This window comes from Sulfuricurvum sp. MLSB (genome assembly GCF_000747095.1).
In the GTDB taxonomy this organism is placed as follows: Bacteria; Campylobacterota; Campylobacteria; order Campylobacterales; family Sulfurimonadaceae; genus Sulfuricurvum.
In genome coordinates, this window is the sequence record NZ_JQGL01000013.1 from 1 (window position 1) to 42,101 (window position 42,101).

Below are 42,101 nucleotides of genomic sequence, written 5' to 3' on the forward strand. Positions count from 1 at the left end.
CCCTGTATCAGATTATCGGGCAACATCGGAGGATGAAGTTTTACATAGATTAACAATGCGGCGGCAATGAATAAAAATGCGATGAGCGCGCCGAGCCAGTATTTTTTGAGGATCGGAATCATAGGGTTTCCATTGTCTCTTGATTTGGATCATCTTATAGCGTTCTTCCTTAATTCAGTATCAATTAATCGGAGCGTGATTATATTGTGGCATGGAAAAGGAGATTGCATGAAGCGGCTGCTTCCTTTCATTCTACCAACTGTTATCTGGGCGCAAAGCTATCCGGAAGTGATCGCGCGCATCGACAAATCGCTTGCCGTCCAAAGTGCCGAACAACTGGAGAAGGCGGCTTTGGAAAGTTACCGTGCCGCCGAAGGAAAACATTTGCCGTCCGTGGATGCGCAACTGAGCGCCGTGAAGCTCAACCGGACGCCTACCGTCATGTTCGCATCATCGCCGATGCAGACCGGAAGCAGAAACAAAGTGTCGGGAGAATTGTCGCTGACCTATCCTTTTTTTAGCGGCTTTGCTATTACCGCTTCGGCCGAAAAGGCTAAACTCAATCACGAAAAAGCGGCGCTTCATGTGGCTGATCTGAAACGCAACCTGTATTTGAATGCGACCGTTCTTTATGCCGGTGCCGCCGCTTTCGACAGTGTGATCGCGGCTCAGGAGGAAGCGAAAAAAGCCATCGAAGAGTCGTACAAAAAAGCCCAAGGGCTTCATCGAAACGGCATGCTTGCCCCTTCAGCCTTGTACGCGATCGAAGCCAAAGGCTATGAGATCGATGCGCAGCTTACCGAAAGCCGCAATGCACAACGACGGCTGCTGAATCGCCTCTCTTATTTGGCGGATATGCCAGTGGACGAAGTCGCCCTCCCCTCAAAGGACCTTTTTATCCCGGTGCAAGGGCAGATCGAACAGACGGCACTTACGGAACGCGAAGATCTGCTGAGTCTGGAAAAAATGGTAGGGATAGCACGCAGCGACAGTACGCTTGCACAAAGCCGTTGGTATCCGAACATCGCATTTGTGGCTTCCCTAAAGCGGCAGGGAGATACCTTCGAACTCAACGGAGACGGATACGCCAATGCGGATCAAAGTTATGCCGGAGCGATCGCCTCGTGGAATATTTTTAGCGGCATGAGCGACCGGCACACTCTGGAATCGTCCAAAGCGGCCGAAATGGCCGCTGTCGCCGCAGTAGAAGATTATAAACGTCAAATCGCGCTTGAAATACGTAACACGCAGTTACAAATCGAGGGCACCCGCAGCAAACTCTTGAGCGCGCAGATGCAAATTAAAGCTGCCGAGGAATATGCGAATCTGACACGCGGACGTTTTGACAATCAGCTTGCCAGTGCTGACGAACTGAGCCGGTCGATTGCCGATCTGGCCGGCGCAAAATCGAATGCGGCCGCGCTGGAAAGCGAATTGTTTAATCTGACGATCTCTCTGTGGCTTCAAGGGGGGCTTGAGGTTTACCGGAAAAAAGCCTTGTCCGAGACGCCCTGATCGCTCAACGATCCGCCCGGCTAAGACAGCTTTTTTTGACCATTTTATTCCATTCCGATCAGGGCGCGCCCTTTTTTGTTGAGATAAAAAGTCTCGTAACCGTCATCACCGATGCTCATGCACTCTCCCAAATACCCTTCGTCGTAAAGCTCGGATACGATCGTGCGTACCTGATCCGCATCCATGCGGGCGTATTCGGCAATGTCATCGGCTTCATAGATATTGTATTCGGTCTCGTCGCTAAGTGAAAAAATCGCTTGCATGACCCGCAGCTTGGTTGCGTTCATCATGCGCTTGCCTCCGAAATAAGGCAGGAAAAGCAGTGTTCATGGTCGTTGCACGACGCGCACGCCGGAGCCACTTTTCCGATTGCATCGTAAAGAAACTTTTTCCAGAGCTTATCTTTGGGTTTAAGCTCGGCAAGCGGAGGAAAATGTTTGGCCATATACGCACCCATTTGAATACGGTTTTTAAAGCCCAAATCCTGATAAAGATGGTTCATTTCCAGGGATTTACGGGCGATCAGCGGGGCAACGACATACCTTGCTTCATCGTCGACGGCGTATTTTTTCAGATAGGTTTCGATTTCGTGACGCATTGCATCGTGTTCGCTCATGGCATCCCTCCCAAAAGGTTTGCCGATAGAATGCAATTTCTGTACGCGGGTTAATTGACCCGCAGACGCGTCCGTCTGACGAAGAGGCGAAGAAAACTAAGGATCGAGTCGGCTTGGTCGATTTCGTTCAGAGCAGTGCTTTGCATTCCATTCCGTGAGCTTCCGCGACGGCTCGGTTCATAATATAACCGCCGAATACGTTCAGAGCTGTTCCGAGGGTTTCGTCTCTGAGCAAGCGGTTTAGCGGCGTGTGCGCGATACGCAGAAGATAGGGCAACGTCGCGTTGGTAAGGGCGATTGTCGATGTGCGCGGATACATACCCGGCATGTTGGCAACGCAGTAATGGACGATACCATCTACGTCAAACGTGGGATTTGAATGGGTTGTGGGACGGGATGTTTCGAAGCATCCTCCCTGATCGATCGAAACATCGACCAGGACAGAACCTTTTTTAAGGAGAGAGAGCATTTCGCGGGTGATGAGTTTCGGGGCCTTGGCTCCGGGGATTAAAACGGTTCCGATAATGAGATCAGCACTCTTGATACTATTTAATATTGACTCATGCGACGAGTAATGAAAAGTTACCCGCGGGTTCATGACGTCGCGCAGATACCCGAGTCGTTCGGTATTGATATCAAACAGCGATACTTCGGCTCCAAGCCCTGCTGCGGCATCGGCAGCTGCTTTGCCGGCAACCCCCGCACCCAAAACGACAACGTGCCCCGGTTCCGTACCGACAGCGCCGCCCATAAGCCGTCCGCTTCCGCCGTAATAGCGCCCGAGATGGACAGACCCGAACAGAGTCGCCATCCGTCCGGCAATTTCGCTCATCGGTTCGAGCAACGGCAAACGCCGGCCGACCCGCAATGTCTCGTACGCGAATGCGCTCACGTTTCGATCACGGAGTATCTCGGTGAGGCATTTATCTGCGGCAAGATGCAGATAGGTAAAAAGAATATGTCCCTCACGCAGGCGTGGGTATTCGGGTTCGATGGGTTCTTTCACCTTGACGATCATTTCCGCTTTTTCCCATAGATAATTCACGTCGTCTATGATCTCCGCTCCGGCCATTCCGTAGGCTTCGTCTTCAAATCCGCTGCCGATACCCGCACTTTTTTCGATGAGTACGGTATGGCCGGAGTGCACTGCCTCACGTACACCCGCAGGGGTCATACCTACGCGAAACTCGTCGGCTTTAATCTCTTTTGGAACTCCGATTATCATATTTTCCCCCTATCGCCACCGCATACAGCAACGGCATGTTGGACCAGCGTAACGCTTCCTCATCGTAAAATGCACCGATGCCGCTGCACCCTATGCCGTTGTGTTCGGCTAAGAGGTACAGTCCGTGAGCATATATACCCGCTTCAATGTGAGAGTGTGAATCGAAACGAACAGAAAAAATCAATGATACCACACTCGCGTTTGAAATAAAACGCTGTTCCAAAAGAAGATGAACGGCATCAGCCGAGAAATTGCCGTTTTGAATCTTCATCCCGTTCCGATAAATGCCTGTATGCATGGGATGTACGACGATATGAAGGACGTCAAGCGACTCACTGTACGACAGTTGTAATATTTCCCTGATTGCTTCAGCTTTCATTGTCTGAGGGGAAAAATCACGTGCACTCCGCCGCGTTAGATTTACATTTTCATCCCAGATCGGCCGAATGACAAGCGGATAATCGGTATAGGCGCCTTCGTGCGCAACCGCTTCTGTCAGCTTTGAATCACGGTACAGATAGTCGCACGGCGCGACCGTCATCAATGCTGATTCCAAAGCGACGGCAGGTCTGGATGACGGCACTCCGACAGCAAAGACGGATGCAATGAATTCACCCTCGCCCATCCCCATAATTCGGTTAAGACCCAAAATGTCCATATCGGACAATTTTGTCGTCGGCAATCCGAAATAGTTCACGACGTACTGCAAAGCCGCAATTTGATGCCCAAGGTCCAGATAGACATAGCGCCATGCTCTTAGAGCGTATTTCCATGCCGAACGAAACGGGACCACGGAAAACATAACGACGCATCCGTTAAAGCGGCGGTCGATGCCGATATACGGCTCGATTCCATCACGTTCTATCTCGCGGATGAGAACGATGGAAGCGGACGCTGCATCCCAATGGTAAATACCGTCGAGAAACCCTGATACGTTACGAATCTGCAGATACATTTCCAAGGGATGAAGATTTCCGGCCGAGGGGACGTTAAGACGATAATACGGCTTGCCAGACACCGTATGCCGGTCGGTAATACACCGTACCCGTCCAAGCCAAAAAAGCGGTAAATTGCCCTCGATCGCAATACGGTAGCAAAAATCGGGATAACGTTTGAAGAGTGAGGGCTGAGTCCTCCATTCCAAAAAAGTCGTTTTTCGGGCGACTGATTGCGGCGTGAGGAGCGTTGCGTGACGCATGCGAACGTCAGACGCCCATCCAGTTTTCGTGCTCATGCCCTTTTTTCTTGAAATTTGCGGCTTTATCGACCGCTTCGATGCATTTATCGTAATCCACTTCATCGGTGATTTCGGCAACGACCTCTTTGTAGCTGATGAGTCCCTCCTGATCGATGACGAATACCGCTCGTGCCAGACGGTCTTTGAGTTTTCCGTCGCTGATAAGCAGACCGTATTTTTTGGCGAAATCCCGGTTCGTATCGATGACAACATCGGCGCCGTCGATCCCCTCGCGCGTTACGAAATCCCGGACAAATTCCACATCATCCGTAGTGATCATGACCGTTTTGAGCTTTTTGAACTGCTTGATGAGATCATTGAATTTTTTGGCTCCGAGTGAGCATACTTCGGTTTTGAGCGAAGGGATGGCGATAAGAAGCTGCGCGGTCGGGGCAATCATTCCAATGACATTCTGGTTTCCGTCGATTTGCGTTACGCGTGCCGCCGGCGCTTCTCGCCAGATGCCCATCTCTTTTCCCTCTAGCGGGGTCGGTGTTCCGTGTACGGTGATCTGCATTGTTACTCCTTGTAGGGCTTTGTCACGATAGTGCAAAATAAGTTCTAAAAACTGCCTATTTTTTATCCACATGAATCCCGGTTCATTGCACTGTTTTGTACTACAATTAGTCCATAACTTAGACAAAAGACTGCAAAATGATGACCTTTGAAGCCAACATTCCAAGCCGTGAAGAGTGCCAGACCTGCTCGCTCACCTTTGCGTATAAAGAAATCAATCTGTTATATGAAGTGGCCGTGATGCTGACCAGCACAACCGATATCCATGAGAGCGTAGAGAAGGCGATGCGTCGCCTGAAGCAGCATGGATATCTGGAGAGATGTGCCCTTTTCCGCAAAAAAGAAGATGCGGATGAACTGGAGCTGTTGATATCGATCGATCTGGAGCCGTATCAGAAAAAGATGGCAATCTACCGCTTTGGCGAAGGCGCTACGGGTCTGGCAGCCAAAAGCCGCGAGCCGATCGTCATCGAGAATATCCACAACAACATCAATTATCTAAACAAGATGGGGAATATTTCGACGCAGATGGTCTCATATGTTGCCGTACCGCTGCTTCAGGATGAAGAGGTAATCGGTGTCATCTCAGCCAATATCGGTAAAAGCAGTCCGTTGAATTTTGATGAAATCGTCCGTATGCTCACCATTGTCGGCTCGTTGTTTGTGGGTGCACTCAAAGTTCAGCAGACGATTACACAGGAAAAAGAGTCCTTGAGCGAACTCAAGACGTATTACAAAGAAGAGATGCAAAAAGACTACAAATTTGAAAACATTGTCGGACGTTCCACGCGGATGCAACAGGTGTTTTCGATGATTAATACCGTCGCGCCAACCGATGCGACGATACTGATCCGCGGGGAAACGGGAACCGGGAAAGAACTTATCGCCACCGCCATCCACAATCTGAGCCGCCGCCAAAACGGCCCGTTCATCAAACTCAACTGTGCGGCTATCAGTGAGACGCTTCTGGAAAGCGAACTTTTCGGTCACGAAAAAGGGGCGTTTACCGATGCGCGGGAGATGCGCAAGGGACGCTTTGAACTAGCCGATGGAGGGACGCTGTTTCTGGATGAAATCGGCGATATCACACCCTCGTTGCAGGTCAAACTTCTGCGCATTTTACAGGAGCAGGAATTTGAGCGGGTCGGCGGTACCAAAACGATCAAAACCAATGTCCGGCTCGTTGCCGCAACGAACCGAAATCTTGAAGAGATGGTACGCAAGGGAGAGTTTCGCGAAGACCTGTTTTACCGCCTGAACGTTATTCCGATTAACCTGCCGCCGTTGCGGGAGCGGTATGAAGACGTGAAACTCTTAATCGAGCATTATCTTCACCGATTTATGAAAGAACACCGCAAAATGATGCATTTTACGAAAGCGGCAATGGAACTGCTGCTTGATTACCCATGGCCTGGCAATATTCGGGAACTGCAAAACACAATGGAGCGGATCGTCCTGATCTGTCCTGACGGCGAAATTCAGCCGGAGATGCTCAGTCACGTTCTGCCGTTTAACTATCAAAAACTGTACATGCAAAGCGATGATCATGCTATGCCCATGGCGCCCTCATCGACTCAGCCAGCTCCGAAAGAACTGGCAAACGGCCCGATAACCAAAAAGACTCTTCAGGAACTTGAACGCGAATCAATCATTCAAGCGCTTATGGATTCGCACGGGATTCAGACAAAAGCGGCACGTTCTCTGGGAATGACGGCACGCCAGATCGGCTACAAGATCAAACAATACGGCATCGAGATCTGATTTCGGGATTTATTCCATTTGAATTCGAATGCAGTTCTTACCGTCCGATTTTGCACGGTACAGCGCTTTGTCGGCTCTTTCGAAGACACTTTCCAGTGCTTCTGCGGGTTGTACCGAAGTCAATCCGAAACTGCAGGTAACATGAACGATTGTTTCGAAACTGCATTCGTCAATTTTTTTACGGATCTGATCGGCGACTTTCATGACGGCCATCGGATCGGAATAGCGCTGCAAAATAGCAAACTCTTCTCCTCCCCATCGGACAAAAGTGTCTGTTTTACGGATAGAGGAAGCAACCAGATCGGTCAATTGCTTCAGAACTGAATCGCCGACATTGTGGCCGAACGTGTCATTGATGCTTTTGAAATTGTCAACATCAAACAAAAGAAGATAGAGCGAATAATCGCGGTTATCGGCGTTTTTCTGATAGGATTGAAATATCTCTTCAAATAGACGACGGTTTCCAATTCCGGTCAGGGTATCGGTGGTCGCTAATTTCAAAAGCCCTTTTTCACCTTCTCCGACCAGCCCCATAAGAGAATGGATCATGCCGTAGTCTTGCTTGACGATAGGGGTGATTTGTCTGTAACACAAAGCCATAAGATGGCGTTTGTCGATAATGCCGACGACATTCTTTCCGTCCGCCGCTACGATTTTGTCGAACGGAATGTCATCCATAGCCTCAATTACGTCCGAAACAGCCGTCTCTGATTCAAATGTTTCGAGGGGCGAACTCATGAATTCGCGGATTGGAAGGCCGAGATTGTCGCAATTGTGTACGATACGCACCAAATCTTTGACGGTCAAAATACCGACATTCGAAGATTGTTGCGTAATAATGACGGCATCGGCATTATTGAATGAAAAGAATTCCAATACATGCTGGACAATGGTATCGCCTTCAAAGGTTTTGCATCTGTGTGCGGCATCAAAAAGATCACCGAGATGTGTTGAAGGGGTAATGACCGACATTTCTGGATTCATGCAATCTCTTTCAACGGTTAAAATACCATAACACCCAGAGTAATATTTTAGGTTATTATTGGTTAATTGTTGTCATTATAGCAGAGATTCATAAATCAAGCGTGCTTATTTGTCAATCTGTCAAAAATCCAAGAGAAAAAGATACGGATGTTCCCTATTCGCTGATGCGTTTGGCAACCACTTCTGCCGGAAATTTTTTAACACACGGATCGATATACCATACTTCTCCGTTGCTCAGTTCAACTTCTCCACCCCATCGTTCATCACTGTCGAACTCTGATTTGAGTATCGTCTCTTCCATGTCTTTCTTGGCTACATAAAACGAAATTGCTCCTTTAGAGTCATAGCGTAACATCACTTTTGCCACATCGTATCCTTATATTCTATAATATTAGACGTCTTATGGAAGACGCACATTCTTTTTCAATGCATTTATTGTGCATGGAAAAAACGCCGTATACGGTGCCACCAGTCCGAAGATAGATTCCCTTCGAACGTGATGCGTAAAAAAGTCCCAGCCAGCCGCTTGACGATCGTATTGGCTTGATAGTCTTTGTTATCGCTGTGCGGGAAATCCTCACGGTAATGACTCCCCCTGCTTTCCTCTCTCGCCAGGGCACACATGAGCATTGCTTCGGCAACGGTCAGGGAATTTCGAAATTCGATAATAGAGAGAAGCTCGACATTATCGCTGCGTTCTTTGTTGATACAACACAGTCCCGAGGACATCGTCATCAGATAGTGGACGTATTCAAGCGCATCGGCCAGCGAATCATGCGTGCGATATATCCCCGCATTGTTGTAGAGGTTATTTCCAAGATTGCGCCGCATCGTGTTGATGTTGAAGCGATTTTCCCCCTCAAGTATCATCTCGATGTAACGTGCCTCTTTGTCGACAAGCGCGTAATCAATCGGGTGAAATTCACTTTTCTTGGCGGCACGTGAGGCTTCGATTCCTGCGACCCGCCCGAAATAGGCTGCTTCCAGGAGGCTGTTTCCCCCCAGCCGATTGGCACCGTGTACTCCGCTGTAGGCACATTCTCCGCATACGAAGAGGTTCGGGATGTCGGTAGACGTATCGCTACGGCTCCAAATGCCCCCCATCGTGTAGTGAGCGGCCGGCGTGATCGGGAGCAATTCGCTGAGTATATCTACACCCGCTCCGTTGAGGGCATGTTTCCGGGCGGACGGAAGTTTTTTCTCGATAAGTTCTTCGCCAAGATGGCGGAAATCAAGATAAACACTGTGCCCTTCTGCCTGATGGCGCATGATGGCACGAGCGAGCTTGTCCCGAGTAGCCAGTTCATCGGTAAATCTCGTCCCCGTTTCATCGACGATGTAAGCTCCTTCGCCGCGAGAAGCTTCGCTGATCAATGTGCCGCTGCCTGCTAGTGTCGTCGGATGAAACTGGACAAACTCCATATTCACCAGCCTCATTTTGCTGCGCAAGGCGATGGCCAGCATATCTCCGCTTGATTCTTGCGAATTGGTCGAGTGGCCGCGGTATATTCCCGCATATCCTCCTCCGGCCAAAATCAGGGACTTGCATGCAAATGCTATCACCTGAGAATCTTTACGACGGAGAATCGTGATGCCGGAGAGCTGTTCTTTAAATGTCGCAATGGAGAGCATTACGTGATTTTGGAAAATCTTCACCCCTTCTTTACGGCATTGTACGAGCAGCGTTTGCGTGATCGCGGCCCCGGTTTTATCGGCAATGTAACAGGTACGCGAGGATTTTGTTCCGCCGAATGGGCGCTGGGCGATCTCTCCGTCATTTCGGCAATCGAATGCGACGCCCATTGATTGAAGCTCCCGTATGATTTCTTCAGCACCTGTCACCATCGCGCTGACCGATGAAAATCGGGCCAATTCACCCGCGCCGTTCATCGTATCACCGATATGTTCGCGGCACGAGTCGCGATGCGTGGTTTTAAGGACGGCATTGATCCCGCCAGATGCTACGGCAGAGTTTGAACGCAAGGGGTTGCTTTTGCAAATCAGCGCAACGCTCAGCCCCGCGCGTCTAGCATACAGCGCCGCATAAAGCCCGGATATGCCGCTTCCGACAACAACGACATCATACAGCATACGAATCCCTCATAAGCGAGCGCATCGATTCTTCCGATGCACTCGGCAGATACGCGAGCAATGCATTGTCTTGAACATGCTGCGGCTCAACTGCGCCGAATATGGCACTGATCGCCCCGGCACTACGGGCAAATTGCAGTGCAGTCGCAATATCGGTCAACTCCGATGTGTTCATATGTGCTCCGACGACCGATGAAAACGCCCGTTTAAAAAGATTTTTCTGGAGCAGCGGAGAGGACCCGAGCATGCTCAAGCCGTACCGTGCACACGCATACATCAGAGGATAATACATACCGTCTTCGCACCGCTGGTTGGCATAACCGTAGGCATGCGGTTTTGCGAGATTAAACGGACTTTGGATGTATTTGAACCCGTGATGCTTGCCTCCGACGCGCGTTGCGATCTCCATGACTTTTGCCAAGGAGATGTATTCGGTATGATCTTCTTCATACAGAAATCCGTTCCATGATGCAATGCCGTACGAGCCGAGCTTTCCTTCACGGCGAAGCTCCTCGAACAGCTCGAAAGCCGCTTCAATCTGAGCGTAGAACGTCTCTTGATCGACATACCCGAGCTGTGTTTCGGGATTGTGCAGATAATAGATGTCGAGCGCATCGATTCCGATGTTCTTCAGCGACTGTTCAAAACTCCAGCGCAGAAATTTTTTCGACATGCAATGCTGATCGATCACAATTTCCTCTTTGGCGGCCAATCCCCCTTTTACAACTATTTCCTCAATCCAGCCGTAGGGATTGTCCGGAAACGGGAAATCAAGAGGTATGAAGCCGCCTTTGGAAGCGATGATAACTTCATCGCGTTTGATTTCGCCGTTTTCAAGCATCGGCATAATGGCTTCGGCAATCTCGCGCTCGCTCATCTGGTAGCGGTAATTGATCGCCGTATCGATCAGATTGATTCCGTTTCGAAGAGCCGTTTGGATCGCTTCAGAGAAGTTGATGATGTAGTTATCTTCTTTGTAGGGTTCGGGTTTGTACGTTCCCAATCCCAGCGAAGGAAAGAACAGTTCTCCGTTAAAACGGTAAAAATCTTTGGAATAGTTGCCGAATTTTTTGAGATACCGGAATGTCCCCTCTTTCGTTGCCAATTTCATCAGATCACCATGACGCGCAAATTGGTTTTGAGTTTGAAATTAAGCATGTCCTGCATCCCAGCCAACGTCGTCGTCGTGTTCATCGAGCAGCTCATGCATTCCCCTTTGTACTGGATGTACAGTTCATGCTCTCCGTCAACCTCTTTGAGATCGACGACTTCGACGTCGCCGTGATCGGCTTTGAGGGTAGGACGGATGTATTCCTCCAGAATCGATTCGATGCTTCGGAGTTTTTGCACAAGACTCATCGCATTGAAATTCCCGTCCCCTTTGGCCTCTTTTATTTTTTTGCTGATCGCCTCTTTAGCCAGCTCTTCTTGGACTTCGGCAAGCAGATCGACGAGATAAAGATCTTTCTTCTCATGTCCGCCGGGCTTGATACACGATTTACAGAAACCGCCTGCTTTGGTGTAGTCGACAATTTGCTCGATGGAACCCAGTTTATTGAGGCGGATTACCTCTTTAAGGGTGTCAAGGCTGACGCGGGCGCATTCGCATACGATGAATTCCGTCTCGAATTCGCTCATATCCACCCCTTTGTAGATAGATGCCGCTTTTTTGATCACATCGTAGGCCATGACCGAACAGTGCATTTTCTGCCCCGGAACGGCAGGAATGTTCGGATCGTCACGGAGCGCTTTTTCAACGTCGATATTGGTGATTTTGAGTGCTTCGTCGACTGTTTTTTCCATGCACAGTTCGGCCATCATGTCCGAGCTGGCGATCGCCGTACCGCAGCCGAAACTTTTGAAACGGCTTTTGACGATCACATCGTTTTTGGGATCGATCATCCAGTACAGTCGCACCGCATCTCCGCAACTCTCCGCACCGAAATCGGCGATAATGAGTTGTTTTTCTGCAGAATCGGCCTCTTCCTGGGTTATTTCTCCCATATTTATCGGATCATTCATCCGCCGCTGTACTTCAGATGAATACTCTTCCCACAACGCTCCGCCGATCAGGGTGTCTCGTGCCATTAGCTGCTCCTTGTAATGCAATGATATTGTTCTAAGACATGCAAGAGGTATTCTTGTGTACCTACGACATTTTTGTCATTACACTTATCAAGAACGCAATATGCATAGAACATATCAATTACTTAAAAGGGAGCCGTCATGGTCCAGATTACCGCTGTATTTAACAAACACTGTCTTAACGATGTTCTGCGTGAGCTGTTCGATAATTTGATCGAAGGGGTTACAGTTATGGATGTTATCGGGAAAGGATCACTCGGCATCGCCGAGAAAAACAATGCGCCCGATCTGTATCCTAAAGTTATGATCATTATCGTCGTCTCCGACGAGCGACACAAAGAAATTGCGATGGAATGCATCCGTTCCCACACACAGGATCTGGGACACGGTGCCGGCAAAATGTGGATTACCCCCGTTTCGGAAGTCGAACGTATCCGTACGGGAGAGAAAAACGAAACGGCATTGACACAGCCGATACCGCGTGCGACCACAAAAAGCAATACTTTTTTTACCGCCGTCGATACTCCATCGAGCTAGAAGGTGCCTTGCGGGCATCTTGTGCTTGACTTTCATTTTACTTATAAGTTATCATGTTTCATAGCCATCGATAGAATCATTTGAAATCTTGTCATACAGGTTGCAAAAATGAAACGTGCGCTGCTTCTGATTCTCCTGCTGTTTGCGTCCCTTTCGGCAATATCGTCTGTCGTTATAAAAGTCGAGATAAAAGGGGCAATCGGGCCGGCGCATTCCCTGCTATTGCAGGACGCTTTGAAAGAGGCGCGCAAACGGCATGCGAAAGCACTGTTAATAGAACTTGATACGCCCGGCGGCTTGTCGTCGTCGATGCGCGACATGATTCAATCCATCACCAACAGCCCTATTCCCGTCATTACCCACGTTGCCCCCAGAGGTGCGCGTGCCGCCAGTGCCGGAACCTACCTTCTGTATGCTTCACATGTGGCGGCGATGTCCCCTGGGACCAATCTCGGTGCGGCGACCCCCATCAGCCTGATGCCCCCTTCTGCCGAAAAAGAATCAAACGCCACGGAAACAACGGCGGAGAAAAAAGCCATCAATGATGCCACAGCCTACATAACCAGCCTCGCGCAGATGAATGAGCGCAATGCCACATGGGCCGTCAATGCGGTTGAGTCGGCTGAAAGCCTCTCCGCGCAGGATGCTTTGCGTTTGGGGGTAATCGATCTTATAGCCGACGGTGCAATACCGCTTCTGGAAAAGCTTGAGGACCGTACGGTCATACTCTTGGGAAAACGGGTGCAATTGCACGTTGCCGGAAGCACGGTCATACCCTTTGAAGCTGACTGGAAAATCCGCTTTCTCTCGACGGTAACCGATCCGAATATCGCATACCTGTTGCTTCTCATCGCCATATACGGCATTTTTTTCGAAATGATGAATCCCGGTGCTGTTTTCCCGGGCGTCGTCGGTGCCATTGCAGGCGTCATTGCTCTTTTTGCGCTCAATATGCTCCCCTTCAGCTATGCGGGATTACTTCTGATCTTGTTAGGCATCGCGTTCATGGTTGCCGAAGTTTTTGTTGCCGGATTCGGTGTTTTGGGGATAGGCGGCGTTGTCGCTTTCGTCTTCGGATCGCTGCTGCTGTTTGATGCAGATATGTTAGGCAGCGGCGTTTCCCTGCCTCTCGTCATTGCTTTTAGCATACTCAGCCTCGGATTCTTCATTCTGGTAGCGAATCTTTATGTGCGCTCGCGATCGGCTAAAGTTGTCACGGGAGCCGAAGAGATGATCGGCGCCGATGCCGAAGTCGTGAAATCAGACCAAGGAGGTTATCATGTACTCTGCCATGGGGAGATATGGCACGCCGAAAGCAATAGTGAATTAACCGTCGGTCAAAAAGTTCAGGTTATCGAGCTTCATGGCCTTATCTTGAAAGTAAAACCCCAAAAGGAGTAACCATGTTTTTAGATATACCAGTCATTATTATCTATGCCGCGGCATTGCTCATAGCCATATTGCCGATTTCCATCCGTATCCTGCGCGAATATGAGCGCGGCGTCGTTTTCACGCTCGGACGTTTCACCGGTGTCAAAGGGCCTGGGCTTATCATACTGATCCCGTTTATTCAACAGATGGTAAAAGTCGATCTTCGGATCGTCGTTCTGGACGTGCCGACGCAAGACGTGATTTCGCACGACAATGTCTCCGTCCATGTCAATGCCGTCGTCTATTTTCGCGTTTTGGAACCTCAAAAAGCAATCATACAAGTCGAAGACTATCTCGTTGCGACAAGTCAGCTGGCACAAACGACGCTTAGATCGGTATTGGGCGGGCATGAACTTGACGAGATGCTGGCCGAACGGGAGAAACTCAATTACGATATACAGGAAATTCTCGACAAACAAACCGATGCCTGGGGCATCAAGATATCCAATGTCGAAATCAAGCACATCGATCTGGATGAAAGCATGGTCCGCGCGATAGCCAAGCAGGCGGAAGCCGAACGTGAACGCCGGGCCAAAGTCATCAACGCCAAAGGGGAACTCGAGGCGAGCAAAAACCTTCTGGCGGCGGCGGAAAAACTCAGTCAGAACGATTTGGGAATACAGCTTCGCTATCTGCAAACCATGAGCGATATATCAAACGACAAAACGAACACGCTGATTTTTCCGTTTCCGACCGATTTAGGCAAATTTCTCAAAGGCACCGCAAAAGAGTAGTCGATACACCGAATTATCAAACCAAAAGTTTAAGAGCGCTATAATTGCAAAAAATTTTGATCAAGGACTTTGTTTTGAGAAGTCATTTTTGTACCGATTTAACGGAAGCCAACATCGGCGAAGAGGTCGTATTGTGCGGCTGGGCGAACAACTACCGTGACCACGGAGGGATCGTATTCATCGACCTTCGCGATAAAAGCGGCCTAATCCAGCTCGTCTGCGATCCGGCAGACAACGCGCATGCGCACAAAGTCGCGAGTGAAGTGCGTGACGAATTTGTCCTCATCGCCCGCGGCCGCGTTCGTGCCCGCGGCGAAGGACTTGTCAATCCCCGCCTCAAAACCGGAGCAATCGAAGTCATCGTTGATGATCTTGTGATTGAAAACCGCTCCGAGCCTGTCCCGTTCGTCATCGGCGATAACAATGTCGGCGAAGAGACGCGCCTCAAATACCGTTATCTCGATCTACGTAACCCGAGTGCGTTTCAAACCTTTCAGCTACGCTCAAAAGCGGCGATTGCGGCGCGTAACGTTTTGGATAAACTCGGATTTTTGGAAGTCGAAACACCTATCCTGACCAAATCAACTCCGGAAGGCGCGCGCGACTATCTCGTGCCGAGCCGCGTCCATGAGGGCGAGTTCTACGCCCTCCCCCAGTCTCCGCAACTCTTTAAACAATTGCTGATGGTGGGCGGATTCGACCGCTATTTCCAGATTGCCAAATGTTTCCGCGACGAAGACCTTCGTGCCGACCGTCAGCCCGAATTCACCCAGATCGACGTCGAGATGAGCTTCTGTAACCAAGAAGACGTTATCCGCGTTGCCGAAGAGCTGATCACTGGAATGTTCGCCTCTGCGGGACACGAAGTCCACACGCCGTTCAACCGTATCAAATACGCCGATGCGATGGAATGGTACGGTTCGGACAAACCCGATCTACGCTACGACCTCAAAATGATCGATGTGATCGACATCTTCGCACGCTGCGACAACGAGATTTTCACCTCTATCGCCGCGAACCCGAAAATGAACCGCATCAAAGCGCTCCGCGTTCCGGGTGCCGATCTCGTATTCTCCAAACGCGAAATGAAAAGCTTCGAAGATTACGTCCGCAAATTCGGTGCGAAAGGGCTGGGTTATTTCCAGATGAAAGAAGACGGACTCAAAGGACCGCTGGAAAAATTCTTCGCTCCCGAAGATTTGCAGCTTCTGATCGATCGCACAGGGATGGAAGTGGGCGACGTCGTCTTCTTCGGTGCGGGAGATAAAAAAACCGTATGGGATTATATGGGACGCTTCCGTATTTTCATCGCCGAGCACGAAAAAATGAACCTGATCGACAAAGACCGCTTCGAATTCGTGTGGGTTGTCGATTTCCCGATGTTCGAAATTGAAGAAGGACGTGTCAAAGCGCTTCACCACCCGTTCACCATGCCGCGTGATTTGAACCACGAGCATCTCGAAGACATCGAATCGATTGCCTATGACATCGTTCTCAACGGAACCGAACTGGGCGGCGGATCGATCCGTATTCATAAACAGGCATTGCAAGAGCAGATTTTCCAGCTCCTCGGAATCGGCGAAGAAGAAGCTCAGGAGAAATTCGGATTCCTCCTCGATGCACTCAAATTCGGCGCGCCTCCGCACGGCGGTTTCGCGATCGGTTTCGACCGCTTCATGATGCTTCTCTCCAAAAAAGACAGCATCCGCGACGTTATCGCGTTCCCGAAAACCCAAAAAGCGTCGTGCATCATGACCGATGCCCCAAGCCCGGTCGAAATCACGCAGCTTCGCGAACTCCATATCCGTTTACGCGAAAGTGCCAAATAATCGATGAAGAAACTTTTTCTGATCATCGGCGCCCCCGGTTCGGGGAAAACGACGGATGCAGCCCTCATCGCCGAACGTAACGGCGAGTCAATGGTCCACTACTCTACCGGAGATCTTTTGCGTGCCGAAGTGACCAGCGGAAGCGCGCGCGGTCAGCTGATCGACAGCTTTATCAGCAAAGGGCTTATCGTCCCCATCGAGATTGCCGTAGAGACAATCACGTATGCGATCAAAAATGCCCCCGCCGATGTTGTCCTTTTTGACGGCTATCCGCGCAGCAATGAACAAATGAATGAACTCGACACATTTCTTGCCGCTGACAAGAGTATCGAGCTTATCAACGTCATCGAGGTCGTTGTAAGCGAAGAAGTGGCGCGTGATCGCGTCCTTGGGCGTGCACGCGGTGCGGACGATGACGAAAAAGTTTTCAATAACCGTATGAGCGTTTACACCGATCCCCTCGCGGATATTCAAAACTTCTATACGGCAAAAAACCTCCTCAAAAAGATCGACGGTGAACGTTCCATCGAGCAGATCGTTGACGAGATGGAACTCTTTATAAAATCTAAAATTTAAGAAGGACAATAACCATGAAAATTATTCTTTTGGGCGCACCGGGTGCGGGAAAAGGTACTCAAGCACAATTTTTGACGAAAGCATTCGATATTCCCCAAATCTCAACCGGCGATATGCTTCGCGCCGCGATCAAAGCGGGAAGCGAGCTTGGCGTACTGGCCAAATCGTTTATGGATTCGGGCAAACTCGTCACCGATGAAATCATTATCGGTCTGGTCAAAGAGCGTATCGCGCAAGATGATTGCCGCAACGGCTTCCTCCTCGACGGTTTTCCGCGCACCGTTCCTCAAGCCGACGCGCTCAAAGAAGCGGGGGTCGCAATCGATGCCGTCATCGAGATCGATGTACCTGACAGCGTGATCGTTGAGCGTATGTCCGGACGCCGTGCGCACCTCGCATCGGGCCGCACCTACCACATCGCTTACAATCCGCCGAAAGTCGAAGGCAAAGACGACGAAACGGGCGAAGACCTTGTCCAGCGCGACGACGACAAAGCCGAAGTCGTTCTTGACCGCCTGCGCGTTTACCACGAGCAAACCAGCCCGCTTATCAATTATTATAAAGGTGTAGCGGCCAACGACATCACGGTCAAATACATCACCATCGACGGTACACAGCCGATCGATACGGTCGAAAAAGAGATTATTTCCCGCCTTAAATAAATCCTTCGGGCTGCGCTGCAGCCTGAATTTTCATTTCCTTTACTTCAATGTATGCCGTGTTATAATCTCTTTTATGCAAACACCCCATTTTTACGCCGTCATCATCGGTTCGGAAATCTTAAACGGCCGACGAATCGACAAGCATTTCAATTTTGTTCGTGACACCCTGCTCTCCCGCGGGCATTTTCTTTATACCTCTCTGACGATCAAAGACGATCCCCTATTAATCCGCAATACTTTTGAATTCGTCAAAAACGATTCCGATTCGGTGATGTTCAGCTTCGGCGGGATCGGTTCGACTCCCGATGACCTGACGCGGCAAATCGCTGCGGACGTCTTCGGCGACGGGATACTCTATCCGCATGAAAAATTCCGCTCCGATATTATTGAACGGTTTCATGAAGAAGCCTATCCCTACCGTATCCATATGGCGGATTTGCCTGCCAATGCCGGATTGCTCCATAATATCATCAATAATATGTCGGGGTTTTATCTGGAAGATCGCTATTTTTTTATGCCCGGCTTTCCCGAGATGTCCCATCCGATGGTGGAAGAAGCGTTAACGCGCTTTTTTCCCCTTGCGACTACAGTGCATCGCAAAACACTAATCGCACAGACAAGCGAAAACACTTTGATCGACGTCATGAATAGCCTTCCCGAAGAGATTGATTTTTCTTCTCTACCGATGTTGCGCGACGGTCGTCCGAGTGTGGAAATTTCGATAGCGTCACACGATGAATCCGAATCAATTGCTTGCTTGCAGCTATTTATCACGGCCCTCGAAGCCAAAAAAATAGATTATGTTTTAATATAAATCATCAAAAATAAATTTTCTTTATGTAATGCCGATATACATTATAACAATGTAGCCGGCATAAAAAAGGGGAGAGGATGAGTATATTAGGTTATTTGCTGCTTGCTTTAGGTCTAATGACTTTCATTTATGTGTTTTACCGCCATTCTTTTTTAAAAAGACCGAAAACGAAAGGGCCTTTAAAGCCCCACTTTACGCTTAAAATCGAGGGAGATTAGACGTAATGGCGCTCATAGAGTTTGCTGCGTCCTTCTTCGACCGAACCGATATTCTCTTTTAACCTTTCCAGACGTTCAAGCCGCTGTTCCGTAGTCGGATGCGTACGAAACAGGTTGGAAAATGAAAAGTTTTTTCCGTCAAACGGACTCACAATAAACATATGGGCATTTTCCGGCGTAGCGCCGTGCACTTCTCCGCGAGCATTGTAATTGGAAAGTTTCACCAGTGCGCTTTGCAGCCATTCGGGATGACCGGTCAGGCGTGCCGCCCCTTCATCGGCCATAAATTCACGCGAACGGCTAATCGTCATTTGAATCACAGTAGCCGCCAGAGGAAGCAATATCGCCATAACGAGCATGATTATCGGATTGCCGCCACGGTTGTCGCGGCTACCGAACATCGCTCCGAATTGGAGCATATTCGCAGTAAAAGCCACTGCTCCGGCTATGGTTGCCGCAATCGTTGCGACAAGAATATCACGGTGTCCGACGTGGGAAAGCTCATGCGCCATGACTCCTTCAACTTCGTCTTCGTTCAGCAGTTCAAGCAACCCTGTCGTAATGGCTACGGCGGCATGCTGAGGGTTGCGGCCCGTTGCAAACGCGTTGGGGATGCGGTCGTGGATAATGTAGACTTTCGGCATCGGTAGCTCGGCACGTTCGACCAACCGCTCGACGACGCGGTACAGCATTGGTGCTTCGCGGGGATCGACTTCGATCGCATGATAGTGTTTGAGGATCATCGTATCAGAAAAATAATAGGCATAAAAATTCATCCCGCCGGCAATCAGCAAGGCAATAACCATTCCCCCCTGCCCGCCAAGATAACCGCCGATAAATACCAATAGCACGCTCAGAGAACCAAGCAATAAAAAAGTTTTAAACTGTTCCATCTTTTTCTCCTTCTAAAAGGGCTAAAATAGATTTTTTATGCATTTTACGGGCAAAATCGATGGCACTGAATCCGTGGCTGTCACGGGCGCTGACATCGGCACCGAGTTCGAGCATCTTTTTTATGATATCCGTCCGTCCGTAGCACACGGCCCCCATTAACGGAGTAAAACCGCTGTTGCGGGTCGCATGATTCACATCGAATCCCTCCCGCAACAGGCGTTCGATAAGGCTTAGATTGTTGTATGTTACCGCGACATCAAATACGCTGACACCCTCATGATCGGTATGAAACAAATCGGCACCGTTGTCGATGAGCACGTCGATAATCTCCTGATCACAATGATAGCGCATCGCAAAACAGATAACCGATTCACCGTTTTCTTCTTCGTCATTGGGATTGGCACCGTTTTTCAAATACTGTTTGACACCAATATAATTGTTTGCTTTTAAGAGTTCGATCCACTGTTTCATAGGTTCTGCTTTATATCCGTAAAATTAAATAGCAGTATAACACGCAAGATTCAACTGAAGTCTAGTCTCTTATGCTAAAATTCCCCATTAATTTTGCCACAAGTGAGAAAATATGGAAATTTTAGAGACGGAAGCGGCGTTCAAAGCGTGTATTCAAGAGATTCAAAACGGAGCTGGATACAAAAATCCTCTCGCATTCGGAATCTGCCGCGTCGATTTGGGTCAGCTTGACAGTGAAAAAGTGCTGCAGGCGACGTATCCCCACATCAACTGGAACGAAAATTTCGGAAGCGCGGCTATCTTCATCAAAAGCGCTCAGGAACAAGGTTTCGAGATTGATTTCACTGCAGATGAAGTCGTCGTTCCGGTTACTCTGAAATTTCTAGAAGGATGCTTGAATGCCTTCACTCCGTATGCTGACGAAGCCTACGGGGATGCGCATAAAAATATTCAGGTTGTCTCGACGCTCTATTCTCTTATCAAAGAACGCGGTATGCGCGAGGGCGAGTATCGCCTGACCTTTTTGTTCAACGATGCTGCCTGCAAAAGCGTCGAGGGAACCTATCTGAAACTCTACGCCCTCTCTACGGGAAAAGTACCCCTCCGCTCGATCAATCTGAACGGCGCTTTCGGTGCACTTCACAACGTCGCATGGTCTGAGGGCGAGCCCATCGAGCTTGAGTGGCTCCGTGCGAACGAGATCGAGCTCAAATTTGCCAACGAATATCCGAAAATCGATTTTGTCGATAAGTTCCCCCGCTTTTTGCAGCATATCATTCCGGCGAACAATACCCGTATCCTTGATGACTCCAAAGTCCGCTTCGGCGCGCAACTTCATGCCGGTACAACAATTATGCCGGGGGCCAGCTATGTAAATTTCAACGCCGGGACCACGGGCGTGAGCATGGTAGAAGGGCGTATCTCGAGCTCTGCCGTGGTCGGCGACGGGTCCGATGTCGGGGGCGGCGCGTCGATTCTTGGTGTTCTTAGCGGAACGGACGGCATCCCTGTAACAATCGGTAAAAATACACTGCTTGGAGCCAATTCTGTAACCGGAATCGCTTTGGGTGACGGCTGTATCGTCGATGCGGGTATCGCCGTATTGGCCGGAACGAAATTTTCGGTCACTGCAGAAGAACTTGCCAAAATCAATGATGCCAATCCTTCTGCCAAGCTCAGCGGCACTTCGTTCAAAGGAAAAGAGCTGGTCGGCCTGAACGGTATCCACTACCGGCAGGATTCTACAACGGGCCAACTCATGATCCGTCGCTCTACCCGCGAAGTCAAACTTAACGCCGATCTGCACTAATTTCTTTTGCCCCTTCTTGTTTAAGGCGAAGGGGCTTATACTTTCATTATCTGAAGTAAAAAGGAGCTGCGTATGATAAACTCAAATGTTTCGTCAATGATGTCGAATCAAACTTACATGAATAATAATGCGCAGAATGTTGCAAACGTCAATACAGATAGTTATGTTCCTCAAGACACCACTATCGGCGAAACGCAAAACGGTGGGACGAAAGCCAATACATCTTCCGCAACCGATAACGGAAGCCAGCGCTCCCAAACCGATCTTTCCAAAGAACTGACGGATCAAATGAGAATCCAAAACGTGGAAGAGGCGAATGTCCGTTCCATCCGTGCGCAAAACGACATGATGGGTTCATTGCTCGATATCAAAGCATAAACGAAGAAAGCGCTTTTAGAGCGCTTTCTTTTTCTTCACGGGTTTACCTGCCCCTTTCGAAAGAACAATCGGTGTCTTGGTAAAAATATTCATGCTATGCGCACGTGTAAGCAGTTTATTGTACGGATCGAATTCTTCAAGTTCGGAACCGAATTCAAGAGTGCTAATAACCGCTTTTCCTACAATACGACGCCCTTTGTTCCCTGATTTATCGATGGTTCGTATGCCCCATACGTTATGCATCATCATGACGTTGTCCTGATAGGTGCCGATGTAGAGCAGCACATGTCCTTTGAGATAAACGATTGTCTCGAAGGGAATTCCTTTTTCTCGGATCAGGTCAAGTTTTTCATCATCGGAAAGCCCTTCAAACGAAATAACCTCTCCTTTGCGCGCCTGTGCGGCAGAATTTCGGGGAAGCCATATGCCAAAGGGCGTATACATATCCCGGATCATCGACGAACAGTCTCTTTCACCGAGCATCCCTCCCCAGCCGTATGTATTTTTCAGCATCTGTTCACCCAGGCGAATCAAATCGTTTTTATTCAGCTTGGAAATTCCGACTCTGGCCGCCGGCTTTGGAATCGAAACGGATTTAAAAGAGCCGTTGCTGTCGTACGCGAGCGCGTAATATTCGTTTTGCTGCTCTTTTTCCAGCGACAGTACCATCCCGATACGCGAATACGCGACAAAGCGGTTGGAACTGTCATAAAGAGGAACATTGTCTTCGGTGATGAAAAGTTTTTCCTGTTTCCGCATGGTTTCGCTCATCGCCGTATCGATAACGGCAATCCCATCAGATTTAACCCACCCTGATGCACTGTTCGTAAAAACGTAGCTCCATGCACCGTCTATCGAAGTATGGGAGATAAAAACGGGCTCATGATAATTGACGCTGCTGTTTTGGAGCATATCAAACGGATACCCTTCCCCCGGTAACGAAGGGTCCCGATAAAGAGGTTTTTCGGTCGGCAATGCCCGCAAATCCAGCCATTTAAGCGCAATCCCTTTTTGATTGAGCGTTCCGTAGTTTTCAAAATTCGCGTGAGCCTCTATCTCTTTAAACCATGAAGGAGGCAAAGGGCGTAGATTACTTCCATACCCGCCCCGAAACGCCCGCATCGGCCATGAAACATCCTGAACGCTCATCGGCGGCACAGTATAGTCCCACGGCGTATAATAGGATTTTTCAAAATTCTTCTGCACGTCATAAAAACTTTCACGGTCCATACCATTTTGTTCGGCATAAGGAACGATCGACTGCTCAAACCGTTCCAAATCATTGACAATGGGGCCAAGTTGGGGAAGCGTGACATCAAGTTCTTGAGGGAGAGTGCAGCAGTAGGGGCTCTCGCCAACCTTTGCGGCAGGCATCATTGTTGCCGGTTCAGCTGTTTTGAGAGAATGTGCGGCCTTGGGAACAGGCATATGGGTGCTGCATCCTCCCAATAAAAAAATGATACCGCCGATCCATACTGTTGATTTCATACTCTCTCTGCCCTATTCTATTCCTCCGAAGCGTCCGACGATTCTGCCGATGATCTCGACTTCATCTCTGCGAGCGACATAGGTGGGATAGTCTTTATTATCTGAAATAATATCGAGTTTTCCATCAAGACGAACTTGTATCCGTTTGATAAAGAGTCCGTGTTCGGTACGGATCGTAAATACTCCGCCGCGGCTTACATCGGTTTTGGAACGATTAAGGAAAACAATATCGTTGTAACTGAATGAGGGCTCCATCGAATCACCCGTTACGTTTATCGCTTCGATATGCCGCAATTGCCCTTCTCCGCCAAGCGACATGACAAAGTTTTCTTCGAGCATCAGCGGCTCAAAATCGAGTTCTTCATTCTCTGCTCCCCCGCCGGCGGAAGCATTGACCGATGAGAAATAACGGACCATATAAAAGCGGTTTGTCGGTTCTATCAAACTTTCGGGCGACTGGTTGTACAAAAGCCAGTTGATTGCAATAGAACGTTTTGCGCAAAAATCGAGTAATTCATTAAAGGGGATTTTATTCCGCTTTTTCATGGTTGCAAAATTCATTTGCGAAATCTCAAGTAATTCCGCAATATCTTTGTCAAATACTTTTTTATCGGGGAATTCGGATGAGACGATATCTTTGATCGTTTCAACAATTTCATTAAATGTTTTCATGACGACATCCTTTTACCGTATGGGATACGATATTCTAGGAATTATGCCATCTTTATGGTAATAATATGTCATATTGAAATATTATTAAGTATCGCTTTCTATTTTTTATACTCTTTGTCATACAAAATTTCCGATTATAAGGAGAGAGCATGGCAAAGGTTATGCGTAAAGCAAGTGGCTGGATGGATCGTTTTGAAATGCAGATGGGTGTTTGGGCGGAAAAACTTTTTTAATCGCTTCCGTCTCCGTCAGAGGTACTTTCACGTGTGCTGTCGGGAATGGAGGATTTGTCTTGCTCTATTTTTGATTCTTTTTCGAGCCGGGAGAGATGATAACCCCGAAAAATATAGATTAAAAAGAGGACGAAAAGAATAACGACAATCGTATCGAGGATCTGTACCATTACATCAGCTCCTTGTAAGTGTCAAAATTTTGCTTGATCGCTTCGTACAAAATGATACCCGTGCTGATGGCAAGGTTGAGGCTACGCCCCTCTTTCGTCATCGGAATGGTCATCGTCTGACTAGGGTGGTTTTCCAAAAGCTCGCCCGGAAGGCCTGACGTTTCGCTCCCGAACAGCAGATAATCCCCTTTTTCAAACGTTATATCGAAATAAGGACGATCCGTTTTCGTTGTCGCAAAGAAAAAGCGTTCACGATTCGGATGGGCTTCAAAAAACTCTTCGAGAGACTCCCATACTTTCAGATCAAGCTTATGCCAGTAATCCATCCCCGCACGGCGGAGCGCTTTTTCACTGATATCGAACCCCAAAGGTTTGATCAGATGAAGCGTTGCGCCCGTATTCACGCAAAGCCGCCCGATGGCTCCGGTATTGTTAGGGATTTGAGGTGTGACCAGAACGATATTAAACATTTAAAAAATGATCGTTTTGTTGGCGTGAACGAAGATACGGTCTTCAAGAGCGAGCTTCAGGGCTTTAGAGAGGACGATTTTTTCCACATCACGGCCCGAACGCTGCATCTCTTCCCATCCGTAGGCATGATTGACGTGAATAACGTCTTGAGCAATAATCGGCCCTTCATCCAGGTTATTGTTAACAAAATGGGCCGTTGCGCCGATGATCTTGACCCCCCGCTCATACGCCTGCTTATACGGGTTGGCACCGATAAAGGCAGGAAGGAAGGAATGGTGGATATTGATAATTTTGTCTTCGTACGCTTCAACAAAGCGGGGTGTCAAAATACGCATGTATTTTGCCAATACGATGTAATCGATCTCGCCGAAAGCCGCAAGCTGTTTAAGGACGCGCTGTTCGTGTTCGTCACGGTCACACCCTTCATGCGATACGGTATAAAAAGGAATATCAAATTTGGAAACCAGCGGTTCAAGCAGATCATAGTTTGAAACGACCGCTAGTATCTCGGCATCCAGTTCTCCCGCTTCGTAGCGGATCAGAATATCTCCCAGTGCGTGCGATTCTTTTGTTGCCATTAATACGATCCGCTTTTTACGCGGAGCGATGACATCCAAATGGGCATTGGCGGGCAAAACCGATTTTAGTTCGCTCTTGAGGGCGGAGGGATCGATTTCACCTGCGACAACACTGCGCATAAAAAATTTGTTTTGGGCTTTGTCGACAAATTCGTTATTGGAAATAATGTTGAGATTACGGTGGAAAAAAATACTGGAAACTTTATAGACCAGTCCTTTTTCATCGTTGCAGTGGATTAGTACCCGGTATTGTTTATTTATCATTGTGTATCCTGAAAAGAGCGTTTGTTTAGGGTTATTTTAGATTGTCCAAACGATTATCGATGGTGGCGAGGAGATATTCAAGAAAATTAAGAGTCAAATCAACCTTGGCTTCAATCTGGGCATTGTTAGGGGATTGAAACCCCTCAAAAAGAACAAGCAAACGTTCCCGGATTCCTTCGAGCCATCGTGCTTCGTCCTCACGTATCGTAGGAACGGATTCGGACAATGCAGCAGCAGGTATCGGTTGTACCGAAGATACTTCTTCTTTAAGCGGTTCATTCTCTTCGAGTGCTTCGGGCACTGTCACTAACTCTTCGATTTCGGCCAATGTGGATAAAATGACATCTTTTAATTCCATGCGCGAAGCAACCACCTTTCAAACTGGATAAATTCAGCCTCTTCGTCCATCTGGACGAAAAATGCTTTCATTTCGTTGTTGACACCCAGAAATTTCTTTCGCATCCCGGAGAGGCGGCGGATCGCGATTTTCGCATCCGAATTGTTGGGATCTTTTTTCAAAATTTCTTTGTAAATTTCAAGAGCATCTTCTTTGAGCCCCTGAAGTTCGTAAATATTGGCGAGGGTTAACGTTTGCATTTTGCCGCAAAATTAGCAATGATAGAACCCATCTCGCTGGTCGAACAAATCTCTTTGGCGTCAAAATTGGCAATATCTTTTGTACGGTATCCCTGTGCCAGAGCTTGTTTGATACCGAAATCTATCCGATCGGCGGCTTCATGCTCGTTTAATGCGTAGCGAAGCATCATCGAGGCACTGGCGATCGTTGCGATCGGATTGGCGATCCCCTGCCCCGCGATGTCCGGAGCCGAACCGTGGATCGGCTCGTATACGCCGATTTTGGCACCGACCGATGCGGAAGGAAGCAGTCCGATAGAACCCGAGAGCATGCTCGCTTCGTCGCTGAGGATGTCGCCGAAAATGTTTCCGGTCAAAATGACGTCGAACTGTTTCGGATCGCGAATCAACTGCATCGCGGCATTATCGACGTACATATGGCTGAGCTCGACTTCAGGGTACTCTTTAGCCACCTCTTCGACCACTTCGCGCCACAATTGGCTGACGTCAAGAACGTTGGCTTTATCAACCGAACACACTTTTTTTGAACGATCCATTGCGATTTTGAACGCGACGTGAGCGATACGGATCACTTCCTCGCGCGTGTAGACCATCGTGTTCCATCCTTTGTTCTCGTCGCGTCCTTTGGGCTCGCCGAAATAGATTCCGCCGATAAGTTCGCGGACGACCATCAGATCCACCCCTTTAACGATTTCAGGCTTGAGAGAGCTGGCATTGACGAGTTCGTCATACACGCTGGCCGGACGAAGGTTGGCGAATACGCCCAGCTCTTTGCGGAAACGGAGCAATCCGCTTTCAGGGCGTTTTTCACGCGGAAGCGTATCCCATTTTTGTCCGCCGATGGCACCGAACAATACCGCGTCGCTCTCAAGGGAAACGTCAATGGTTTCCTGCGGAAGCGGATCACCCGTCACGTCGTAAGCACACCCGCCCATCAACACTTCACGGTAGTTGAATTCGATATCTTCGCACGCGGCAACGGCATCAAGAACTTTGACCGCTTCGTCGACGATTTCAGGACCGATACCGTCCCCTTTGATCAATGCAATGTTATATGTTTTCATTTATTTCTCCTGGGCGGCTATTTCGGCTTGTGCGTAGTTCATCAGACCGCCTGCGGCGATGAGCTCCTGCATAAACGGCGGGATCGGGATAAATTTGTAGACTTTTCCGTTGCTTTGATTGGTAATGGTCCCTGCGTCCATGTCGATGCTTACTTTTTCGCCCTCTTTGATTTCCAAAGATTCGGGAAGTTCAAAAATAGGAAGCCCCATGTTAAATGCGTTGCGGTAAAAAATACGGGCAAACGTCGGTGCGATAACCGCTGCGACGCCGGCAGCTTTCAGTGCGATCGGAGCGTGTTCTCGCGATGAGCCGCATCCGAAGTTTTCATCAGCGACAATGATGTCTCCGGGAGTCATTTTGTTCACGAATGCCGGATCGGCATCTTCCATGACGTGCTTGGCAAGTTCTTTGGGATCCGAGGTATTTAGATAACGGGCGGCAATAATAAGGTCGGTATCGATATCTTTACCGAAATTCCAAACTTTCCCTTCAATTTTTTGCATCGAAAATCCTATATAGTGTCGTAAAATTGAAGGGATTATAGCTAAAGAACTATTAAATCCCCAAGAAAGGGGCTTTAATATTTTTCAATATTAGCGTTTAAGGCTATTTGTAGTGGACAGCATCTCATCACTCGTAGTGATGACTTTGGAGTTGGCATCGTACGCGCGCTGTCCTGTAATCAGGTCTGTCAGCTCAACAACGAGCTGGACATTGGAGAGTTCCACAAATCCCTGACGGATATTACCGAGCCCCTCTTCGCCGGGGGTACCTTCAATCGGCTGTCCGGAGCTGTCTGTTTCTACAAATAGATTGTCTCCCATTGCATGCAAACCGGCCGGGTTGATAAAATTGGTCAGCGATATCTGACCGACTTGCGTCGCCTGTGCCTGCCCGCTCTGGGTCACGCTGACAATACCGTCAACGCCGATGCTGATGTTGGTGGAGTCTTCAGGAACGACGATCTCAGGAACAAGGCGATAGCCGTCTGAATTGACGATTGTACCGTTTTCATCGAGCTTGAACGATCCGTTGCGGGTATATACTTCGGTACCGTTAGGAAGCTCGAGTTTGAAAAACCCTTTTCCTGTCACTGCTACATCCAGCGTATTATCGGTCTGTTTCAAACTTCCTTCGGTAAAAATCTTGTTAATGGCCGTCGGACGAACCCCAAGCCCCACTTCGATTCCGGTCGGAGATTTGGTCGTATCGCTCGTCGACGTCCCTGCGTAGCTCATAACCTTGTACATCAAATCGGCGAACTCGGCGCGCGATTTTTTATACCCCATTGTATTGACGTTGGCAATGTTATTGGCGGTTGTATCGATCTGGGTCTGCATAGCGAGCATTCCGGTTGAGCTCGTATAAAGTGATTGCATCATGGCTTAGGTCTCCTTAGGTTTATCGTCGTGTAGCGCCGATTTTTTCAATGGCGTCTTTATTGAGATCGTTCATCTGCGAATCCATCGCTTTTTGATACATTCCGACCAAACGGTTGGCTTCGACAAGGGCGATCATTTCGTTTACGGCGTTGACGTTGCTTTTTTCCACAAAGCCCTGCATAACGCTTCCGCTGTCCGCCAGCGGGGCAAGAGGATCGGCGGGATCAGGAATATAGAGGTTTTCCCCTTCTTTGCTGAGCATACGGATGTTTTGCGGCTCGATAACCATCATCTTTTTAGCAGGTGCCATTTCGGTTGTTCCGGCAATATTCGCGGCGATTTGGCCGTTTTTATCGATAGTGACAATCGTGTTTTGCGGATTAAGAGTAATCGGGGTTCTATCGGCGGCAAGAACTTCATATCCCTGTTTGGTCACCAGCTTTCCCTCTTCATTAAGGGTAAAAGTACCGTTGCGGGTCAGCCGGACGCCCTGTGGGGTATTGACGGCAAAGAACTGCCCTTCTTTCGCCAGCGCAAGATCAAAAGTGTTGTCGGTACGCTGCATCGATCCGAGCGAAAAATCGGTATAACCGTCGGTAATTTGCGGAACACGGCTCATCGAACGGTTGAAATATTGCGCCGCTTCCTGAGTATGATTCGGAATCGGCAACTCGTTTTGCGCTTCTTTGAAAAGACGCACGAAATCGCCCGTAATAAGCTGATCGCGTTTATACCCTGCCGTATTGGCATTGGCAAGGTTATTAGCTATCGTGTCCATACGATTGAACTGAGCAACCATACCGCCCGTTGCCGCATAATATCCGGTCTGCATAATCTTACATCCTTGGTCGATTTTGTGACTAAAAGCAACTAGCGTTCCATATTTGATCTTCCATTTTTATCAAATTATCCATTAAGGCTAATTTATATAAATTTCGGTATAATCCCAATCTTTTTAAACGACAAGGGAGCCCTCCTCGTATGAGCGTCAAAGATCTAAACAAACACATCGAAACCCTCTTTTCCGAACACAAATCAAAAAACTGCTTGACCTATGAAGCGATCGTCGAACCGTTTGACAAACAACCGACGCTGGCACAGGCCAAATCAGTTTTAAAATTGGCTCAGAAACATAAAATCTGCCTTTTTACATCCTCAGAACATGCCAAGATGCTCAATCAACAGGAAGCCGCAGCAAAACGGGCCGCCCAGCTCAAGTACATTGAAGAAGCAACCGGCGACGAATTTGACATTCTCAAGCAACACGAACTGCTCGAGTGGTCGCGCTCGGATTCTCCGGTTCGTATGTACCTTCGTGAAATGGGACAGATCCCTCTTCTGACAAAAGATGAAGAGATCGAAATTTCCAAACGGATGGAAATGGGAGAAGGGATTATTATCGATGCAATCTGTTCGGTACCTTATCTGATCGATTTCATCCTCGATTACAAAGATCCGCTTATCAACCGCGAACGCCGCGTCAAAGAGCTTTTCAAAAGCTTCGAAGACGAAAGCGAAGACGAAGGCGACGATGACACCGAAGACGAAGCCGATGAAGAAGAAGTGAGCGAAAAAGCTCCTTCGGCCAAGGACAAGAAACGGGTAGAAAAAGTCGTCACCTCCTTCAAAGCGCTTGAAAAAGCGAAAAAAGAATGGGTCAAAGCGACCGAAAAAGTGCTTGATGAATGTCCGGTCGAAGATATGGATCCCGAATACGTTCTCCATTTCATGGCGGTAAGCTTCAAAAAGAAAAGCCTTAAAGAAGCGCTTCTTGACCTTGGGCCAACCTCCAAACTGATCAATGAGCTCGTACGATCTATGGAAACCGCTCTACGAAGCGATGAAGGTTTTGAACGCGAACTCAAGCGCCTTGAATATAAACTTCCGCTATTCAACGATCAACTCAAAAAGAACCACATGGCAATTCTTGCCAAAATTTGCGATCTCAGCAAGGAAGATATTGCGGCCAAAGTTCCTGAAGCAACCATGGTCAGCACCTATATGGAAATCAAAAAACTGATCCAGACCAAAGAGGCCTCTAAAGGCGGATTTAATATGGAACCTGAAAAGCTGGCCGATATCCTCGAGCAGATCAAACGGGGTAAAAGCATTTCCGAAACTGCCAAAACCCGTATGGCCAAATCGAATCTCCGTCTGGTTGTATCGATTGCCAAACGCTATACCAATCGCGGTTTGCCGTTCCTTGACCTGATTCAGGAAGGAAATATCGGATTGATGAAAGCGGTCGACAAGTTCGAATACCAAAAAGGGTACAAGTTCTCGACCTATGCGACATGGTGGATCCGACAGGCAATCAGCCGCGCCATCGCCGATCAAGCGCGCACGATTCGTATTCCGATCCATATGATCGAAACGATCAATCGCATCAATAAGATCATGCGCAAACACCTTCAGGAACACGGAAAAGAGCCGGATGTCGAAACCATCGCGGAAGAAGTAGGCCTATCCGTTGAGAAAGTCAAAAACGTCATCAAAATCACGAAAGAGCCGATTTCTCTCGAAGCACCGATCGGAAACGAAGAAGACGGCCGTTTTGGAGATTTCATTGAAGACAAAATGTCGATCTCTCCGTCTGACGCTGTTTTAAAAGACGATTTAAAAGTGCAGATCGAAGGGGTTCTTGAACAACTGAATGAGCGTGAAAAAGCCGTCATCAAGATGCGTTTCGGTATCATGGATGACGAAAGCGACCGCACTCTCGAAGAGATCGGAAAAGAGCTCAACGTGACTAGGGAGCGGGTTCGTCAGATCGAATCCAGTGCGATCAAAAAACTTAAACACCCCAAAGTGGGCCGTAAACTTAAAAACTACATCGAGGATTAATGACGTTTGATCAGCAATGGATTGAGTTCGATTTCAATCCGTTTATCCTTTTCAACGCAAGCGGTAAAATCGTGTCGCTCAACACGGAGGCGCAATATCTCCTCGGAGCGGTCGAAGCCTCCGCCGTTTACAAAATTGCGACGACCTATGCCAGCTCTTCTTTCGGATTCAAAACGACTTTTCTGGAGCTTGAATTCGGACGATTCAAGTTTTTCGGCATCACCGTCGGCTACGAAGATGAAGAACACATCGGTATTCGTCTTTATCAGCTCCCCTCTTTCCAGTTTACGAAACAAAAACCCGAAGGACAGCTCGTTAACGTCTATACGCTGATCGATCTGTGTATCAGCTCCAATTCGATCGGAACGCAAACCCGTTTTCTGAAAGAACTCGACCCTACGATTCCTGAAATCCGCCTGCAGACAGAACTGTTTATCAAACTGCTCAATAAAATTTATGTGGCAATGACCGGAAACGAAAAAATAACCACGCGGCTGTTTTTCCGTGTCGGCGAACACATCAAGTTCGAAGGTGAAAAATATTCGCTTTTTTCCATCGAAATCATATCAGACACCGTCATCCGCAGATATCTGCCCGATATTTCCCATTTGGCCGAAGAAAACAATCTCTTCGTCGATGTAAAAGACCAACGTATTACGATCAACGTTCCGATGATTGTGAAGTAATTAATTTTTTAAAATCTCTTCACGCGTATCCCGGAGCATCTTCTGGATTTCCGGGTCCTTACTTACCGCATTATCCAACAGAGCCAATCCTTCTTTTTTTCGCCCTGTTTTCGATAAAAGGATTGCCAAATTATTGAGAGCAAGAGGATGGGAAGGATTCGTCAATAAAAAATGCCGATAACTCTCCTCCGCTTCGTTAAAACGATGCAACCGGTAATAGCTGTTGGCTAAAATTAAATGGATATCCGACTCATCAGGCCAGCGAATCAACGCACTTTTGTAGCTTAGAATCGCTTCATCGACCATACCGATTTTTTCCAGTTCATACACGGACCGCAAGAATTTTTTTGACAAAGCTGATGCGGGTATCTCTCCCGGGGGAAGAAGGACAACGCCCCAATTCTCACTGCGTTTCCACAGTTCAGCAAAGGTTTCGACCGCTATCGGTTCGTTCGGCTGATCCGAAAAATGAGTTATTACTTCGCGCCTTCCTCCATCGTATCCGTTAACAGGAATATAATGCCATAGAGGATACCACGAATAACTTCGATTGATTAATACAATAACGGGATGATGAGCGGCTAGTTCACGAAATAATGCGTCGAAATTCGGTTCTAACGGATAGGCTATAAGGCCGTTTGCGCGCGCGGCACTCACAAGTTCGACCTGCAAAGTCCCTTTTTTGAGGGGAATAAATGTTCGTTGGTCAAGTTCCTCTATCGATAATTTAGGAGTATATCCACTGACAGAGTGCCAATACAATGAGACCATTTGGACAGATGTTGAGCCGCATAGATCTGCACGCGGCGGAATAAAAGGAACATTTATGGACGTTGAAGGATACTCTCTCCCCGGCGGGAGAGGATTTTTGGGTACACAACCGCTTAGCATTAGTAAAGCAACAGTTGTGCATAAAAAGATAAAGCAGTTTCTTATCGCCACGTTTAACGTACTGAACGGGTAAAATTAAATACTTTTGTCAGTCCGAGAATATCCGTAATCAATAAAACAACAAAAATAAAGACGATCGCACCGATAATGCTTCCACCGTCTCCTCCTGCCGGTAGAGTATCAATCTTTGATGCGATTGTACTTGCTTCCTCATCGCTTAACGATGCAACTTTAAGTTCGATCATTTTAGGATCTACCCCCAACTTTTCAAACGCGTCGGCAACGTCATCGCGTGCAACAAATTGAGAAACTTTATCTTGTGAAGATACAGCGGAGGGCGCTCCTAATATCAATTCTGTAGAAGCTATTTGCCCCCATGAAACTTGAGCAAACAGTGTAACGCTGAGTACCAACGATACAATTGGTTTTGAGATCTGCATGCGAACCCCTTTTATATCTTTTATCTATGATTATAAAACGGCAGCATTGTAAATCGATTTATGTTAACACCTAGTTAATATATTTTATATTCTTATAACTCTGAAATAAACAGCTCTTTGGCGATCAGATAACCGACCGGTATTCCCGCAGCCAATCCGACCAGATACGGAAGGATGTTCAAGACTCCGTTGTTTTCCAATGCGACAAATCCTAAAATTAAAAACGCATACGGTATCAAACGGTATGCCGATACCCACGCCGAAGCGTTTTGCGTCGTATTTTTGACGATATTGGCGCGCTGACGGGCTTTTTCCTCTTTGATAAGGCGCTTGATATCTTCTATCTCTTCGGCACGTTCTTCTTCATACAGATCGTACGGATCGTCCATCATGTCGATAATGTCTTTGTTGTCTTCGGGATCAACGTCAGCCGTGCGCCGCGCAATCATATTCCGGTACGAATACAGCGATCCCATAACGATCAGGGTGGTCGTTGTCATCGCGACGGCAAAGTTGGCATAGGCGGAAGCGGAATAAACTAGCATTACGACAGCCCCAAGCTGAGAAATGGTAAAAACCAGCAGAGGTTTTTTAATCCTCGTCATCATCGTCATCGTTATCCTGCTGTTTTTTGCCCATGTTATAGCGTGGGTCTTTGGATAGTTTTTCAAATTCTTTGTATTGCTTGCTGTAGGCTTTATAGACGTTTAGAAACGCGGCACCGATCCCGATGACGACACCTACCCATAGCAGCCAATCGATTCCGAACAGTTTTCTCAAGCCAAGTCCGATGGCAACCCCGATCAAAACGGCGACCACCATCGAAATGCCGAGAGAGAGGGTCTCTGCTCCTTCGATGATTGGTTTGAGCCTCGGTTTATGTTCTTCGGTATTCATTTGATATCTCCAAAGATTTTGTCCGCTGCGGCAATCGTCTCTTCGATCATCTGATCCGTGATCGCCGTCGCGATAAATCCCGTCTCAAACTGCGAACACGCAAAATAAAACCCGTTGTCCAGCATGGCTGCGTGGAAACGGGCAAAACGTGCCGTATCGCTTTTGAGTGCGTCGGCAAAATTACTGACATGCGCATCATTGAAGAAAAATCCGAACATCGAACCGCGTACATCGGTTTGAAGCGAAATGTTATGTTTGGCTGCCGCGTCGGCAAATCCGTTCATAAGACGTTTGGCCCGTTCTTCAAGAACGTTGAACACGCGTGCATTGGCTTTAAGCTTACGGATCGATGCCAATCCGGCCGCCATGGCAACCGGGTTTCCGCTCAGCGTTCCGGCTTGATACACGCCTCCTTCCGGTGAAAGATGCGCCATGATATCGCGGCGCCCGCCGAATGCACCTACCGGCATTCCCCCGCCGATCACTTTGCCCAACGTCACAAGATCCGGTTTGGTTCCGGTAATGCTTTCCGCACCGTGCAGACATGCGCGAAAACCGCTCATGACTTCATCGAAGATCAGCAATGCCCCGTGTTCGTCACAGAGTGTTCTAAGCTGTGCGAGGAAATCTTTGGTCGCAGGAACCAATCCCATATTCCCGGCAACGGGTTCTATGATAACGCACGCGATGCCGGGGCTATCGGCAAAGCATTGACGTACACTCTCAATGTTATTGTATTCAGCGAGCAACGTATGCTTGGTAAAATCAGCCGGAACACCCGGGGAACTCGGCATTCCGAACGTCACAGCGCCTGATCCCGCTTGAACGAGCAAAGCATCACTGTGTCCGTGATAACATCCGGTAAATTTGACGATGTCATCGCGCCCGGTGAAACCGCGAGCCAAACGGATCGCGCTCATGACCGCTTCCGTTCCGCTGCTCACAAATCGAACTTTTTCAATCGAATCGTAAATAGAAATGATCAGTTCGGCAAGTTCGCTCTCTGCTTCGGTAGGCGCCCCAAAGCTCAGGCCGTGCTTGACCGCTTCGATAACGGCATTTTCGATACTTTCATCCCGATGCCCGAAAATCAGCGGTCCCCAACTCTGGACATAATCGACGTAGCGGTTGTTATCCACATCGATCAGATACGCCCCTTCCCCGCTCTGAATAAAACGGGGGATGCCACCGACGCTTTTAAAAGCGCGAACCGGGGAATTGACACCCCCTGGGATCAGGTTTTGGGCTTTTTCAAAAGCATTCTGGGAATGTTCAATGTTCATTCGTTGTCCTGTCGAAATAATCTTTTCGCCATTATATCTAAGAATAGGTTGTCCAAACGAAGGCGAATGCGATAAAATAACGGAAAAACTTAAGGTCATCTATGCAATTTCACGTCGACGCGACATGCGGTAATGCCCGTGCGTGTACCATCACCACGGCTCATTCCACGATCCAAACCCCTATTTTTATGCCTGTAGGGACGGTCGGAAGTGTCAAAGCGCTCGATATGAACGATATGACAGACATCCTCGGCACCCAGATTATCCTCGCCAATACCTACCATATGTATCTGCGCCCGGGGGACGAGACGGTTGCCAAACTGGGAGGGCTTCACGGCTATACGACCTATCCGAACAGCTTTCTGACCGACAGCGGCGGGTTTCAGGCCTTCAGCCTCAGCGACATCTCCAAGCCGATGGAATCGGGGATCGAATTTCGCAGCCACATCGACGGTTCAAAGCACTTTTTTACCCCCGAGAAAGTAATCGACATCCAAAACAATCTCAACAGCGACATTATGATGATCCTCGATGACCTTGTTGCCCTTCCCGCCACGCAGGAACGAATCAAAACTTCCATCGAACGAACAACACAGTGGGCGAAGCAGTCCATCGAATACCACCGAAACAACCAGTCCAGGGGAATCGGTCTTAATCAGAATATTTTCGCGATCATCCAAGGGGGAACCGACTTTAATTTCCGTACCCAATCGGCCGAAGAACTGTGCGCAATGGATTTCGACGGGTTTGCCATCGGAGGCTTGTCGGTCGGAGAAGCGAATCAGGCGATGTACGATACGGTTGAACATACGACGCCTCTTATGCCCTCAGACAAACCCCGCTACCTGATGGGAGTCGGCACTCCCGAAGATTTGGTCGAAAACATCGAACGGGGCGTCGATATGTTCGACTGCGTCATGCCGACGCGTAACGCCCGAAACGGTACCCTTTTTACGAGCTTCGGAAAAGTGAACATCAAAGGAGCCGCCTACAAATTCGATGCCGAACCGATCGATCCCGCATGCGACTGCTACACCTGCCGCCGCTACAGCCGTGCATACCTGCACCATCTGTTCCGCTCACGCGAGATCACTTTCTTCCGGCTTGCGTCGCTTCACAATCTCCATTATTATCTGACTCTCGTAAAGGCGGCACGCGACGCGATCATCGCCGGAAAATTCCCCGAATTCAAAAAGGATTTTTATGCACGCAGAACCCTCTAAAGTGACCCTCGGTATCAACATCGACCATATTGCGGTGCTGCGGGAAGCACGTAAAATCAACGATCCCGATCCCCTTATGGCATTGGCAGTATGCGCGCAAAACGGAGCCGATCAGATTACGATCCACCTGCGTGAAGACCGCCGTCACATCCATGACGAAGACGCGCGCCGAATCATCGCCGCCTCGCCGCTTCCTGTCAATCTTGAATGCTCAATTGACCCTGCCATCATCAAAATTGTCACAGAGTTACGCCCGCACCGAGCGACGCTTGTGCCTGAAAAGCGTCAGGAAGTAACGACGGAAGGGGGGCTGGACGTCAAAGGGCAATTTAATTCAATATTAAATGCTATCAATACTTTGCGCGCCGCTGAAATCGAGGTATCGCTGTTTATCGATCCGAGCCATGACGCCATAGAATATTCCGAACGTCTTGGAGCCGAATGGGTTGAACTGCATACCGGAGCGTACGCCAACCTCTACGCAATGCGCCATAGCGCCCTGCCCCATACTCACCATGCGATCGAATCGCTGAATCTTTCGCGCCGTGAACTCGATGAGCGTCTGGGACAGGCATACAGCGACATCGTCGATGCGGCCAATTTCGCACGTTCGCTCGGACTGAAAGTCGCAGCCGGCCACGGACTTAATTACCACAATGTTGCCCCGATTGTTGCGATCGATACTATAGAAGAGCTCAATATCGGGCAAAGTATTATTGCCCGCTCCGTGTTTACAGGCCTCTCAACTGCCGTTAGTGATATGAAAGCGCTATGTCGACGTTAAAAACAATCGCCGTCAGTGTCGGCGATCTAAACGGCATCGGCTTTGAAATCATCCTGAAAGCACATCCTCAGATCACACAGATATGTCGTCCTGTTTACTGCATCAGTCGTACTATGGCGGAACGTGCCGCCGCATTACTTGGATTGAATCTTCCCGATGATTTTGAATGCCATGACGTTTCCGGCGATTTTACGATTCGTCCGGGCATGGTCGACGCTGATAGCGGCCGATACAGCTACCAATCGTTTGTCGCCGCTGTCGGCCTTGCCAAAGTCGGCAAGGCCGATGCAATTACGACTTTGCCGATCCACAAAGAGGCCTGGATGATTGCCGGAATCGGATATAAAGGTCACACGGACGCCCTGCGCGATTTTTTCAATCACGACGCAATCATGATGCTCGGCTGTGAACGTCTCTACGTCGCTTTGTTTACCGAGCATATCCCTCTGCATGACGTCGCATCCAACATTCAAGTCGATAAACTGGTCTCGTTTTTGATGCGGTTTTATCAAAGCACGAAAGCAGATTCTGTCGCCGTGCTCGGGCTGAACCCCCATGCGGGAGACCACGGAGTACTCGGTAACGAAGAACGGGAAATCGAAGCAGCCATCGATATCGCCAACGCCAATATCGGCCAAACCGTCTACTACGGCCCCGTCGTTCCCGATATCGCATTTACTCCGCGTTTTCGGGAGCAATGCCGCTATATCGTCGCCATGTACCATGATCAGGGGCTTGGACCGCTCAAAGCCCTTTATTTCGATGAAAGCATTAATGTTTCACTGGGCTTGCCTATTATTCGTACCTCCGTCGATCACGGTACGGCGTTTGACATCGCATATCAAGGCAAAGCATCAAGCATCAGCTATCTCAACGCGATTAATGCCGCACTCGTTTTGGCTGCACATGAAGGATAAAGCATGAATCACAGGATTGTCGCCGACATCACCGCCTTATTGGATACGATGCTGCCGCGCGACCTATATGCGCACGATTTTACCGACGAACATTACCGGCAGCTTCTCAAAAAGCTTTCGCTTGACCATAGCGAAGAGCTCTTCAACGACAAAAAATCGGCAATCCGAAGAGGCATTATCGAGCATTTTGCACGTACGTTCCAACAAATCGACATTGAACTGACCATGCACACGTTTATCCTGAAAAAACAGTATGCCGATCCGTCTTTGCCCGAATCGTTCGATCGGATGGTACACCGCAGCAACTTGGCTATCATCGACATTTTTCGACGCAAGTCGGAGTTTCTGCCGGTTCCTTACCTTCTGTCCGTTCCCGAAGAGATTCGAACCAACATAATGCAGGGGTTCACGGACATGAACGTCCCGATCGACACCGCACGATCCGTTATCCGCCAGCAGTTCAGCACCGTCTTCGATCTGTATGAACGGGATATCCTGTTCTTTTTGCGCGGACGGATATCTATCCGCTATTTTACGCCGCCGAAAAAATTGGCCGAGGGCGAAGACAAACGATTCGCGGGGGAATCGGTCGAAGAGATGGAAGCGCTGTATCAAACCTATTTTCCGAAGGGTGCGTGGGAAGATATCGAGTCTATTTTAGACGAGGTAATCTCCGAAAAACTCAATTTTTCGATTATCGACAATGCAACCTTTACACGGACTTTTATTCCGGTATTCCGCTCTATGATCGAAATATTGCTCCTTGAAGTCGTTGCTCCGGAACATCGGGGTAAAATCGAAGGCTTTACCGGATTTGTTTTACGTCAGCATTTTCACCCGATTTTGCTCCATACGGCCAAAATACTGCTGGAACATGTCGAAAACAGAGACAAAAACGCCGAACATTTTATCAAATACTTCTCTGAAGAGGTCGTTATCGATGCGGCCGGAAAAAAGATCCAAAAATACGCAATCATCGACAGTAAACAGCAGCGCTGGAATTACACGTCGATTCTCTCCATCATGATGCAATACAAGCAGGCCAAACTGAAAGTAGCCGCCCAAAAAGAAGCGATCAATGCCGCACAGGAACGCATCAACGAATGCGAAGCGGAAATCACCGTCGAACGAAACGCCCGCTATGCGATCATGGACCGAATTGCCGAACTGGAATCGATTATTGCCGACAGCGATACACGCATCATGTATCTGAAAAAAAAGCTGACGTCCGAAGATACCATGACGCTCAAATCAGACATTGCGCGTCTCAACACCCAACAGCAAGACTTTCAGAAACGAAAAAAGAACGAGAATACCCAGCTGGAACTGGCCAATGGAAAAATTTCGAATAAAACCAATGAGCTGACACGGCGGCAAAAAAAACTGGCCGATGAGAAAAAATCGCTTCAAGCGATTCTGGAACAAACCGCCACGCTCAGAGAAACATACGAAATGCTGACCGAGGCCCTTTCTCTCGTCCTGGCCAAACGCTGATAACGTCACGAGAGACGGTTTCGATAATCCTCATACCCGAATTCATGCACGATGTTCAGTTTGTCGTCTTTGGTCCAGATCGCTAATGACGGCAGCTTTATCCCGTTGAAAGTCGTATTTTTAACAAATGTATAGTGTATCTGATCTTCGAAGATGATTTTGTCTCCGACTTTGAGCGGTTCGTCGAACGAATAATCGCCCATAATGTCCCCGGCCAGACAGGTGTTTCCGCCCAGACGGTACGTGTAGGCTTTCTCTCCCGCTTCGCCGGCACCTCGAATCGCCGCACGGTATGGCATCGCAAGGGTGTCGGGCATATGCGCTTCCGCAGACGTATCCAAGATCGCGATATCCATGCCGTTGTGAACGATGTCGAGCACCGATGCGACGAGCGGCCCCGTCTGCCATCCGACCGCTTCTCCGGGCTCGAGATAAACGGTGATGCCGTTGTGGCGGGCTTTGAACGCACGGATCACCTCAATAAGACGTTCGACGTCATAATCGGCGCGGGTAATGTGGTGTCCGCCGCCGAAATTGACGTATTTAAGCCCGTCAATATAGCGGCCGAATTTTTCCTCAAATGCCTGCAACACCCCTTCGAGAGCATCGACGTTTTGTTCGCACAACGCATGGAAATTAAGGCCGTCAAGACGAGGCACGATGCTCTCGTCAAAATTGGCCGAAGTGGTTCCAAGACGGCTGTAAACGCCGCAAGGATTGTACAAATCGACCGGTGACGAAGAGTATTCGGGATTGACGCGAAGTGAAACGGAAATATTCGGATTGACGGCTTTGACACGGTCGTAATAACGGTGAAACTGCGCCGGAGAATTGAACACAATGTCGTCGCTGATACGAGCGATTTCGTCGATGTCTTCATCTTTGAATGCGGGCGAATACGTGTGCACCTCTTTGTTCATCTTTTCACGTGCCAATTTTGCCTCGTGCAGGCCGCTTGCGAACCCTTTTAGGGCGAGGATGATTTTCGCTCCGGTCTCGCGCTGTACGCGATCCAGCGTCAAGAGGTTCTGTTCCAAAAGCTCCTCTTCGCAGATATAGCAAGGAGTATGAGGGAGTTGGGAAAAATCGATCGCCATCGCTGAATCCTTAAAAAAAGTCTCGAATTGTAGCATACCGACAGCCCTATCGTTCTCTTTTACTCCGCCGAATCGTCCTTAAAACGGTGCCAAAATAAAATCCGTGCAGCGATATCGCCAAAATGATGTACAATCTAATATTCGGATTGATTATATCAGGAGGTTCGCATGAGTTCCTCGGTCTACGTACACATCGCCCGCAGTGCTATACAGGCACGTTTGGATGGCGGGCATGTTGATAAAAATGCCTTTTCTCCCTTATCCCCCGCTCTATCACAGCCGGGTGCCAGTTTCGTTACACTCAATCTTCACGGACGTTTACGCGGTTGCATCGGATCTTTGATAGCCCACAGGCCGCTCATCGATGACCTGATAGCCAATGCCGAAGCGGCGGCATTTCGCGATCCCCGCTTTTCTCCGCTTTCAGAGAGCGAATTTGAAGAAGTTCGCATCGAAGTGTCGCTTCTGACTCCTCCGCAGAATGTTTCGTATCGTGATTCTGATGATCTAAAAAGAATAGTCCGCCCGAAAATTGACGGGGTTATCATCCGATACGGCAGCATGCAGGCGACTTTTTTGCCGCAGGTGTGGGAGGAGCTAAGTGATTTTGAAAGTTTTTTCTCCCATCTGGGAACCAAGGCCGGCATCGGAAGCGATCCGCTTTCGCACCATCCCGAAGTCTATCTCTATCAGGTCGAAAAATTCGGTGAGGAGGGATAAATGGAATATTTTATCACCAAAG

The 42,101-nt window shown here is 48.6% G+C and carries 47 protein-coding genes; 18 read left to right on the forward strand and 29 right to left on the reverse strand.

Translation table 11 applies throughout. From position 1 onward, the window contains the following. The first annotated feature begins 228 nt into the window (after window positions 1-228). Entirely contained in the window at window positions 229-1,515 is a 1,287-nt protein-coding gene (locus JU82_RS00940; protein WP_037945643.1) for a TolC family protein, read from the forward strand. A gap of 44 nt (window positions 1,516-1,559) precedes the next feature. On the opposite strand, the gene JU82_RS00945 is transcribed toward JU82_RS00940, so the two are convergent. The 5 genes from JU82_RS00945 to JU82_RS00965 all read right to left on the reverse strand — a co-directional run bounded on the left by JU82_RS00945 (window position 1,560) and on the right by JU82_RS00965 (window position 5,110). Then, a complete protein-coding gene (locus JU82_RS00945) occupies window positions 1,560-1,805 on the reverse strand; it encodes a hypothetical protein (RefSeq protein WP_037945645.1) in 246 nt (81 codons plus the stop codon). Next, window positions 1,802-2,131: a nitrogen fixation protein NifQ gene (locus JU82_RS00950; RefSeq protein WP_037945646.1), complete on the reverse strand. Its 330-nt coding sequence runs from the start codon at window positions 2,129-2,131 to the stop codon at window positions 1,802-1,804. Before JU82_RS00950 ends, JU82_RS00945 begins: the two co-directional genes overlap by 4 nt. 127 nt (window positions 2,132-2,258) lie before the next feature. After that, on the reverse strand, window positions 2,259-3,356 hold the full coding sequence (gene ald / locus JU82_RS00955) for an alanine dehydrogenase (RefSeq protein WP_037945647.1): 1,098 nt from the start codon (window positions 3,354-3,356) through the stop codon (window positions 2,259-2,261). Beyond that, window positions 3,328-4,590, reverse strand: a complete 1,263-nt coding sequence (locus JU82_RS00960) for a hypothetical protein (RefSeq protein ID WP_294891961.1) — start codon at window positions 4,588-4,590, stop codon at window positions 3,328-3,330. Before JU82_RS00960 ends, ald begins: the two co-directional genes overlap by 29 nt. Further along, entirely contained in the window at window positions 4,562-5,110 is a 549-nt protein-coding gene (locus JU82_RS00965) for a redoxin family protein (protein WP_294891963.1), read from the reverse strand. The genes JU82_RS00960 and JU82_RS00965 overlap by 29 nt, the downstream gene beginning before the upstream one ends. A gap of 137 nt (window positions 5,111-5,247) precedes the next feature. On the opposite strand from JU82_RS00965, the gene JU82_RS00970 reads away from it, so the two are divergent. After that, window positions 5,248-6,870 (forward strand): sigma 54-interacting transcriptional regulator, encoded by a 1,623-nt coding sequence (locus JU82_RS00970; protein ID WP_037945649.1) that lies wholly within the window; start codon window positions 5,248-5,250, stop codon window positions 6,868-6,870. Between the two features lie 9 nt (window positions 6,871-6,879). Here JU82_RS00970 and JU82_RS11540 read toward each other — a convergent pair whose 3' ends face one another. The 5 genes from JU82_RS11540 to JU82_RS00995 all read right to left on the reverse strand — a co-directional run bounded on the left by JU82_RS11540 (window position 6,880) and on the right by JU82_RS00995 (window position 12,033). Further along, window positions 6,880-7,854: a diguanylate cyclase gene (locus JU82_RS11540; protein ID WP_294891966.1), complete on the reverse strand. Its 975-nt coding sequence runs from the start codon at window positions 7,852-7,854 to the stop codon at window positions 6,880-6,882. A gap of 154 nt (window positions 7,855-8,008) precedes the next feature. Next, window positions 8,009-8,221 carry a putative nitrogen fixation protein NifT gene (gene nifT, locus JU82_RS00980; protein ID WP_294891968.1) on the reverse strand — a complete coding sequence of 71 codons (213 nt, stop codon included), beginning with the start codon at window positions 8,219-8,221 and terminating at the stop codon, window positions 8,009-8,011. A 65-nt stretch (window positions 8,222-8,286) separates the two neighbouring features. Then, on the reverse strand, window positions 8,287-9,945 hold the full coding sequence (locus JU82_RS00985; protein WP_037945650.1) for an FAD-dependent oxidoreductase: 1,659 nt from the start codon (window positions 9,943-9,945) through the stop codon (window positions 8,287-8,289). Beyond that, on the reverse strand, window positions 9,935-11,056 hold the full coding sequence (locus tag JU82_RS00990; RefSeq protein WP_037945651.1) for an aldo/keto reductase: 1,122 nt from the start codon (window positions 11,054-11,056) through the stop codon (window positions 9,935-9,937). Before JU82_RS00990 ends, JU82_RS00985 begins: the two co-directional genes overlap by 11 nt. Beyond that, window positions 11,056-12,033, reverse strand: coding sequence for an iron-sulfur cluster assembly scaffold protein NifU (locus JU82_RS00995; protein WP_037945652.1), 978 nt, complete (start codon window positions 12,031-12,033; stop codon window positions 11,056-11,058). The genes JU82_RS00990 and JU82_RS00995 overlap by 1 nt, the downstream gene beginning before the upstream one ends. A 138-nt stretch (window positions 12,034-12,171) precedes the next feature. Between JU82_RS00995 and JU82_RS01000 the strand changes: the two genes are divergently transcribed. From JU82_RS01000 to JU82_RS01030, 7 genes are all read left to right on the forward strand, one after another. After that, on the forward strand, window positions 12,172-12,567 hold the full coding sequence (locus JU82_RS01000) for a P-II family nitrogen regulator (protein ID WP_294891971.1): 396 nt from the start codon (window positions 12,172-12,174) through the stop codon (window positions 12,565-12,567). Between the two features lie 108 nt (window positions 12,568-12,675). Next, window positions 12,676-13,968, forward strand: coding sequence for a nodulation protein NfeD (locus JU82_RS01005; protein WP_037945653.1), 1,293 nt, complete (start codon window positions 12,676-12,678; stop codon window positions 13,966-13,968). A gap of 2 nt (window positions 13,969-13,970) precedes the next feature. Continuing rightward, window positions 13,971-14,732, forward strand: coding sequence for a slipin family protein (locus JU82_RS01010; protein ID WP_037945654.1), 762 nt, complete (start codon window positions 13,971-13,973; stop codon window positions 14,730-14,732). 74 nt (window positions 14,733-14,806) lie between these two features. Next, window positions 14,807-16,561 carry an aspartate--tRNA ligase gene (gene aspS / locus JU82_RS01015; RefSeq protein WP_037945722.1) on the forward strand — a complete coding sequence of 585 codons (1,755 nt, stop codon included), beginning with the start codon at window positions 14,807-14,809 and terminating at the stop codon, window positions 16,559-16,561. Between the two features lie 3 nt (window positions 16,562-16,564). Continuing rightward, window positions 16,565-17,137: an adenylate kinase gene (locus JU82_RS01020; RefSeq protein ID WP_037945655.1), complete on the forward strand. Its 573-nt coding sequence runs from the start codon at window positions 16,565-16,567 to the stop codon at window positions 17,135-17,137. A gap of 14 nt (window positions 17,138-17,151) precedes the next feature. Beyond that, a complete protein-coding gene (gene adk, locus JU82_RS01025) occupies window positions 17,152-17,799 on the forward strand; it encodes an adenylate kinase (protein ID WP_037945656.1) in 648 nt (215 codons plus the stop codon). A gap of 73 nt (window positions 17,800-17,872) precedes the next feature. Then, window positions 17,873-18,613 (forward strand): molybdopterin-binding protein, encoded by a 741-nt coding sequence (locus JU82_RS01030; protein ID WP_037945657.1) that lies wholly within the window; start codon window positions 17,873-17,875, stop codon window positions 18,611-18,613. 214 nt (window positions 18,614-18,827) lie between these two features. On the opposite strand, the gene htpX is transcribed toward JU82_RS01030, so the two are convergent. Then, on the reverse strand, window positions 18,828-19,724 hold the full coding sequence (htpX, locus tag JU82_RS01035; protein ID WP_037945658.1) for a zinc metalloprotease HtpX: 897 nt from the start codon (window positions 19,722-19,724) through the stop codon (window positions 18,828-18,830). Further along, complete coding sequence (locus JU82_RS01040) at window positions 19,711-20,196, reverse strand: ankyrin repeat domain-containing protein (RefSeq protein ID WP_037945659.1); 486 nt, start codon at window positions 20,194-20,196, stop codon at window positions 19,711-19,713. The genes htpX and JU82_RS01040 overlap by 14 nt, the downstream gene beginning before the upstream one ends. A 112-nt stretch (window positions 20,197-20,308) precedes the next feature. Here JU82_RS01040 and JU82_RS01045 point away from each other — a divergent pair, with 112 nt between their 5' ends. Together JU82_RS01045 and JU82_RS11545 are read left to right on the forward strand one after the other, a co-directional pair. Then, window positions 20,309-21,505, forward strand: coding sequence for a tetrahydrodipicolinate N-succinyltransferase N-terminal domain-containing protein (locus JU82_RS01045; protein WP_037945660.1), 1,197 nt, complete (start codon window positions 20,309-20,311; stop codon window positions 21,503-21,505). Between the two features lie 72 nt (window positions 21,506-21,577). Further along, window positions 21,578-21,883, forward strand: a complete 306-nt coding sequence (locus JU82_RS11545) for a hypothetical protein (RefSeq protein WP_294891978.1) — start codon at window positions 21,578-21,580, stop codon at window positions 21,881-21,883. A 15-nt stretch (window positions 21,884-21,898) separates the two neighbouring features. On the opposite strand, the gene JU82_RS01055 is transcribed toward JU82_RS11545, so the two are convergent. The 11 genes from JU82_RS01055 to JU82_RS01100 all read right to left on the reverse strand — a co-directional run bounded on the left by JU82_RS01055 (window position 21,899) and on the right by JU82_RS01100 (window position 29,635). Continuing rightward, the gene (locus JU82_RS01055) at window positions 21,899-23,371 is read right to left on the reverse strand and encodes an SH3 domain-containing protein (protein ID WP_294891980.1); all 1,473 of its coding nucleotides are present in this window, start codon (window positions 23,369-23,371) and stop codon (window positions 21,899-21,901) included. 12 nt (window positions 23,372-23,383) lie between these two features. Then, window positions 23,384-24,043: a LexA family transcriptional regulator gene (locus JU82_RS01060; protein WP_037945661.1), complete on the reverse strand. Its 660-nt coding sequence runs from the start codon at window positions 24,041-24,043 to the stop codon at window positions 23,384-23,386. 229 nt (window positions 24,044-24,272) lie between these two features. After that, on the reverse strand, window positions 24,273-24,446 hold the full coding sequence (locus tag JU82_RS11550; RefSeq protein WP_294891983.1) for a hypothetical protein: 174 nt from the start codon (window positions 24,444-24,446) through the stop codon (window positions 24,273-24,275). Then, window positions 24,446-24,916, reverse strand: a complete 471-nt coding sequence (locus JU82_RS01065) for a tRNA (cytidine(34)-2'-O)-methyltransferase (protein WP_037945662.1) — start codon at window positions 24,914-24,916, stop codon at window positions 24,446-24,448. Before JU82_RS01065 ends, JU82_RS11550 begins: the two co-directional genes overlap by 1 nt. After that, the gene (purU, locus tag JU82_RS01070) at window positions 24,917-25,759 is read right to left on the reverse strand and encodes a formyltetrahydrofolate deformylase (protein WP_037945663.1); all 843 of its coding nucleotides are present in this window, start codon (window positions 25,757-25,759) and stop codon (window positions 24,917-24,919) included. 31 nt (window positions 25,760-25,790) lie between these two features. Next, on the reverse strand, window positions 25,791-26,117 hold the full coding sequence (locus JU82_RS01075) for a hypothetical protein (protein WP_037945664.1): 327 nt from the start codon (window positions 26,115-26,117) through the stop codon (window positions 25,791-25,793). Further along, window positions 26,108-26,356, reverse strand: a complete 249-nt coding sequence (locus JU82_RS01080; RefSeq protein ID WP_037945665.1) for a tetratricopeptide repeat protein — start codon at window positions 26,354-26,356, stop codon at window positions 26,108-26,110. Before JU82_RS01080 ends, JU82_RS01075 begins: the two co-directional genes overlap by 10 nt. Beyond that, window positions 26,344-27,420 (reverse strand): 3-isopropylmalate dehydrogenase, encoded by a 1,077-nt coding sequence (leuB, locus tag JU82_RS01085; protein WP_037945666.1) that lies wholly within the window; start codon window positions 27,418-27,420, stop codon window positions 26,344-26,346. Before leuB ends, JU82_RS01080 begins: the two co-directional genes overlap by 13 nt. After that, window positions 27,421-27,924, reverse strand: a complete 504-nt coding sequence (locus tag JU82_RS01090) for a 3-isopropylmalate dehydratase small subunit (RefSeq protein ID WP_037945667.1) — start codon at window positions 27,922-27,924, stop codon at window positions 27,421-27,423. Window positions 27,925-28,014: 90 nt separating this feature from the next. After that, window positions 28,015-28,803, reverse strand: coding sequence for a flagellar basal-body rod protein FlgG (gene flgG / locus JU82_RS01095; RefSeq protein WP_037945668.1), 789 nt, complete (start codon window positions 28,801-28,803; stop codon window positions 28,015-28,017). A gap of 19 nt (window positions 28,804-28,822) precedes the next feature. After that, a complete protein-coding gene (locus JU82_RS01100; protein WP_037945669.1) occupies window positions 28,823-29,635 on the reverse strand; it encodes a flagellar hook-basal body protein in 813 nt (270 codons plus the stop codon). A gap of 149 nt (window positions 29,636-29,784) precedes the next feature. Here JU82_RS01100 and rpoD point away from each other — a divergent pair, with 149 nt between their 5' ends. Together rpoD and JU82_RS01110 are read left to right on the forward strand one after the other, a co-directional pair. Continuing rightward, window positions 29,785-31,647 (forward strand): RNA polymerase sigma factor RpoD, encoded by a 1,863-nt coding sequence (rpoD, locus tag JU82_RS01105; protein WP_037945670.1) that lies wholly within the window; start codon window positions 29,785-29,787, stop codon window positions 31,645-31,647. After that, window positions 31,647-32,333 (forward strand): hypothetical protein, encoded by a 687-nt coding sequence (locus JU82_RS01110; RefSeq protein ID WP_037945671.1) that lies wholly within the window; start codon window positions 31,647-31,649, stop codon window positions 32,331-32,333. Before rpoD ends, JU82_RS01110 begins: the two co-directional genes overlap by 1 nt. Here JU82_RS01110 and JU82_RS01115 read toward each other — a convergent pair whose 3' ends face one another. The 5 genes from JU82_RS01115 to hemL form a co-directional block, all read right to left on the reverse strand. Then, window positions 32,334-33,224 carry a PA2778 family cysteine peptidase gene (locus JU82_RS01115; protein WP_294891995.1) on the reverse strand — a complete coding sequence of 297 codons (891 nt, stop codon included), beginning with the start codon at window positions 33,222-33,224 and terminating at the stop codon, window positions 32,334-32,336. 53 nt (window positions 33,225-33,277) lie between these two features. Beyond that, on the reverse strand, window positions 33,278-33,664 hold the full coding sequence (locus JU82_RS01120) for a PA2779 family protein (protein WP_037945672.1): 387 nt from the start codon (window positions 33,662-33,664) through the stop codon (window positions 33,278-33,280). A gap of 92 nt (window positions 33,665-33,756) precedes the next feature. After that, entirely contained in the window at window positions 33,757-34,278 is a 522-nt protein-coding gene (locus JU82_RS01125; protein ID WP_294891984.1) for a hypothetical protein, read from the reverse strand. Continuing rightward, entirely contained in the window at window positions 34,256-34,561 is a 306-nt protein-coding gene (locus tag JU82_RS01130; protein ID WP_037945673.1) for an AtpZ/AtpI family protein, read from the reverse strand. Before JU82_RS01130 ends, JU82_RS01125 begins: the two co-directional genes overlap by 23 nt. Beyond that, window positions 34,558-35,844 (reverse strand): glutamate-1-semialdehyde 2,1-aminomutase, encoded by a 1,287-nt coding sequence (gene hemL, locus JU82_RS01135; protein WP_037945674.1) that lies wholly within the window; start codon window positions 35,842-35,844, stop codon window positions 34,558-34,560. Before hemL ends, JU82_RS01130 begins: the two co-directional genes overlap by 4 nt. 101 nt (window positions 35,845-35,945) lie before the next feature. On the opposite strand from hemL, the gene tgt reads away from it, so the two are divergent. Genes tgt through JU82_RS01155 form a run of 4 tightly spaced genes read left to right on the forward strand, consistent with a single transcriptional unit; the run spans window position 35,946 to window position 40,262 of the window. Then, window positions 35,946-37,067: a tRNA guanosine(34) transglycosylase Tgt gene (tgt, locus tag JU82_RS01140; protein WP_037945675.1), complete on the forward strand. Its 1,122-nt coding sequence runs from the start codon at window positions 35,946-35,948 to the stop codon at window positions 37,065-37,067. 1 nt (window position 37,068) lies between these two features. Further along, the gene (locus tag JU82_RS01145; RefSeq protein WP_037945727.1) at window positions 37,069-37,851 is read left to right on the forward strand and encodes a pyridoxine 5'-phosphate synthase; all 783 of its coding nucleotides are present in this window, start codon (window positions 37,069-37,071) and stop codon (window positions 37,849-37,851) included. Beyond that, window positions 37,839-38,768, forward strand: coding sequence for a 4-hydroxythreonine-4-phosphate dehydrogenase (gene pdxA / locus JU82_RS01150; protein ID WP_037945676.1), 930 nt, complete (start codon window positions 37,839-37,841; stop codon window positions 38,766-38,768). Before JU82_RS01145 ends, pdxA begins: the two co-directional genes overlap by 13 nt. Before the next feature lie 3 nt (window positions 38,769-38,771). Beyond that, on the forward strand, window positions 38,772-40,262 hold the full coding sequence (locus tag JU82_RS01155) for a hypothetical protein (RefSeq protein WP_037945677.1): 1,491 nt from the start codon (window positions 38,772-38,774) through the stop codon (window positions 40,260-40,262). Between the two features lie 5 nt (window positions 40,263-40,267). On the opposite strand, the gene nspC is transcribed toward JU82_RS01155, so the two are convergent. After that, window positions 40,268-41,359 carry a carboxynorspermidine decarboxylase gene (nspC, locus tag JU82_RS01160; RefSeq protein ID WP_037945678.1) on the reverse strand — a complete coding sequence of 364 codons (1,092 nt, stop codon included), beginning with the start codon at window positions 41,357-41,359 and terminating at the stop codon, window positions 40,268-40,270. 168 nt (window positions 41,360-41,527) lie between these two features. On the opposite strand from nspC, the gene amrA reads away from it, so the two are divergent. Next, window positions 41,528-42,079: an AmmeMemoRadiSam system protein A gene (gene amrA / locus JU82_RS01165; protein ID WP_037945679.1), complete on the forward strand. Its 552-nt coding sequence runs from the start codon at window positions 41,528-41,530 to the stop codon at window positions 42,077-42,079. The last annotated feature ends 22 nt before the right edge of the window (window positions 42,080-42,101 follow it).

Excerpts from the sequence above, each read along its gene's own strand:
- JU82_RS01065 (WP_037945662.1), bottom strand. The coding sequence starts at position 24,916 with ATGTTTAATATCGTTCTGGTCACACCTCAAATCCCTAACAATACCGGA.
- JU82_RS01080 (WP_037945665.1), bottom strand. The coding sequence starts at position 26,356 with ATGCAAACGTTAACCCTCGCCAATATTTACGAACTTCAGGGGCTCAAA.
- leuB (WP_037945666.1), bottom strand. The coding sequence starts at position 27,420 with ATGAAAACATATAACATTGCATTGATCAAAGGGGACGGTATCGGTCCT.
- JU82_RS00960 (WP_294891961.1), bottom strand. The coding sequence starts at position 4,590 with ATGAGCACGAAAACTGGATGGGCGTCTGACGTTCGCATGCGTCACGCA.
- tgt (WP_037945675.1), top strand. The coding sequence starts at position 35,946 with ATGCAATTTCACGTCGACGCGACATGCGGTAATGCCCGTGCGTGTACC.
- JU82_RS01020 (WP_037945655.1), top strand. The coding sequence starts at position 16,565 with ATGAAGAAACTTTTTCTGATCATCGGCGCCCCCGGTTCGGGGAAAACG.
- ald (WP_037945647.1), bottom strand. The coding sequence starts at position 3,356 with ATGATAATCGGAGTTCCAAAAGAGATTAAAGCCGACGAGTTTCGCGTA.
- JU82_RS01125 (WP_294891984.1), bottom strand. The coding sequence starts at position 34,278 with ATGACGATGATGACGAGGATTAAAAAACCTCTGCTGGTTTTTACCATT.
- hemL (WP_037945674.1), bottom strand. The coding sequence starts at position 35,844 with ATGAACATTGAACATTCCCAGAATGCTTTTGAAAAAGCCCAAAACCTG.
- JU82_RS11545 (WP_294891978.1), top strand. The coding sequence starts at position 21,578 with ATGATAAACTCAAATGTTTCGTCAATGATGTCGAATCAAACTTACATG.
- JU82_RS01100 (WP_037945669.1), bottom strand. The coding sequence starts at position 29,635 with ATGCAGACCGGATATTATGCGGCAACGGGCGGTATGGTTGCTCAGTTC.
- adk (WP_037945656.1), top strand. The coding sequence starts at position 17,152 with ATGAAAATTATTCTTTTGGGCGCACCGGGTGCGGGAAAAGGTACTCAA.
- htpX (WP_037945658.1), bottom strand. The coding sequence starts at position 19,724 with ATGGAACAGTTTAAAACTTTTTTATTGCTTGGTTCTCTGAGCGTGCTA.
- JU82_RS01130 (WP_037945673.1), bottom strand. The coding sequence starts at position 34,561 with ATGAATACCGAAGAACATAAACCGAGGCTCAAACCAATCATCGAAGGA.
- JU82_RS00985 (WP_037945650.1), bottom strand. The coding sequence starts at position 9,945 with ATGCTGTATGATGTCGTTGTTGTCGGAAGCGGCATATCCGGGCTTTAT.
- JU82_RS00945 (WP_037945645.1), bottom strand. The coding sequence starts at position 1,805 with ATGATGAACGCAACCAAGCTGCGGGTCATGCAAGCGATTTTTTCACTT.
- JU82_RS00950 (WP_037945646.1), bottom strand. The coding sequence starts at position 2,131 with ATGAGCGAACACGATGCAATGCGTCACGAAATCGAAACCTATCTGAAA.
- JU82_RS00965 (WP_294891963.1), bottom strand. The coding sequence starts at position 5,110 with ATGCAGATCACCGTACACGGAACACCGACCCCGCTAGAGGGAAAAGAG.
- JU82_RS00970 (WP_037945649.1), top strand. The coding sequence starts at position 5,248 with ATGATGACCTTTGAAGCCAACATTCCAAGCCGTGAAGAGTGCCAGACC.
- JU82_RS11550 (WP_294891983.1), bottom strand. The coding sequence starts at position 24,446 with ATGGTACAGATCCTCGATACGATTGTCGTTATTCTTTTCGTCCTCTTT.
- JU82_RS01000 (WP_294891971.1), top strand. The coding sequence starts at position 12,172 with ATGGTCCAGATTACCGCTGTATTTAACAAACACTGTCTTAACGATGTT.
- amrA (WP_037945679.1), top strand. The coding sequence starts at position 41,528 with ATGAGTTCCTCGGTCTACGTACACATCGCCCGCAGTGCTATACAGGCA.
- nspC (WP_037945678.1), bottom strand. The coding sequence starts at position 41,359 with ATGGCGATCGATTTTTCCCAACTCCCTCATACTCCTTGCTATATCTGC.
- purU (WP_037945663.1), bottom strand. The coding sequence starts at position 25,759 with ATGATAAATAAACAATACCGGGTACTAATCCACTGCAACGATGAAAAA.
- pdxA (WP_037945676.1), top strand. The coding sequence starts at position 37,839 with ATGTCGACGTTAAAAACAATCGCCGTCAGTGTCGGCGATCTAAACGGC.
- JU82_RS01045 (WP_037945660.1), top strand. The coding sequence starts at position 20,309 with ATGGAAATTTTAGAGACGGAAGCGGCGTTCAAAGCGTGTATTCAAGAG.
- JU82_RS01040 (WP_037945659.1), bottom strand. The coding sequence starts at position 20,196 with ATGAAACAGTGGATCGAACTCTTAAAAGCAAACAATTATATTGGTGTC.
- JU82_RS00940 (WP_037945643.1), top strand. The coding sequence starts at position 229 with ATGAAGCGGCTGCTTCCTTTCATTCTACCAACTGTTATCTGGGCGCAA.
- JU82_RS01060 (WP_037945661.1), bottom strand. The coding sequence starts at position 24,043 with ATGAAAACATTTAATGAAATTGTTGAAACGATCAAAGATATCGTCTCA.
- JU82_RS00995 (WP_037945652.1), bottom strand. The coding sequence starts at position 12,033 with ATGGCACGAGACACCCTGATCGGCGGAGCGTTGTGGGAAGAGTATTCA.
- JU82_RS01110 (WP_037945671.1), top strand. The coding sequence starts at position 31,647 with ATGACGTTTGATCAGCAATGGATTGAGTTCGATTTCAATCCGTTTATC.
- JU82_RS01115 (WP_294891995.1), bottom strand. The coding sequence starts at position 33,224 with ATGCTAAGCGGTTGTGTACCCAAAAATCCTCTCCCGCCGGGGAGAGAG.
- rpoD (WP_037945670.1), top strand. The coding sequence starts at position 29,785 with ATGAGCGTCAAAGATCTAAACAAACACATCGAAACCCTCTTTTCCGAA.
- JU82_RS01075 (WP_037945664.1), bottom strand. The coding sequence starts at position 26,117 with ATGGAATTAAAAGATGTCATTTTATCCACATTGGCCGAAATCGAAGAG.
- JU82_RS01120 (WP_037945672.1), bottom strand. The coding sequence starts at position 33,664 with ATGCAGATCTCAAAACCAATTGTATCGTTGGTACTCAGCGTTACACTG.
- JU82_RS00990 (WP_037945651.1), bottom strand. The coding sequence starts at position 11,056 with ATGAAATTGGCAACGAAAGAGGGGACATTCCGGTATCTCAAAAAATTC.
- JU82_RS01055 (WP_294891980.1), bottom strand. The coding sequence starts at position 23,371 with ATGAAATCAACAGTATGGATCGGCGGTATCATTTTTTTATTGGGAGGA.
- JU82_RS01030 (WP_037945657.1), top strand. The coding sequence starts at position 17,873 with ATGCAAACACCCCATTTTTACGCCGTCATCATCGGTTCGGAAATCTTA.
- flgG (WP_037945668.1), bottom strand. The coding sequence starts at position 28,803 with ATGATGCAATCACTTTATACGAGCTCAACCGGAATGCTCGCTATGCAG.
- JU82_RS01090 (WP_037945667.1), bottom strand. The coding sequence starts at position 27,924 with ATGCAAAAAATTGAAGGGAAAGTTTGGAATTTCGGTAAAGATATCGAT.
- JU82_RS01010 (WP_037945654.1), top strand. The coding sequence starts at position 13,971 with ATGTTTTTAGATATACCAGTCATTATTATCTATGCCGCGGCATTGCTC.
- JU82_RS11540 (WP_294891966.1), bottom strand. The coding sequence starts at position 7,854 with ATGAATCCAGAAATGTCGGTCATTACCCCTTCAACACATCTCGGTGAT.
- JU82_RS01155 (WP_037945677.1), top strand. The coding sequence starts at position 38,772 with ATGAATCACAGGATTGTCGCCGACATCACCGCCTTATTGGATACGATG.
- JU82_RS01005 (WP_037945653.1), top strand. The coding sequence starts at position 12,676 with ATGAAACGTGCGCTGCTTCTGATTCTCCTGCTGTTTGCGTCCCTTTCG.